Genomic DNA, 56852 nt, shown 5'->3' with positions numbered 1-56852 from the left:
GCTGACCGACGCCATCCACGCGGAGGGTGCCGCAGTGTCGGCGCAGATCGGCCACGCGGGACCGGTCGCGGCCGCGAAGTACATCGGATCCCCGGCCTTGGGCCCGTCCCGCGCGTTCCGGATGACCACTCAGAACTTCTCCAAGCCGGCCTCCACGGCAGACATCGCCCGGATCGTCGAGGCTCACGCCAACGCGGCTCGCCGCGCGGTGGAGGCGGGGTTCGACGCCGTGGAGATCCATTTCGGCCACAACTACCTGATCAGCTCCTTTCTCAGCCCGAAGGTCAACAAGCGCACGGACCGGTACGGCGGATCGCTGGCGAACCGCGCCCGGTTCGCGCTCGAGACCGCCCGCGCCGTCCGCGACGCGGTGGGGGAGCGGATCGCGATCCTCGCCAAGCTGAACATGGACGACGGTGTGCCCGGGGGCTTCTGGGTGGACGAGGCCATCCAGGTGGCGCAGTGGCTCGAACAGGACGGTTCGCTGGACGCGCTCGAGCTCACCGCGGGCAGTTCGCTGCTGAACCCGATGTACCTGTTCAAGGGCGACGCGCCGCTCCGCGAGTTCGCCGCCGTCATGCCGCAGCCGACGAAACTGGGAATCCGGTTGGTCGGCAGGCACTTCCTGAAGGAATACCCCTACCGCGACGCCTACCTTCTCGAGGACGCCCGCCAGATCAGGGCCGCCGTGACGATGCCGCTCGTCCTCCTCGGCGGCATCACCGGCAAGGCGACCATGGACCTGGCGATGGCGGAAGGCTTCCAGTTCGTGGCCGTCGCACGGGCACTCCTGCGGGAACCCGACCTCGTCAACCGGATCACGGACGAGACCCACAACCCCGGTCTGTGCATTCACTGCAACAAGTGCATGACGGCGATCTACGGTGGCACCCACTGCGTGCTTCGCGTGCCGTGAGCGTGCATACCGTGTCGACAGGAGAGATGGAGTTGGAACGCACCACGATCGCCCGGATGCTGTTCGACCGGCTGGGCGACGACAGGCTGGGAGTGCGCACCCGGGAACAGGATTGGACCTGGGACGAGGTGGTGCGCGAGAGTGCGGCCCGCAGCGCCGTCGCGTCCTCGCTGCGGCGCGACGGACCGTTCCACGTCGGCGTCCTGCTCGAGAACACCCCCGAGTTCCTGTTCTGGCTGGGCGGCGCGGCGCTCGCAGGCGCCGCCGTCGTCGGCATCAATCCGACCCGTCGCGGGGCGGAACTCGAGGCCGAGATCCGCTACGTCGACTGTCAGCTGATCGTCACGGACACCGCGGGGAAGGCGCAGCTCGCCGGTCTCGACCTCGGGCTGTCCGACGACCGGTTTCTGCTGGTCGACGATCCGGCCTACACCGAACTCGTCGCGTCCCACGTCGTCGGGAGTCCGGCCTGGGATCCCGGGATCGACGCGTCGACGCTGTTCCTTCTGCTGTTCACGTCCGGCACCACCGGCACGTCGAAAGCGGTGCGGTGCAGCCAGGGCCGGCTCGCCCGGCTGGCGTACGCCAACACCGTCAAGTACGGGCACGTGCGCGAGGACGTCGACTACTGCTGCATGCCGCTGTTCCACGGCAACGCGCTGATGGCGCTGTGGGCGCCCGCACTCGCCAACGGCGCTACCGTCTGCCTGCCGCGCAAGTTCTCCGCTTCCGGATTCCTGCCCGACGTCCGGTTCTTCGGCGCCACATTCTTCACCTACGTCGGCAAGGCGCTGGCGTACCTGATGGCCACTCCAGAGCAACCCGACGACCGTGACAACACGCTCGTCCGCGGTTTCGGGACCGAGGCCTCCCCGGAGGACAAGACCGAATTCGTCCGCCGGTTCGGCGCCGAACTGTACGAGGGGTACGGCTCGAGCGAGGGCGCCGGTTCGGTGACGCTCGATCCCGACGCCCCCGAGGGTGCGCTCGGCAGACCCGCCAACGAGAACATCGTCATCGTCGACCCCGAGACCCGCGTGGAGAAGGCCCGGGCGCGACTCGACGAGCACGGTCGCGTGCTCAACCCGGACGAGGCGATCGGCGAAATGGTCGACAAGGCAGGCGCGTCGCGGTTCGAGGGCTACTACAAGAACGAGGACGCGATCGCCGACCGTATCCGGCACGGCTGGTACTGGACGGGCGACCTCGGGTACGTCGACGAGGCCGGCTTCATCTACTTCGCCGGCCGGAAGGGTGACTGGATTCGGGTGGACGGGGAGAACACCTCGGCGTTGATGGTGGAGCGCATTCTGCGGCGCCACCCGAAAGTGGTCGCCACCGGCGTGTTCGCCGTCCCGGACCCGCGGTCGGGTGATCAGGTGATGGCGGCTGTCGAGGTGTCGGATCCGACAGATTTCGATCCGGCGGAGTTCGCCGCGTTCCTCGGCGGCCAGGACGACCTGGGCACGAAGGCCGCTCCCCGCTTCGTCCGGGTGTCGACGGACCTGCCGGTGACGGGATCGAACAAGGTGCTCAAACGCACGCTGCAGGAACAGCGCTGGCGTTGCGACGATCCGGTCTTCCGGTGGGTGGGACGCGGTGTTCCCGAGTACCACGAGATGACCGACAGTGAGAAGGCCGCGCTGGAGCAGGAGTTCCACACGCACGGCCGGCAACGATTCCTGCACGTGTGACGGTGAGGGTGACATGAAACTGGGTGTGGTGGTTCCCGTCGAGCTGGGACGGGCGGGCGAGCCCGAGTGGATACTCGAATTCGCGAGGGCCGCCGAATCACTCGGATTCGACGAGATCTCCGCGGTCGAGCATTCGGTCGTCATCGCGGACACGGCGAGTGCCTATCCGTACTCGCCCACCGGCAAGTCCCACCTGCCCGACGACTGCAGCCTGCCGGACCCGCTGGAACTGCTGTCGTTCGTCGCCGGCGCCACGACGACCCTCGGTCTCGCGACGGGCGTGCTGGTGCTGCCCAACCACCACCCGGTGGTGCTGGCGAAGCGTCTCGCCACCCTGGACCGACTGTCCGCTGGGCGTCTGCGCATCTGCCTCGGTCTCGGCTGGATGCGCGAGGAGATCGAGGCCTGCGGCGGCGACTTCGACCGGCGCGGCGCGATCGCCGACGAGGCGATCGCGGTGATGCGGGCGCTGTGGTCGGGTACCGCCGCGGTCGACTTCGCGGGCGAACACTTCTCCTTCCGCGGCGCCCAGAGCTGGCCCAAACCCCACCGGGATTCGGGAGTGCCGCTCTACATCGGCGGACACAGCCCGGCGGCCGCACGGCGGGCAGGGCGGCTCGGCGACGGGTTCCAGCCGCTCGGCCTGGCGGGTGACGACCTGGACCGGGCGATCGCCCGGATGCGGGCGGCGGCAGCGGACGCCGGCCGTGATCCCGCCGACGTCGACCTCGTGCTGGGTGCCACGCTGCCACGGCTCGACGAGGCCAAGCTCGACCGAAGCCGGGACCTGGGCGCGAATCGGCTCGTGCTGTCGGCGTCCCGGCACGCGCAGTCCCTCGGCCAGGTCATCGACGAGATGGCCGCCTGTTCGGCGCGGTTGGGCCTCAGTCCGGCACGGTGACCGGCACGTCCTCGCTGAAGTCGACGATCAGTTCGCGCCGGGAGAACTGCCAGCCTGTGTCGCCGAGCACGTACCGGTCGTGGTAGCGCAACGCGATCCGGTTGTCGCGGAATCCGTTTCGACCGGCATAGACGTGGTGCGCCGTGCAGTACGTCTCGCCCGACGCCGTCGACCCGTCCACGTCGATCACCTGCTGGTGAACGACGTGGCGGGTGGACTGCAGATGCGAGACCGCGTCCACGACGGCGGACGCGAGCACGTCACTGCCGCGGAGTTCCGTTGCCGCGCCGGTGCCCGTCAGCGCGGGCGGGAGGACGAACGTCGCGTCGGAGTCGAACAACGCCGCGAGCGTCGCCGCCTCGCGCCGGTCGACGGCCCGCGCATAGCGGGCGGTGAGTTCGGTGAGAGCGAATCCGGTGGCCATTCCACCATTCCAGCGGACACGCGGCATCGGCGACAGCCGCCTCCCGCTGACCGAGACATCGGCACCGAGGCGTGGGAGTGCTGGTTAGCGTCCAGAACACACGTGGCGACAGCCACGCACAGGTTTGAGGAGAACGCCGATGGATGTGAGGGAATCGCCCGGGCAGCAGGAACTCCGGCGGGAGTTGCGAGCCTACTTCGCGGCGCTGCTGCCGGAGGAGACGCGGCGGATCGCGGGTGAGGAGGGTGTGGGCGGAGAGCACTTCCGCGACATCGTGCGGCTGCTGGGCAAGGACGGCTGGCTGGGTGTCGGCTGGCCGGTGGAGTACGGCGGGCAGGGACGGTCGATCGAAGACCAGTTCGTGTTCTTCGACGAGGTGCAGCGGGCCGGGTTGCCGTTCCCGTTCGTCACCGTCAACACCGTCGGCCCCACCTTGATGAAGTACGGCACCGAGGAGCAGAAGGCGCGGTTCCTTCCCGGCATCCTTGCCGGCGACATCGTCTTCGCCATCGGCTACACCGAACCGGAAGCCGGCACCGACCTCGCCTCGCTGCAGACCCGCGCCGTGCGCGACGGGGACACCTGGGTGGTCGACGGCAACAAGATCTTCACCAGTGGCGCCAACACGGCCGACTACGTGTGGCTGGCGTGCCGCACCGATGCGGATGCGCCCAAACACAAGGGCATCTCGATCCTCATCGTTCCCACCGACGATCCCGGCTTCAGCTGGTCACCGATCCACACCGTGGGCGGGCTGACGGTCACGTCGACCTACTACAGCGGGATCCGGGTCGGCGATCAGGACGTCGTGGGCGACGTCGACGGCGGGTGGCAGCTGATCACCGCGCAGCTCAATCACGAACGCATCGGGCTCGCCGCGCTCGGCGGCCGCACGCTCGGACTGTGGCACCAGGTCCTCGACTGGGCCCGTCAGAACGGGGCACTCGACATCCCGTGGGTGCAGATGGACTTCGCGCGCACGCACGCGAAGCTCGAGGCGATGCGACTACTGAACTGGAAGATGACCGTCGCGGTCGCGCGGGATGCGTTGTCGGGGGCCGACGCCGGCGCCACCAAGACGTACGGCACCGAAACCCACGTCGACGTCTATCGCACGCTGCTCGGGATCCTCGGTGCCGCCGGCCGGTTGCGTCCGGGCTCGCCGGGCGCGATCCTCGCCGGCCAGATCGAACAGCTCTCACGTCAAAGCGTGGTCAACACGTTCGGCGGCGGCGTCAACGAGGTGCTGCGCGACATGGTCGGCACCCTCGGCCTCGGACTCGCCCGCGAGAAGAGGGTGAAATGAGCGAACTCCTCACCCGCCTCCGCGCTTTCGAGGGACGGACGATCGTCCCGGCCACCTGGGGTCCCGACCCGGTGAACACTCCCATGATCAGGCACTGGGTCGAGGCGATGGGCGACACGAGCCCGGTCTACCTCGACGACGACGCCGCGCGCGCCACCGGCCGCGGCGGCGCCGTCGCACCCGCCCAGATGCTGCAGGTGTGGACGATGCGCACATTCGCGGACAAGATGTCCGGCGCCGACCCGTCACCCGTCTGGACGGAACTGATCGCCACACTCGACGAGGCGGGATTCACGTCCGTCGTCGCCACCGATTCCGACCAGGAATTCTTCGCCGAACTGCGCCCCGGCGACCGGGTGAGCACGACCGAGGTGGTCGAGTCCGTCTCCGCGGAGAAGCAGACCGGTCTCGGCGCCGGACATTTCGTCACCACCCTCAAGACGTACCGCAACGGCGACGGCGAGATCGTCGGAACCCAGCGGTGGCGGACACTCCGATTCCGGCCCACCGAACGTCCGGCCCCGCGCCCGCTTCGCCCGCGGCCCGCGCTCAACGACGACAACGCCTTCTGGTTCGCGGCCGCACGTGAGCACCGCCTGGTCATCCAGCGGTGCGCGAGGTGCGGTGTGCTGCGGCACCCGACCGGACCGATGTGCGGGGAGTGCCGCTCCACCGAATGGGACACCGTCGACGCGTCGGGGCGGGGCACCGTCTACACGTTCGTGGTCAATCACCACCCGAAGATCGACGCGTTCGACTACCCACTGGTCGTCGCGGTGATCGAACTCGAGGAGGGCACCCGCCTGATCGCCAACATGACAGGCGTCGAACCCGAACACGTGCACATCGGAATGCCCGTGGAACTGGACTGGATCGACGCCGACCCGGAACTCACACTGCCCGCATTCCAGCCCGCAGCATCGGAGGAACACTGATGGATTTCACCTTCGGGGAGGAGCAGGAAGCGGTCCGCGGACTGGCCGCGGACGTGTTCGCTGCCAAGTCGCGACCCGAGCGGATCAAGGACGTCGAATCGAGTGCCGACCGGATCGACCGGGAACTGTGGCGCGAACTGGCCACCACAGGGCTGCTCGGCATCGCCCTGCCCGAGAACCTCGGTGGCGGCGGCATGGGGCTCGCCGAAGTGTGCGTCCTACTCGAGGAGCAGGGCCGGACCGTGGCGCCGGTTCCGCTGTGGCCGCACGTGCTCGGCGCACTCGCGATCGCCGAGTTCGGGACACCGGACCAACGTGCCGCCCTGGTCCCCGCGGCGGCCGACGGCAGCCTGATCCTCACGGTCGGGCTCGAGGAATTCGGACCGTACGTCGCGGCCGAACCGGCGACGACGGCACGCGAGGTGGACGGCCGGTGGCAGGTGCACGGCGCCAAGGCCGCGGTGCCCGTGGCGCACGTCGCCGAACGCCTCCTCGTCTCCGCGACCACCGACAGCGGTCCGGCGCTGTTCCTGGTGCACCCGGAGGCCGCGGGTGTGACGGCGCAGCAGGCGGAGTCGACCACCCACGAGATCTGCGCGAACGTCACGTTCGACGCGGCCCCCGCGGAACCGGTCGGCCCGGCGGACGGTAGCGCGGTGCGGTGGCTGATCGAACGGGCGGAACTGGCGGTCGCCGCCCTGCAACTGGGCGTCGGGGAGGGCGCGGTGCGGCAGGCGGTCACCTACCTCAACGGACGCACCCAGTTCGGCCGCCCGCTCGCGACGTTCCAGGCCGTCACCCATCAGCTCGCGGACTGCTACATCGACCTCGAGGCCATGCGGGTGACGCTGTGGCAGGCCGTGTGGCTCGTCGCGAGCGGGGAAGATCCGGGAACCGCTGTGCTGGTCGCGAAATGGTGGGCGACCGACGGCGGGCAGCGGGTCGTCCACCGCACGCAGCACGTGCACGGCGGTATCGGCGTGGACACCGACTACCCGGTGCACCGGCACCTGTTGTGGGGCAAACAGCTCGCCGCCACCTTCGGCGGAGCCGGCTCCGACCTGGCACGTCTGGGCGCGCAGCTGGCGGCCGGGGTGGAGGTGGTCGCATGACCGCGACCGTCGGCGCGACGACCTACGACGCCGTCACGATCGGCGATCGGCTGCCGGAGCTGGTGATTCCGCTGACCCGCACCCTGATCGTCGCCACCGCCCTCGCCACCCGCGACTTCCAGGACGTTCACCACGACCCGGCCCTCGCGGTGGAGAGGGGGTCGAAGGACGTGTTCACGAACATCCTCACCACCAACGGGCTGGTGGGGCGGTTCGTCACCGACTGGGCCGGACCGCACGCGTCGCTCCGCCGGATCGCGGTGCGGCTCGGTGCCCCCAACTACCCCGGCGACGCGATGGCCGTGACCGGTGAGGTGGTCGCGAAGGACGGCGGCCTCGTCACCGTGAACATCCGGGGCGCGAACAGCCTCGGTGATCACGCCACCGGCACCGTCGTCGTCGCCTGGCCTGCACGAGGAGACCTGTGACCAGCCCCCTGTCGGGCGCCGCCGCGATCGTCGGCATCGGCGCCACCGAATTCTCCAAGCACTCGGGACGAAGCGAACTGCAACTGGCGTGCGAGGCGATCGTCGCCGCACTCGCCGACGCGGGCATCGACCCGTCCGAGGTCGACGGACTGTCCACGTACACCGCCGAGACGAACGGGGAAGTGCTCGTCGCCCGCAACACTGGCATCGGCGAGCTGAAGTTCTTCTCCCGCATCGGTTACGGCGGCGGCGCCGCGTGCGCCACGGTCCAGCAGGCGGCGATGGCCGTGGCCACCGGCATCGCGGACGTCGTCGTCTGCTACCGCGCGTTCAACGAACGGTCCGGTGTGCGTTACGGACTCGGGCAGCACGACCGCCCGATGGACAGCACCGCGGACCGGGCGGCGTACGCCTGGCTGACCCCGCAGGGACTGTCGACGCCCGCCCAGTGGGTGGCGATGTTCGCCCGCCGGTACATGCATCGGTACGGCGCCACGAGCGAGGACTTCGGCCGGGTCGCGGTCGTCGCACGCAAGCACGCCGCCGACAACCCCGCCGCCTGGTTCCACGGGCGGCCCATCACCCTCGACGATCACCAGAAGTCGCGGTGGATCGCCGAACCGCTGCACCTACTGGACTGCTGCCAGGAAACCGACGGCGGCCAGGCCCTCGTCGTCGTCTCCGCCCAACGTGCCAAGGACCTCCGCGCCACCCCGGCGATCGTCAAGGCCTCCGCGCAGGGCTCGGGCAAGGACCAGCACATGATGGCCAGTTACTACCGGCCCGACATCACCGGGATACCCGAGATGGGCCTCGTGGGCAGGCAACTCTACGGGCAGAGCGGTCTCGCGCCCGACGACATCTCGGCGGCGATCCTCTACGACCACTTCACCCCGCTCGTGCTCCCGCAACTCGAGGAACTCGGGTTCTGCGGCCCCGGCGAGGCGAAGGATTTCATCCGGGACGGCAACCTCGAGGTGGGCGGCCGACTCCCGGCGAACACCCACGGCGGCCAGATCGGCGAGGCATATCTGCACGGCGTCAACGGCATCGCCGAGGCGGTTCGCCTGATTCGGGGAACGTCGACCACACAACCGGACGGCATCGGCAACGTGCTGGTGACCGCGGGCACCGCCGTGCCCACCAGCGGCCTGATCCTGGGCAGAGAGGACTGATCATGACGAGAACCGAGCGCACGACGGCAGGAGCGTGGCGAGGGACGGACCTCGGCACCCGCACCGTGAGTTACGACGAGCGCGACGCCGTCCTGTACGCACTGTCGGTGGGTGCGCGGGCCACCGAACTGGACCTCGTCTTCGAGGAGCGTCTGCGGGTGCTGCCCACGTTCGCTCTCACACTCGCCCAGTGGGCGCCGGACGAACTGGGGTCGCGGGGCGCCTTCGACACGAAGACGGCGCTGCACGGATCGCAGGAACTGACGGTGCTCGCGCCGCTTCCGCGTCGCGGCGAGATCGCCCTGTCGGCGTCGGTCGGCGAGGTGTGGGACAAGGGTTCGGCGGCCGTGTTCGACGTGCGCGTCGAGTCCGAGTTCTTCGTCGCCACCTGGTCGCTGTTCGCGCCCGGTGCCGGCGGTTTCGGCGGCGATCGCGGTCCCGCGAAACCGGCTCGGCCCGAGGGTGAACCGGTCACGACGTCTGTGCTGCAGACCGCGGAGAACCAGGCGGCGCTGTACCGGCTGACCGGCGACCGGCACCACATCCACATCGACCCGGCGGCGGCCGAGCGGATCGGGCAGCCCCGGCCGATCATGCACGGGCTGTGCACCCTCGCCGCCAGCACGCTGGAACTCGCGCGGGCGCTGGACGTCCACCCGGCCGACCTCGTCCGGCTGGAGGGACGGTTCGCCGCACCGGTCTACCCGGGCGACGCGCCGTCGTTGCGGGCGTGGGGTGATGCGGGTGATGCGACGTTCGAACTCGTCCAGGATGACCGGCCGCTCATCGCAGGCGCCCGCGCCGCATTCGGCTGACCGGACGTTTCGTCCGTCGTCGCCGAATGTCACACCGGTGCAGTCGAACCGAACCGGTGTGACATACGGCGCGGAGGTCAGGAGAGGGTCGCGAGGTAACGCGCGGGGTATTCGCCGCCGCCGTGGACGGCGAGATCGGCACCGTTCACGTACGACGCCTGCGCGCTCGCCAGGAACAGGCACGCGTCCGCGATGTCGGACGGCACCGCCATCCGCCCCATCGGCAGGGTCCGGGTGACGGCGGCACCGCCGTCGTCACCGTAGACGGACGCCGCGCTCTCGGTGCGGATGAGGCCCGTGGTGATGTGGTTGATCCGGACCTTCGGAGCCCATTCGAGCGCAAGCGCTTTCGTCAGCACGAGCAGGCCGGCCTTCGCGGCGCTGTACGCGGCGGTGCCGGGTTGCGGATCGTGGGCGGACACACTGCCGATGTTGACGATGGCACCACCGTCGGACTGCTGCTGCATCACCGCGTTGGCGGCCTGGGCAACGGTGAAGGGCGCCAGCAGGTTCAACGCGACGATCTTCTCGACGAAGCGCGGCGAGACGGTGGCCGCGTCGGCGTCGGGTGAACCGCCCGCATTGTTGACGAGGACGTCGAGGCGGCCGAACCGCGCGACGGCATCGTCGATCAGTGCGGCGGCGTCGGCGTGGTCGCGGACGTCGGTCGCGCGGAACGCGGCGGTGCGCTCACCGTGCGCGGGCAGGGTGTCCGGTGCGCTCCGGCCGCACACGAGCACGTTCGCACCCGCGGCGAGAAACGATTCGGCGACGACGAAACCGATGCCCTTGGTTCCGCCGGTCACGACGACGGTGCGGCCACTGAAATCGAGAGGAGGGGGGATTGTCACGGGAGACCTTCGGAGTGAGGGAGCGCGAGGAGAACGGGCGCTCGAACGAGATCGGGTGAATCGGCACGAAGACCGAGAACAAGCAAATGCTTGGTTCGATAGTAGGGGAACGGGAGTGGACATGGGCAAACTCGACGGCAAGGTCGCGCTGATCACGGGTGCGGGACAGGGGATCGGGCAGGGCATCGCCCTGGCCCTCGCCCGGGAGGGCGCGGCGATCGCCGTCGCCGGACGGACCGAATCGAAACTGCACGGCACGTGCGAGCGACTCACCGAACTCGGCGCCCGCAGCGAACCGGTGGTGTGCGACGTCAGCAGGCGCACGGACATCGCGTCCGCCGTCGAGCGGACCGTGGACGTGTTCGGCGGCGTCGACATCCTGGTCAACAACGCGAACGACTGCACACCGGGACCGATCCTGTCGGTGATCGACGAGGAGTACGAGCGGTCGTTCGCGACGGGACCGCTCGCGACGCTGCGCATGATGCAGTCGTGCCACCCGCACATGAAGTCGCGCGGTGGCGGCGTGATCGTCAACCTCGTCACGTCGGCGGCCGTGCGGTGGGACGCGAGCAACTACGGTGCCTACGGTTCGATCAAGGAGGGAATGCGTTCGCTGACCAGGTCGGCGGCGTGCGAGTGGGGCCGGGACGGCATCCGGGTGCTGTCCGTCGCCCCGCACGCCAAGAGTCCGGCGCTCGAGCGATGGATGGACAGGAACCCGGACGAGGCGGCGGAGTTCGTGGCGGGCATCCCGCTCGGACGGGTCGGCGACGCCGAAACCGACATCGGACGCGCCGTCGTCTTCCTCGTGAGCGAGGACGCCGGCTACCTCACCGGGGCCACCATCCCCCTGGACGGCGGGCAGTCCCGTTGGGGCTGACGGTGATGATCCGGGTCCCGCACAGCGGGAAGGGCTGCGGCCGCCGCCGTCGATGTGCACTAGTTTCGGCAGGATCGAATTACCGTAGCGAGAGGGCACCGTCGCGATGACGACCGTTGAAACACCACGCAGTTCGCGATCAGTAGTGGTCACCGTGGCCGCTGTCGTGGAGGAGACGTCCGACGCCCGGTCGCTGGTGTTCGACGTCCCCGACGAGCGTCGGCACGAATTCGCCTACAAGCCCGGACAGTTCCTGACGTTGCGCATCCCGAGCGACCGGACGGGATCCGTCGCCCGGTGCTACTCGCTGGCCAGTTCGCCGTTCACCGACGACCTGCCGAAGGTGACGATCAAACGCATCGCAGGCGGCTACGGTTCGCACTGGTTGTGCGACAACGTCGGCGTCGGCGACCGCATCGAGGTCCTGCCTCCCGCGGGCGTGTTCACTCCGGCCAGCCTGGACGAAGACCTGATCCTGTTCGCCGCGGGCAGCGGAATCACCCCGGTGATGTCGATCCTCAAGTCGGCGCTCAGCGTAGGCAACGGGAAAGTCGTTCTGGTGTACGCGAACCGGGACGAGAAGTCGGTCATCTTCGCCGACGAGTTGCGGGAACTCGCGGCCCGCCACGAACACCGGCTGACCGTCGTCCACTGGCTCGAGAGCGTGCAGGGCCTGCCGACACCGCGCCAGCTGGCGAATCTGTCCGACCGTTTCCGGGATCACCGCGCCTACCTGTGCGGACCGCGTCCGTTCATGGACGCGATCCACGAGTCGCTCGCACTGGCCGGCGTCCCGCGCGACCGGGTGCACGCCGAGGTGTTCACCTCCCTGTCCGGGGATCCGTTCGCGGACGTCGTGGTCGAGGAACCGCCGGACACGGAAGCGGGAACGTCGACGGTCGAGGTGCAACTCGACGGCGAAGCTCACAACCTGAGCTGGCCACGCCGGGCGACACTCGTCGACGTCATGCTCTCGAAGGGCCTCGACGTCCCCTATTCGTGTCGCGAGGGCGAATGCGGTTCCTGCGCATGCACGGTGGTCCAGGGAGAAGTGGACATGGACAACGCGTCGATCCTCGATCCCGAGGACATCGCGAGCGGCTACATCCTCGCGTGCCAGGCCCGCCCCGTCAGCGAGCACGTGCGGATCGAGTTCTGACCGACGCCGGCACTACTTCTCGGTCTGCGCGGCCGCGGCACGCGCATTGAGATCGGCGAGGCGGATCGGGTAACGGGGTGGGCGATCGACGATCACCTCCCGGGTGACGGTGAGGTCGCGGTCGACGTGGAGCAGTTCGCCCGACTGCATCGGCGTCCAGCCGGGATCCTCGTCCATCTGCTCGCTGGCGACGACCACCGCCGGATGCTCGGCGAGATGCTCGGACCTGGCACGGATCCGGCCGGGAGTGCTCGCGTGCTGGAGGTGGCGACCGCCGCTCGGACCGCCCGCGCGCCGCTCGAGGAAGAGCAGGTCGTGGGTGTCCGGGTAGCGCAGCGCCCACAGTTCGCCGGGTGTGGTCAGCAGGATGTTGAGCGCGTAGATCGGCACGGTGTCGGCCAGCCACCGGGCGGCCGAGGTGATGCCGGCGGTGACGTCGCCGCCGTTCCTGCCGATGTGACTGGTCACGAGAGCGAAGACGCGTTCGGAGTCGGTGTCTCCGTGAACGAGCGCGAGGTCGGGGCCCAGTTCCGCCTCGAGTTTCGGCAGGTCCTCGACCACGCCGTTGTGGGCGAACACCCGACCGTCCTGGGCGAACGGATGGGTGTTCTGGGGAAGCAGTTCACCCGTGGTCGCGAAACGGATGTGCGCGACGAACGTAGCCGAATACCGATGCTTCGCCTCCTGCGCGAACTCCGTGTCCTCGTACGCCGCGAGCGGTTGCTTCTCCACCACCGGAGTTCCGTCCTCCGCGAACGTGCCGAGTCCGGTGCCGTCCGGCTCGCGGTGACTCTGCTGCGCCAGGCTGTCCGGGGCGTCCAGCAGCCAGAACGACGCGCGGACGCGATGAGGGGCGGCGGACAACCCGAACAATCGGCACATGACTTCCCTCTCGGGTGGGGCGGATCAGCGGTAATCCGGGTTGGCGAAGTCGGGGCGGCAACCCGCGTCCCACTCCGAACGTTGATTTCCGTACACGGGGAACCCGCCGGCCTTCTTCAACATCGCGGCGACGTGCATCAGGTTGTACGTCATGAAGGTGTTGTTGCGGTTGGTGAAATCGTTCTCCGGGCCGCCCGACCCTTCGTCGAGATACGACGGGCCCGGGCCGGCCTCACCGATCCAACCGGCGTCTGCCTGCGGCGGGATCACGTATCCGAGATGCTGGAGGCTGTAGAGGATGTTCATCGCGCAATGCTTGACACCGTCCTCGTTGCCGGTGATCAGACAACCCCCGGCCCGCCCGTAATAGGCGTACTGGCCGTCGTCGTTGAGAATCGACGAACAACCGTACAGTCGCTCGATCACCTGCTTCGTGACGGAACCGTTGTCGCCGAGCCAGATCGGACCGGCCAGGACCAGGATGTCGGCGTCCAGGACCCGCTGAAAAAGCTGGGGCCATTCGTCGCTCGGCCACCCGTGCTCGGTCATGTCCGGATACACACCGGTCGCGATGTCGTGGTCCACCGCCCGGATCTGGTCGACCGAGACCCCTTCCTGCTCCATCAGGCCGACACTGCGGTCGATCAGCCCCTGGGTGTTGCTCACGTCGGGAGACCGCTTCAGGGTGCAGTTGACGAACAGGGCGCGCAGACCGCTGAAACGGGGGGTCCCGTCCTGCGGCGACGGATCGGCCATCAGTCCTCCCACGAAAGAGTCCGGAAGTCCACGATATGCCGCGGCGACCCCTGTTCGTGGGCAGAAGAGCCGCCCGGTCCGGGACGATCCCGGACCGGGCGGACCCGGGTGTTCTCAGCCCAGCGCGGAGATCGCCTTCGCGACGCCCTCGCCGTAGGCCGGGTCACACTGGGTGCAGTTGTCGATGTGCCGCTGCACGACCTGCTGCGACGCGCCGTTGATGGCCCGCGCGGTGTTCTCGAACAACACCTGCTTCTGCTCGTCGCTCATGTTGTTGAACAACACGCGCGGCTGCGAGAAGTAATCGTCGTCGTCCTCACGGAAGTTGAACCGGTCGGCGAACGCGCCCACGCCCTGCGCGGGATCGCGGTACCGGCTCTGCTCCTGCCACTTGCCGTAGCTGTTCGGTTCGTAGTGCAGGGTGCCACCGTTGTTGCCGTCGACCCGCATGGCACCGTCGCGGTGGAAGTTGCTCACCGGGCACCGGGCCGCATTGACCGGGATCTGGTAGTTGTTCACACCGAGGCGGTAGCGCTGCGCGTCACCGTAGGAGAACAACCGGCCCTGGAGCATCTTGTCCGGGGAGAAGCTGATGCCGGGCACGACGTGCGCCGGGTTGAACGCCGCCTGCTCGACCTCGGCGAAGTAGTTGTCGGGGTTGCGGTTGAGTTCCCATTCGCCGACCTCGATGAGCGGGTAGTCGGCCTTCGGCCACACCTTCGTCAGGTCGAACGGGTGGTAGGGGACCGTGTCGGCGTCGGCCTCGGGCATGATCTGCACGCACAGCTTCCACTTCGGGAAATTGCCGGCCTCGATGGCGTCGAAGAGGTCCCGCTGGTGGCTCTCGCGGTCGGCGCCGACCAGGGCCTCGGCCTCGGCGTCGGTGAGGTTCTCGACACCCTGCTGCACGCGGTGGTGGAACTTCACCCAGAAGCGTTCGCCCTCGGCGTTGATGAAACTGAAGGTGTGCGAACCGAATCCGTGCATGTGCCGGTATGACGAGGGGATGCCGCGGTCACTCATCACGATGGTGACCTGGTGCAGCGACTCGGGCAGCGACGTCCAGAAGTCCCAATTGTTTTCGGGGCTGCGGAGATTCGTTCGGGGGTCGCGCTTGACGGCGTGGTTGAGGTCGGGGAACTTCAGCGGGTCGCGGAAGAAGAAGACCGGGGTGTTGTTGCCGACGAGGTCCCAGTTGCCTTCCTCGGTATAGAACTTGACCGCGAAGCCGCGGATGTCGCGCTCGGCGTCGGCGGCGCCGCGCTCACCGGCGACGGTGGAGAAGCGGGCGAACAACTCGGTCTTCTTGCCGACCTCGGAGAAGATCTTCGCGCTGGTGTACCGGGTGATGTCGTTCGTGACGGTGAACGTTCCGTACGCCCCGGAACCCTTGGCGTGCATGCGGCGTTCCGGAATGACCTCGCGGTCGAAATGTGCGAGCTTCTCGAGGAACCAGACGTCCTGCAGCAACTGCGGCCCGCGGGGCCCGGCGGTCACGACGTTCTGGTTGTCGGGGACGGGTGCGCCTACGGCCGTGGTGAGCTTGTCGCTGGTGTTCGCAGTGGTCTCTCGGCTCACAGTGGATCCCTTCGTTGCTGGCTGTCGCTCTGGGTTTTCTGGAACTGGCTGTCGGGCAGGAGGCTTCGCCGACGAGCGGTCGACGTGGCGGATCGAACCACACTCACGGCGTGCGACGTGGTGGTGGTCGCCTCCCGCCCTCGCGTGTGTTCACGGTCACACTGCACCACCGTTTCTTGAATTAGTCAAGAAAGCGCGGGCTAACTTTCGATCGGGGTCGCCGTCTCCAGCGCCGCAACCAGGAACTCTTCCGGAACATCCGGCCAGTCGGACTGCCAGCGGCCGGCCCGCCTGTCCTCGAGGAGGGCCGTCAGCGCGGGCACCATGCGCGGCCCGCCGTCGATCAGGTAGCGCACGAAGCCGATTCGTGCACACGTCGCGGCGATGGACGCCAGTACCGGCTTGGCCTCATCAACCCGGCCCGCCGCGACCAGGCATGCGACGAGCAGGCGACTGGCCTGCATGGCCGCCCTCGGCCGGCTCTCCCGTTCGACCCGGCGCACCCATTCCTCGGCGCGGCGACACGCGACGTCGGGCTCGACGCCCGACTGCTTCCGGATCTCGATGGCGTCGTCGAGCTGCGCGACGATCTCGGCGAAACCGAAATCGGGAATCCGGGTCGCCTTCCCGTCACCGGCCGGCGGCTGAGGTGACGCGGGCAGGCCGAGCCGGACCCGTTCGTTCTCGACCCGGGCCCGCAGCCGAGGGAGTCCCAGCGACGCCGCCGCGGACGCACCCTCGTCGAGGTGGCGGGCAGCGGACGCGAGATCGCCACGTCCCGCCTTCAGCCGCGCGCCCGTGACGAAGCGCGCGATCATGAAATCGACGATGCCGCCCTCGGGTCCGAGCTCGTAACTCTCGTCGAGGAGTCGTTCGGCCTCGTCGAGATGGCCCAGTTCGTACATCAACTCGCCGAGGAGTGCGCCTGCGAGTCGTGCGGCATGTGAATGGGTGCCTGCCGACTTCGTCGCGGTCTGCACAGCCAGCCGGAAGTTGTCCTCGGCCGCGGTGATGTCGAGTTGTTCCATCGCGGCGATGCCGGCGAAGCTGTACCCGTACATCCTGCTGAACGGTCCGACAGTCCGCTGGTGGTACCCGGTCGCCCAGTCCTGCAGTCGGCGTGCCTCCACGAAATCGAATTGGGCGATCGCGACGGCGGAGGCGAGATTCGACCCCGCCGAAACCACCCACGCGCGTAGGGTTTCCGGTCGGGCCAGGCATTCGGCGATGAGGTCGGGGACGCCGGCGATGCGATCGGACGACACCGCGATCACGGCGCGGACGATGTCGGCCTCCACGCGGATGTCCGCCTGCTCGGTGTCGCTCAGCGTCGAGGACTCGAGGGCCGACGCGACCAGCGACAGCGACCGCAGCGTCGGCGCCACCCGTTGCAGGAGGATGTTCGCCCACGCGACCGCGATCTGGATGCGAGGACTGGATTCGACCAGCGGCCGCGGCAACTTGTCGACGAGGCCGAGCAGCGCGACCATCCGCGAGTGCTCCACCAGGTACATGCCCTGCTCCTCGACCACCGCGACGGCCACGTCGCGATCGCCCGCCGCCAACGCGTGATCCACTGCGTCGCTGACGTAGTGGTGGTCGGCGAACCAGTGCGCGGCCGCACGGTGCAGGTCCGCGATGCGTGACGGATGATCGCGTTCGAGCCGCCGTCGGAGGTACTCGGCGAACAGGTGGTGGTACTCGAACCACTCCCTGTCCTCGTCGAGGCTGCGCAGGAACAGGTCGCGCGATTCGACCTGCTCGAGCAGGGCCTGACCGCGGGTCACGTTCGCCAGCACGCAGGCGAGGTCACCGCAGACCCGCTCGGTGACGGACGTGGCCAGCATGAAGTCGAGCAGCGCAGGCTCGAGGGTGCTCAGCACGTTCTCCGCCAGGTACTCACCGATCGCGTGGTGGCGGCCCGACATGTGCCGGATGAGATCGCCGGGATCGGCGCGGTCACGCAGCGACAGCGACGCCAGTTGCAGCGCCGCCACCCACCCGTCCGTGGTCTCCTCCAGCGCCTCCACGTCGGAATCCTCCAGGTGCAGTCCGCCGAGGTCGACCAAGAATCTCTGCGACTCGGTGATGTCGAAACGCAAAGCCACGGAATCGATTTCGACGAGTTCGTCACGCACCCGCATCTTGGCCAGCGGAAGCCCCGCCTGGCTTCGGCTGCTGACCACCATCTGCAGGTGGTGGCAGCCGTTCTCCAGGATGAAGTCCATCGCGGCGATCGTGTCCGGCGACGTGACGCGATGCCAGTCGTCGATCATCACCACCACGTGACGCCTGCTGTCGTGGACCTGATTCACCAGCGAGGTCAGCACATACCGTTCCGCTTCGGCGCCGTTCTCGTCGAGCGCCTGCCCCAGCTCGTCCGCCAAGGTCGGATCGGCCCGGCGGATCGCCTCGACGAGGTGGGACAGGAACCACACGACGTTGTTGTCGTCGTTGTCCACCGTCAGCCAGGCGACCGCGGCGCCGTCATCGATCAGCACGTCGCGCCACTGGGCCGCCACCGTGCTCTTCCCGAAGCCGGCGGGCGCGTGGATGAGCGTCAACCGCCTCCGTTGACCCATTCGGAGCAGATCCAGCAGACGGGTGCGCTCCACCAGCGACCGCATCGGGGTCGGCGGCCGGAAGCGGGCCGCGGCGCTCGGCGGGGTGGCACCCGACCGCCGGCGGTAGCTGCGACTGTGCCCGGATGTCGAGGACTGCGCGGTCGGTGTCGACGTGTGCTCGGTGCGCGGAAACTCGTCGGCCGCGGCGGGGAGCGCCATCTCGTCGACATCGAGCCCGTGCCTGCGCTCGATGTCGCGGAGTTCCTGCCCGAACTCCGCGGCCGAAGCCGGGCGGTCGGTCGGTTCCTCGGACATGGCGCGCTCGATGGCCGAGCACACGTCGTCGGGAATGTCCTCGCCCCGCAGGTCCGGAACGGGTTGAGTGGCGATGCGGAGGAACTGCGCGACGAGCCGCTCCCCGCTCCGCCGCTCGAACGCGGCATGCCCAGTGAGCAGGCAGAACAGGGCGGCGCCCAGGCTGTACACATCGGAAGCCGCGGACGGTGCGTCACCCCGGAGGACCTCCGGCGCCGTGAACGCGGGCGAACCGGTGATCATGCTCGACGTGGTCTCGAACCCGCCCGTGACCCGCGCGATGCCGAAGTCCGTGAGCTGCGGCTCGCCGTACCCGGTGAGCAGGATGTTCGCCGGCTTCACGTCGCGGTGCAGCGTGCCGAGCCGGTGCGCCGTCTCCAGGGCGCCCGCCAGCTTCACGCCGACGCGCAGCGTTTCACTCCACGGCAGCGGCCCTTCACGGCGAATCCAGGCGTCGAGCGAATTGCGCGAGTGGTAGGGCATCACGATGTACGGCCTGCCGCTGCGCGTCACCCCGGACTGCAGGATGTCGACCACGTGCGGATGCCCCGACAATTTTCCCATCGCACGTTGTTCCCGCAGGAAGCGTTCGCGGTCCTCACCGTCCAGATCCGAGGACAGCACCTTGATCGCGACCGTGCGGTCGAGCGCGGTCTGGAGGCAGCGGTAGACGACCCCGAACCCTCCCCGGCCGATCTCGCGGGCGTCGTCGAATCCTTCCGACGACAGCTCCGCGACGATGTCGGTCACGACGATCCGCTTGGTAGCCTGCGGATCCGAGTCGGTCGGCCCGGAACTGCTTTCCGGGTGTCGTGGCACACTCAATGAAATCACCTTCTCGGTGCGCTGACGCCAGCATATCGCGGTCGCACGACACAGAGAGCGGTGTTCGAGAACGAGTAGACCCGAGGAGAATTCGACGGTGACGGATACCGGTATTGCGGCAGCGGACACGAGCCTGGCCGAGCAGACCCTGGCCCAGCTCCTCGACGCGCGGATCAGTTGCAGGGCTTACCTACCGACGCAGGTGCCGCGCGACGTGATCGAGCGGATCCTCGAGCTCGCCCAGCAGACACCGTCGTGGTGCAACACGCAGCCGTGGCAGGTCGCGATCACCGAGGGGGAGGGGACCGACCGGTTCCGCTCCGGGCTGGCGGAGTACGTCCGCACCCACCCGCAGGAGTCCGACTTCGAGTGGCCCCGCGAATACGTGGGCGAGCACAAGCAACGCCGCCGGGACTGTGCCATGCAGCTCTACGCCAGCGTCGGCATCGCCCCCGGAGACCGGGCTGCGTCCGCAGAGCAGACGATGAAGAACTTCGACCTGTTCGGCGCGCCGCACGTCGCGATCGTCACCACTCACGAAGCACTCGGCACCTACGGCGCCGTCGACTGCGGCCTGTATGTCGAGACGTTCCTCCTCGCCGCGCAGAGCCTCGGAGTCGCGTCCATCCCGCAGGCCGCCGTCGCCGGAAGTTCCCGGTTCATCCACGACTTCTTCTCGCTCGACGAGGACCGCCGGGTGGTCTGCGCGATCTCGTTCGGCTACCCCGACATGGAGAACCCCGTCAACGGATTCCGCACCCACCGGGAACCCGTCGCCAACGTCGCGCAGTGGGTGTCGCAGTAACGTGCTCGACTCCGAAGTGTTCGACCGGGACGCCCTGTTCGCCCGCCTCCGTCGCCGTCCCGACGTCGAGGCCCCCAACCTGACGGCCGTCGACGCCGCAGATCGGCTGATCCTCGACGAGGCCGCGGCGGCGCTGTCGGCGGCACCTGCCGGGACGCTCGCCGTGATCGGCGACCACTACGGTGCGCTCACCCTCGGCGCCGCGGCGGCGCACGGCGCCACCGGGATCCGCGTGCACCAGGACCCGCTGACCGGCGAACTGGCGCTCGCCGCCAACGCCGCGACGGTCGGGCTCGCCGACCGCTACCGGGCGTGTGCGCTCGGTGAGGAGCTCCTCGCGGGCGCGACGGTCGTGCTGATGCAGTTGCCGCGGAGCCTCGGCGAACTGACCGAGGTCGCCGAGGCGATCGCCCGTCACGCCGACCCGTCCGTCGTCGTCTACGCGGGCGGACGCAACAAGCACATCTCCACCGCCATGAACGACGTGCTCGGGCGTTCGTTCTCCGACGTCCGCGCGACCCTCGGCAGGCAGAAGTCACGGGTGCTGATCGCACGCGGCCCGGTGGAGGTAGCGCAGCAGACGTATCCCGTCACCGATCATCTCGCCGAGATCGGGCTGGACGTCGTCTCGTACGGGGCCGCGTTCGCCGGCCCCAAGCTGGACATCGGAACCCGGTACCTCCTCGACTTCCTTCCCCGCGTGAACCCCGGCGCGCGGGCCGCAGTCGACCTCGGGTGCGGAACGGGCATTCTCGCCGTCAGCCTCGCCCGGCTCCTCCCGGACGTGTCGGTGATCGCCACCGACCAGTCGTCGGCCGCGGTGGCATCGGCGGCCGCCACCGCCCGCGCCAACGGACTCGACGGACGGGTCAGCACGCTGCGCGACGACGCCATGTCCACCCTCGCCACCGACAGCCAGGACGTCGTCCTGTGCAACCCGCCGTTCCACGTCGGCGCGGCCGTCCACACCGGCGGCGCGTCGAAGATGTTCGCCGAAGCCGGACGGGTGCTCCGGCCCGGCGGCGAGCTGTGGACCGTGTACAACTCGCATCTCGGGTACCGGGGCCGATTGCAGCGGCTCGTCGGCCCGACGGACGTCGTCGGCCGGAATCCCAAATTCACCGTCACCCGATCGGTGGCCTGACCGCCACGCCGACCCGCCTCGTCTGGCGGGTGTCCCCACGGCACCGGTAGAGTCCGAATTGTCCGACCCGAAAGCGACGAACGGGAACTTGCGGTGGGTGCGGGACGTTCAACGTACAAGAAACCCGGATCCACCCGGCGAGCCACGAGAAGGGATGTGCACGGTGCGCACCACCAGTAACCCGGTGTTCCGCAACCTGCCCAAACAAGAGGGCAGCGGCGGATACGCCTCGTTCGGATCTACGACGGCCGGCGCAGCGCAGGTCACGCAGCAGTTCGGCCAGCCCCAGTACACGCAGGCCGAGCCCTACCGGACGGGCCCCGACTACCGTTCGATGACCATCGACGACGTCGTCACCAAGACGGGTGTCACGCTCGGCGTGCTCACGGTGTCGGCGATCATCTCCTACTTCCTGGTGAGCAACAACGCGAACCTCGCGAGCCCGTTGGTCATCGGCGGTGGCCTCGTCGGTCTCGTGCTGGTCCTGGTGGCCACGTTCGGCCGCAAGATGGACAACCCGGGCATCGTCCTCGCCTACGCGGTGGCGGAGGGCCTGTTCCTCGGCGCCCTGTCGTTCATGTTCACCGACATCACGTTCGGCGGAGTCGGCGGAGCGGCGCTCATCGGCCAGGCCGTACTCGGCACGTTCGGTGTGTTCTTCGGCATGCTCGTCGTCTACAAGACGGGCGCGATCCGAGTCACGCCCCGCCTGACCCGGATGATCATCGGTGCCCTCATCGGTGTCGTCGTCCTCGCCCTCGGCAACGTGATCGCCAGCTTCTTCACCGAAGGTGGCCTCGGCCTCCGCGACGGCGGTCCCGTGGCGATCATCTTCAGCCTCGTCTGCATCGGCATCGCCGCGTTCAGCTTCCTGCTGGACTTCGACGCCGCCGACCAGCTGATCCGCGCCCAGGCGCCGGCGAAGGCCGCATGGGGCGTCGCATTCGGACTCACCGTCACCCTCGTGTGGCTGTACGTCGAGATCCTGCGACTCCTGAGCTACTTCAACAGCGACTAGCAGTTCAACAGAGAAGGCCCCCGAGAGCATGCTCTCGGGGGCCTTCTGGCGCTTCGCACCCGTGCGTGGTCAGCGAGTCTCTGCACTCGTCGACCACTCACGGGCCCGGAGGGCCTAGCTCAGGCGCTCGAGGACCATCGCCATGCCCTGCCCGCCGCCGACGCACATGGTCTCGACCCCGAACGTCTTGTCCTGCTCGCGCAGGTTGTTGAGCAGGGTGTTGGTGATGCGGGCACCGGTCATGCCGAACGGGTGACCGAGGGCGATGGCGCCCCCGGAGATGTTCAGCTTGTCCTCGTCGATCTTCAGCTCGCGAGCCGATCCGAGAACCTGGACCGCGAAGGCCTCGTTGATCTCGAACAGGTCGATGTCGGAGATGGACTTGCCCGCGATCGCGAGGGCCTTCTTGACGGCCTCGATCGGGCCGAGGCCCATGATCTCGGGGGACAGTCCGGACACCCCGGTGGACACGATGCGGGCCAGCGGCGTCAGGCCGAGGGCCTTGGCCTTCGTGTCGGACATGATGACGAGCGCGGCGGCGCCGTCGTTGAGGGGGCACGCGTTGCCCGCGGTGACGGTGCCATCCGGGCGGAACACCGGCTTGAGCCCGCTGATGCCCTCGTAGGTGGTGCCGGCGCGGGGGCCGTCGTCGGCGGCCACGACGGTGCCGTCGGGGAGGGTGACCGGGGTGATCTCCCGCTCGAAGAAGCCGTTCTTGATGGCCTCCTCCGCGCGGTTCTGGGATCGGACGCCCCAGCGGTCCTGCTCCTCACGGGTGATGCCGGTGGCCGAGGCGACGTTCTCGGCGGTCTGGCCCATCGCGATGTAGACGTCGGGAATCTGCTCGTCCTCGCGCGGGTCGGTCCAGGCGACGCCGCCCTCGGCGAGCTTCGCGGTACGCGCCTCGGCGTCGGCGAACCTCGGGTTCTTGGTGTTCGGCAGGCCGTCGGCGTTGCCGGTGACGAAGCTGGACACCGACTCGACGCCGGCGGAGATGAACACGTCGCCCTCGCCGGCCTTGATCGCGTGCAGTGCCATGCGGGTGGTCTGCAGCGAAGAGGAGCAGTAGCGGTTGACGGTGACGCCGGGCAGGAAGTCGTAGCCCAGTTCCACCGCGACGACGCGGGCGATGTTGAACCCCGACTGGCCGGCGGGCTGGCCGCAGCCGAGGAGCAGGTCGTCGATCTCGGTGGGATCGAGTTCGGGGATCTTCGCCAGCGCCGCGGCCACCATCTGCGTCGTCAGATCATCCGGGCGGATGGTCTTGAGCGAGCCCTTCATGGCTCGGCCGATCGGTGAGCGTACTGCGGAGACGATGACTGCCTCGGGCATGAAAACTCCTTTGTCAACTGCGGGGGTCTGCACTGTGTTGCAGACCACCCGTTCTGTGGCCTTCCCGACAACTTACGTTGCCGGGCGGCACCGGGGGCATCGCCATCTCACTCAGCGACCCGTCGCGTCCGGGACGCGGACGCCTCCTCGATCGCGAGGAGTTCGTCGAGACGGGCAGGCGAGCGTCGCCGGGCCGTGCGTCGCCACAGGAAACGGTTGAGCGAGGCGGTCATTCGGGTCGACAGCTTGCGTGATTCCGCGGCCTCCGACACCTCGGGCAGGTCGGGCAGAGGGCCGCCGTGCCACATGCCCAGAGCAGTCGCGAGAACGGGCACGATCTGGATCGCCGCCAATTCGTAGCCCGCCGCGGACGGGTGGAAGTGGTCGGAGGAGAACATCCGGTCGGGCGCCGCGAGGAACTCGGGTGCCAGCAGGTCGGCCAACGCCACCGGGTGGCCGCCCGCCGCGCTGGTCGCGGCCGCCTGCGCCCGGGCCAGGCGCAACCCCCACGTCCGGACGACGGTCCGCAGCGGTTGGGGGATCGCGGTCACCACCCCGAGGTCGGGGCACGTTCCGACGACGACCGCGCAGTCGTGGGCGCGGAGCCGTTCCACCGCCTCCCCGAGTCTGCGCGCCGACGCCCGAATCGAGTTCTTCGATGTGACGTCGTTGGCTCCGACCAGGATCACCGCGGCGTCCGGCGGCGGTCCGGCCACGAACATCGCGTCCACCTGCCCGCTGAGTCCGCGGGACGTGGCGCCGCCGATGGCCTTGGTGCTCAGCCGGATCCGCTTGCCGGTCTCGTCCGCGAGGCGCCTCGCGATCTGCACGCCGGGCACTTCGTCCGCCGACAGGCATCCCACCCCGGCGGCCGTGGAGTCGCCGAAGATCATCAGATGGACGTCATACGGGGTGGTTCGCAGCCAGCGTTCGGGGACGGCAGCGCCGGGGGAGTAGACGCCGTCGGCCTCCGGCGGCTTGGCGACGTTGTGCCCGATCACACCGCGGGCCGCCGTCGCCTGGGACATCAGATAGGAGTACGCCGCCCACGACAGCGTGCCTGCGCTCGAACCTGCCACGACAGCCGCGGCGCCGGCCTTCACTCCGGTCTGCCAGGTCCTCTTGGGCACTGGTCTCACCTTTCCGCTACCTGGTGCTCGTCTCACGGGTTCCAGCGGACTGCGTCCGCACCAATCTAGTCGGATCAGGGCCCCCGTGCCGGACGTCTGTGAGCATCGGATCAGGGCATCTGGGAGCATGGAGGCATGCGCATCGCGGAACACGTCGTCGACCTGATCGGCAACACCCCTCTCGTCAAGCTCTCTTCTGTCATCGGTGAGAACCACGGGACCGTTGCAGCCAAGATCGAATACCTCAACCCGGGTGGAAGCTCGAAGGACCGCATCGCGGTCAAGATGATCGACGCCGCGGAGGCGTCCGGTGAGCTGAAGCCGGGCGGGACCATCGTCGAGCCCACGTCCGGCAACACCGGGATCGGCCTCGCCCTGGTCGCACAGAAGCGCGGATACAAGTGCGTGTTCGTCTGCCCCGACAAGGTCAGCGAAGACAAGCGGAACGTCCTCAAGGCCTACGGCGCCGAGGTCGTGGTGTGCCCGACCGCGGTCGCGCCCGAGCACCCCGACAGCTACTACAGCGTCTCCGACCGGCTCGCACGCGAACTCCCCGGCGGCTGGAAGCCCAACCAGTACTCCAACCCCGGCGGCCCGCAGAGCCACTACGAGACCACCGGCCCCGAGATCTGGGCCGACACCGACGGCAAGATCACCCACTTCGTGGCGGGCGTCGGCACCGGCGGCACCATCACCGGCACCGGGCGCTATCTCAAGGAGGTGTCCGGCGGCAAGGTCAAGGTCATCGGCGCCGACCCCGAGGGTTCCGTGTACTCGGGTGGCACCGGCCGTCCGTACCTCGTCGAGGGCGTGGGCGAGGACTTCTGGCCGAGCGCCTACGACCCGTCCATCCCCGACGAGATCATCGCCGTGTCCGACGCCGACTCCTTCGAGATGACCCGACGTCTCGCCCGCGAAGAGGGCCTGCTGGTCGGTGGCTCCTGCGGCATGGCCGTCGTCGCCGCACTCGAGGTGGCCAAGCGTGAGGGGCCCGACGCCGTCATCGTCGTCCTGCTGCCCGACGGTGGTCGCGGATACCTGTCGAAGATCTTCAACGACAAGTGGATGGCGTCCTACGGATTCCTCCGCACCCCGCTCGACGGCAAGCCCGACGAGAAGACCGTCGGCGACGTGCTGCGCGGCAAGTCCGGCGAACTCCCGGACCTCGTCCACACCCACCCGTCCGAGACGCTGCGCGACGCCATCGAGATCCTCCGCGAGTACGGGGTGTCCCAGATGCCCGTCGTCGGTGCGGAGCCGCCCGTCATGGCCGGTGAAGTGGCGGGCAGCGTCACCGAGCGCGACCTGCTCAGTGCCGTGTTCGAGGGACGCGCGCACCTCGCCGACCCGGTGGAGAAGCACATGAGCAAGCCGTTCCCGCTCATCGGTTCCGGTGAGCCCGTGTCGGCCGCCACCAAGGCGCTCGGCGACACCGACGCGCTGATGGTCGTCGACGACGGCAAGCCCGCCGGGGTCATCACCCGCCACGACCTTCTCGGTTTCCTCAGCGCCGGTTCCTAGACGACACTGGTCCCCGCTGCGCACGGAACGTACGGTGCACAGCGGGGTACCGGTGCGGTGTCCGTGAGGGGGAATCACTGTGGGTGTTCGTCTGCGTCGTGTTCTGGTGGTCCCGGCCGTCCTGCTCGGGTTCGCCGCCGCCGGATGCGGGAACAGCATCGAGGGTGCCGCGGTCGCACAGTCGGGATCGTCGGACGTCGACTCGGTGTCCTCGGGCACGTCGCCTTCTGGGGCGTCCGCGGACTGCACCGCGCTGACGAAGGCACTCGGCCGCCTGGTGTCGGACCGGCCGCATCTCACCGAGGCCGTCCTGCCCGGATCGACCGATCCGACGTGCTCGTGGTCCAAGGGACCGACCAACGTCATGAGCACCATCACCGCGTCGGTCAAGCCGCAGGTGACGGATCCCGCCGTCCTCGTCGAGATGCGGAACGGAACCAACGTCGTCCCCGACCCCCGGTCCGCCGAGTTCGGCGGGGTGGTCCTCGACGTCGTAGCCATGGCGCTGCTCACCCCGGAACACAGCATCATCGTCAACGCGCTCGACCCCTCCGTCAGCGACGCGACCAAGCTCGACGTCGCGTTCGCGATCGCGGAGTATCTGGAGAATTAGGTCCCCACTAGGCTGGGGGCCATGAGTGAGCAGCGCAGCAAAGCGGACAACATCAGCTGGCAGGGGTTCTCCACCAAGGCCGTGCACGCAGGATTCGACCCGGACCCGCAGACGGGCGCCGTCAACGTCCCGATCTACGCGAGTTCGACGTTCGCGCAGGACGGCGTCGGCGGCATGCGTAACGGATTCGAATACGCCCGCACCGGCAACCCCACCCGACGACCGCTCGAGGCCAACCTCGCCGCCCTCGAGTCGGGCACGTACGGTCGCGCCTTCGGCTCGGGCATGGCCGCCACCGACTGCCTGCTCCGTGCCGCGCTCCGCCCCGGCGACCACCTCGTCATCCCGAACGACGCCTACGGCGGAACGTTCCGCCTGATCGACAAGGTCTTCACCCAGTGGGGCATCGAGTACACGCCCGCCGCAGTGTCCGACGTGGACGCCGTCCGGGCAGCCATCCGCCCCAACACCAAGCTCGTGTGGGTCGAGACGCCCACCAACCCGCTCCTCAACATCGGTGACATCGAGGCACTGTCCGACGTCGCGCACGAGGCAGGAGCGAAGATCGTCGTCGACAACACGTTCGCCTCGCCGTACCTGCAGCAGCCGCTGCAGCTCGGCGCCGACGTCGCGCTGCACTCGACCACCAAGTACATCGGCGGACACTCCGACGTCGTCGGTGGCGCACTCGTCACCAACGACGAGGAGCTCGACACGGCGTTCGCGTTCCTGCAGAACGGTGCGGGCGCGGTCCCCGGACCCTTCGACGCGTTCCTCACGCTCCGCGGCATCAAGACCCTCTCCCTGCGCATGGAGCGGCACAGCGACAACGCCGAGAAGGTCGTCGAACTGCTCACCGGGCACCCCGCGGTGTCCCAGGTCATCTACCCCGGACTCGAGTCGCATCCCGGCCACAAGGTCGCGGAGAAGCAGATGCGCCGCTTCGGCGGCATGATCTCGGTCCGCCTCGCAGGCGGCAAGCAGGCTGCGCTGGACTTCTGCTCGCGCACCGAGATCTTCACGCTGGCCGAGTCGCTCGGCGGTGTCGAGTCGCTGATCGAGCACCCGGGCGCCATGACCCACGCCTCGACCGCCGGTTCGCTGCTCGAGGTCCCGGACGACCTGGTGCGCCTGTCCGTCGGCATCGAGGATGCCGCCGACCTCGTTGGCGACATCGAGCAGGCACTGAAGTAGCAGGCGGCTAACGCCGCCCGTGCGTGGTTGACGAGTCTCTGGACTCGTCAACCACGCACGGGGCGCGGAGCGCCCTATGCTGGCCCGCGTGGAGCCTGTCACGCTGGATCAGATCAGAGCAGCTCGTAAGCTGCTGGACCCCGTCATGCGCCGGACGCCGGTGATCGCGTCCCGGGCGCTGTCGGAACGATGCGGGCACGTCGTGTCGTTGAAGTGCGAAAACTTACAGCGCACAGGGTCTTTCAAACCGCGCGGTGCGTACAATCGGATCGCGAACCTGTCGGTCGCCGAACGGGCCTGCGGGGTGGTGGCGGCCAGCGCGGGCAATCACGCGCAGGGCGTGGCCTGGGCGGCCACGGAACTGGGCATCCCGTCCACCGTGTTCATGCCAACCGGCGCACCCCTTCCGAAACTCGTCGCCACCAAGGCGTACGGCGCCACCGTCCACCTCACGGGCGACACGGTGGACGACGCGCTCGTCGCCGCGAAGGAGTTCGCGAACGAGACCGGCGCCGTCCTCATCCACCCGTTCGATCACGTCGACATCGTCGCCGGACAGGGGACCGTGGGGCTCGAGATCCTCGAGCAGGAACCCGACGTCGGCACGCTCGTCGTCCCGACCGGTGGCGGTGGGCTGATCGCGGGTATCGCCGCGGCGGTGAAGGCCACCCGGCCCGACGTGCGGATCGTCGGCGTCCAGGCCGAGCAGGCGGCCGCCTGGCCGCGTTCGCTGGCGGAGGGCCGCCCGATACCGCTGGAGACCATGTCGACCATGGCCGACGGCATTGCGGTCGGCCGGCCCGGCGACGTTCCGTTCGCGCACGTCGGCTCGCAGGTCGACGCCATCGTCACGGTCAGCGAGGACGCCCTGTCCCGGGCGCTGCTGCTGTGCCTCGAACGCGCGAAGCTCATCGTGGAGCCTGCGGGCGCGGCCGCGGTGGCCGCGTTGATCAGTTGCTCGACGGACGAGCTGGGACTCACCGGGACGGTGTGCGCGGTGCTGTCGGGCGGCAACATCGACCCGTTGCTGCTCACCCATGTGGTCAATCACGGTCTCCGGGCCGCCGGACGCTATCTCGGTGTGCACGTGACCATTCCGGACCGACCGGGTGGTCTGGTCAGTCTCCTCGGCGTGATCAGCGGCAACGGCGCCAGCGTCGTGGACGTCGTCCACTCCCGCACCGGTGGCGCGCTCGCGCTCGACGAGGTGGAGGTGTTCCTCACCGTCGAGACCCGTGGTCCCGGACACCGGCAGGATCTCCTTGACGCCCTGCGCGACGCCCAGTACACGATTCGGCTGCAGGAGTAGCCGGGGCTAGCTCGGCCACCCGCCCAGGGTGATCACCCGGAACTCCTGATCCACCAGCCGGGCAGGCAGCTCGAGCTTGGTGAGCCAGTCGATCGCACCGCCGCCCATCCCGACCGCGGCCGTGCTCGACGCGTGCGCGGTGGTGCACGACCCGGCCACCACGGACACGGTCCGCCACAACGAGATCGAGTCGGGGTGCAGGGGCTTGACGGTGCTGGCGGTCGCAACGGCCGCACCCGACGGGATCGACACCTGGCAGGTGGGGTCGCCCGGCAGGTCCTGGACCTGGACCTGCCAGCCGCCCGGTGGTGTGGTCCCGGCGGTGGCGATGTCTCCGCCGAGCGCGACCAGGACACCGCACCCGAGCAGTTCCGCCGTCGTCGATGCGCAGTGGTCGGCGGAACTCGCCCGCGCGGTGGCCGTCAGGTCGAGTTCCACCCCGGCGGGGAGCGTGACCTCGGTGCCGTCGACGGTGATCGACCGCCAAGACTGGGGTGCGGGGGCCGACGCCGTGGGGTCGAGTGCGCCCTCCGTGGTCCGCGCCGCGGCGAGGGCGTCGGTGAGGAATCGCGCGAACATCGGTGTGACCGTGTTTCGGCCTTCGTCGAGCGAGTGGATCTCGGCGTCCGCGCGGTCCCGGTTGACGGCGGCATCGGTGGCCGCGAGGTAACCGCGGATCAGGTTCGATGCCGAGTTCAGGGCGTCGGGGTCGGTGACGACGATGCGTGCGTGCACACCCCAGGTGGACCATTCGGTTGCGCTGCGTGCGCTGGTCATGTGGTGGTTCTCCGGTCGCGCGATGTCAGGAACCGCTGGACACGGCGTCCGGTGCGCCGAATCCGGCCGAGACGAGGGGCGCGGCCACCGTCGAATCGGGGGTCGCGGGGTCCGCTGCCGCCGCCATACCACCGCCGGCGACCAGTCCGGCGATTCCGGCTGCTGCGAGGACGCGGCGAACGGGAAGCAGGCGGGAAATCCGTCGGTCTTCACTCATGCCGACCAGCTTCCCCGAAGAACCTTAGAACAACCTGGGAAGAATCTGTCTCTCCTCGCCGAGTGCGCACGAGTGCAGTGCACTCCCGGCGTGTCGCATGCAGTTGTGCGCAGTCGCGCCCGACAGCCGTCGGTGCACGAGGTGGAGGAGGTCCGGCCGGGTGAGGGTCTGACACTGCGGGACCTGCGCGCCGGTGACCTGCACGCGATCAGGGAACGAACCGCGAGCCGGCAATTGCACGTCGGGAATCTGATCTGCGCCCGCGTCGTCCCTGCGGGTGACACGTGGCAGATCTTCGGAGGAATCGAACCGATCGCGCCGGCTCGGCGCGCGCCACTCCCCGAGATGTTGGACGACGAGACCACGGATCCGGCCGACCTGGTCGTGATCCTCAGCGAACGTTTCGTGCCGGTGCGTGGGTGACCGAGGCGACGTGATTCGCCCGGTGCCGCGCTCCCGCAGGTCACGGTAGGAGACGGATCAATCCCGCAGAATCGCCTCGCACCTGCTGTGCCCCGTCGTAACGTGAACTCACTCGGTTAGGTGCACCGAGGAGGAGGAGCGCACGTATGTCAGTTGATGCAGCGGCGATCATCGTGGCGATCACCACCGCAGCGGGGGCCATCGTTCAGGGAGCGGACATACCGCAGCCGGTGAAAGATCAAGCGGCCGAAGCAATTCAGGTGGTCGAGCAGGCCTCACCCGACGTTCAGAAACAAGTTGACGAAGCGATATCGACCCTCCCGGAACCGGCCCGCGTGCAGGCCGAGCAGATGGTGGCCCAGGCCTCGGATGTGGTGAAGCAGGCAACCGACCCCTACATTCCATCGCCGCCCGCCGTCGAGGCGGCGCCGCCGCCCGCCCCGGTTCCCCCACTGGCACTCCCGGACCCTCCACTCGACCAGCCCCCCGCGATGAGCGCCCCCGACATCGGCACGGCGATCGGGGGCCTCGCCGCTCTGCCCGGGGTTCCGGCCCTGATCAGCGGACTCGGATCGCTGATCCCGTCCGTCCCCGCCGGCTTCCCCGGTGTCTCGCTCGCGCCGGTCGGCGCCATCGCCGTCTTCGCGCCGTGGATACGGAAGGCCGGGTCGCTGTGCGAGGGCATCAAGCCGCCGACACTGGCGGCCCTGTACTCCGTCGAGAACGGTTTCCGTTACGGCGCGAACTCACCGGTGTCCCGGGCAGGGGCCCGCGGTCCTGGCCAGTTCATGCCCCCTGCCTGGGCCAAATATGGCAAGGACGCGGACGGCGACGGCAAGGTCGACATCAACGGCGTCGCCGACCCGATGATGGCGTCCGGTCAGATGCTGTGCGACCTGTTCGGGCAGATCGAGGGCTGGAAGAAGGAGGGTGTGGTCAAGGGTGACACCCTCGACCTCACGATCGCCGCCTACAACGCCGGTGCGGGTGCGGTCCGTACCGCCGGTGGCATGCCCGCCGGCAAGTTCGACTACGAGCACGAAACGCAGCCGTACGTCGCGCGGATCCGATCGCTGGAGGAGTCGTTCGCGCGGATGCTGTCGCCGTTCTTCTACGGTGCGGCCGCCGGTGACACGAGCCGGGTCGTCGAGGCGGCCATGCGGTTCATCGGGCTGCCGTACGTGTGGGGCGGCGGCAACATCAACGGACCGTCCGGCGGCGGTTTCGACTGCTCCGGACTGACCTCGTTCGCCGTGTACGCCGCAACCGGCGTCAAACTGCCCCGCACGTCGGAAACGCAGTGGAATGTGGGTGTGGAGGTGCCGCTGTCGCAGGCCAGGCCCGGAGACCTGCTGTTCGGCAACTGGCAGTCGGGTGGGCCGGGACACGTCGCGATCTACGTCGGCAACGGCCAGATGCTGCACGCCCCGACGACGGGTGACGTGGTGCGCATCGGTCCCGTGTTCGCCGACATGAAGGCCCGCAGGGTCTTCTGATCCCGATCCCGGGCGTCACAGCAGAAAACTCCGGCCCGGGCACTGGGCCCGGACCGGAGTTTTCGGCGGTGGATCCGAGATCAGCTGTGGTACGGCTCCGCGCTGACGAGCGTCACCTTCATGCTGCTGCCGTTGGGCAGCGTGTATTCGCGGGTTTCGCCGACCTTCGCCTCGAGCAGTGCGCCACCCAACGGGGAGTTGGGGGAGTAGACCTCGAGTTTGTTGTCGCGTGCACCCTCTTCGCGGGTGGCGATCAGGAACGTTTCGGTGTCCTTCTCGTCGCCGTCGTAGTACACCTTCACCACGGAACCGGGCAGTGCGACACCGGACTGGGTGGGCGCTTCGCCGACCTTCGCGCTGTTCAGGAGTTCCTGAAGCTGGCGGATGCGTGCCTCCTGCTGACCCTGCTCTTCGCGGGCCGCGTGGTAGCCACCGTTCTCCTTCAGATCGCCCTCTTCGCGACGCTCGTTGATCTCGGCGGCGATGACCGGACGATTGGCAATGAGCTGGTCGAGTTCGCTCTTGAGCCTGTCGTGTGACTCCTGGGTCAGCCAGGTCACCTGGGTCTCGGTCATCTCGATCACTCCCTCGTAGTTGGAGCCGCCGGGCTCCCTCGACAGACCACTGCAACAGCAGTGATCAACGGCTCGGCAGAATTCGACGGCCGGGGCCGTTCGATTTCCGCCTTGCCGCCAATGCAGCAATACACGGTTCCAAACCGGAACCGTGTACCAGGCGATTCTAGCACGATCGGGGAGCGCAAACCCCGAATAACCCGAACGGTCGCTCGGGTGCGCCGGTGTCAGCCGCGGGTCAGATAGGCGGGAACGTCCAGGCTGCAGCCGTAGATGTCGCCCATCGCGGGCGGGCGGGACGTGTAGACGGGGGCGGTGACTTTCACCGTCTGGTCTTCCCCGCCGGCGATGTAGACCTCGCGCCGGCCGGTCTCGGAACCGTCCTTGGACCGGGAGCGGACGATGCAGACCGCCGCCTGTGACGGATCCTCCCGGGTGACGGTGAACGTGATGTCCAGCTGCGAATCACTCACCAGATCGAACGACGTGGCCTCACTGTCGATCTCGGAGACGGCGAACTTGTCGTAGGCGACGAACGCCACGATCACACCGACGACCACGACCGCCGCGGACAGCGCCCACACGAGCCAGCGCTTCGAGCGCGCAGGCTTTGCCGCGGCTGTGTATCGGCCCGGGGGAAGCGTTCTCGTCATTTCTCAACTCTCGTACCGCTCCGGTTCCACGTAACTCACAGCCCTCGAGCGGGGGCACGGCTGCAAGCGGAACTCTCGGGTGGAACTATAGAGGACGTGCGTCAGTGCGCCGTCAGCGATGGCGGAGGGCGAGAGCGCGCGACACGGACAAGCCGGCAACGGCTACTGGCGAAGTTGAGGTGAACGAATACGTGAGCGGATTCCGGCTCATGGCCGTCCATGCCCATCCCGACGACGAGTCGAGCAAGGGTGCCGCGACAACGGCCCGTTACGCCGCAGAGGGCAACGAAGTGAAGGTCGTGACGTTGACCGGGGGTGAACGTGGCGACATCCTCAACCCCGCGATGGACGTCCCCGGGGTGCGTGACCGCATCCACGAGGTCCGCATCGAGGAGATGGCCGAGGCCGCGCGCATCCTCGGAGTCCAGCACCAGTGGCTGGGATTCGTCGACTCCGGTCTGCCCGAGGGCGACCCGAAGCCGCCGCTTCCGGAGGGCTGCTTCGCGCTCGTTCCGCTCGAGGAGTCGACCGAGGCCCTGGTGCGGGTGATCCGCGAGTTCCGTCCGCACGTCATGACCACGTACGACGAGAACGGCGGCTACCCGCACCCCGATCACATCCGCTGCCACGAGGTGTCGATGGCCGCGTACGAGGCCGCTGCCGACCCGGAGCGGTTCCCCGACGCCGGGGAACCGTGGAAGGTGCAGAAGGTCTACTACTCGCACGGCTTCATCCGGAAGCGTCTCCTGCAGTTCCAGGAGGAGTACGACCGCCGCGGCGAAGAGTTCCCGATGGCCGAGTGGCTCAAGAAGTGGAAGACCGAGCAGGGCGACCTGATGGCACGCGTCACCACCCAGATCACGTGCGGCGACTACTTCCCGCAGCGTGACGACGCGCTGCGGGCCCATGCGACGCAGATCGACCCGAACGGCTCGTTCTTCGCGGTTCCGCTCGAAATCCAGCAGAAGATCTGGCCGACCGAGGAATTCGAACTCGCCAAGACCCGGGTCACCACCTCCATCCCGGAGAACGACCTGTTCGCGGGCATCACCGAGGACGGACAGTCGTGAATGCGTTGACCGTGAACCTGTTGGCCGGCACGGCGGACGTCCTGGCGCAGACGCCGAGCACCCCGTCGGGTCCGGAGTTCGGCAAGGCGTCGCCCATCGGCCTCGTCGTCATTCTCGCGCTGCTCGCGGGTGTGGTGCTGCTGGTGCGTTCGATGAACAAGAAGCTCAAGAACCTGCCCGAGACGTTCGAGCCGGAGCATCCCGAACCGGACCAGGAAGTGGACGAGGGCACCGACCGCGGCGCGATCCACGGTGGCGGGGCGAGCAGCACCGAACCGCCGAAGCCCACGGACACCCCACCCAACCTGCAGAAGTAGTCGAACAGGAGCTGGAGATGGACCCACGCGCACAGAACACACTCGGTGGGTCCACCAGCCCCTATCTGCGACAGCACGCCGACAACCCTGTGCACTGGCAGCAGTGGGGTCCGGAGGCGACCGAGTGGGCGCGCGAGCGGGACGTCCCGATCCTGTTGTCGATCGGATACTCGGCGTGCCACTGGTGCCATGTGATGGCCCACGAGTCCTTCGAGGACGAGTCGGTGGCGTCGCTGATGAACGAGCATTTCGTGTGCGTCAAGGTCGACCGCGAGGAGCGCCCGGACCTCGATGCCGTGTACATGAACGCCACGGTCGCGATGACCGGCCAGGGTGGCTGGCCGATGACGTGCTTCCTCACTCCCGACGGCGCCCCGTTCTACTGCGGCACCTACTACCCGGCCGAGCCGCGCGGCGGCATGCCGTCGTTCACCCAGCTGCTGAGTGCCATCGCCGACACGTGGCGGGACCGCCGCGGTGACGTCGACGACGCGGCCGCCTCGGTGGTCGCCGAACTGCGCCGGGGAGCCGGCGGCATCCCCGAGGGGGATGTCCAGGTGGATGCGGCCCTGCTGGACGCGGCAGCCGGAGCCGTGCTGCGGGACGAGGACGCCGACCGCGGCGGGTTCGGCGGAGCCCCCAAGTTTCCGCCGTCCGCGCTGATGGAAGGCCTGCTGCGCACGTACGAGCGATCCGGTGCCGAGGAGGTGCTCGGCGTCGTGGCGCGGACGGCGTCGGCGATGGCGCGCGGCGGCATCTACGACCAGCTCGGCGGCGGTTTCGCCCGGTACTCGGTCGACGCCGCGTGGGTGGTGCCGCACTTCGAGAAGATGCTCTACGACAACGCCCAGCTGCTGCGCGCGTATGCGCACCTGGGCCGGCGCACGGGCTCGGACCTGGCCGTCCGTGTCACCGAGGAGACCGTCGAGTTCCTGCTGCGCGATCTGCGCACCGACAACGGGTCGTTCGCGTCCGCCCTCGACGCCGACACCGAGGGTGTCGAGGGACTCACGTACGTGTGGACCCCCGCGCAGCTCGTCGAGGTCCTCGGTCCCGAGGACGGGGAGTGGGCGGCCCGGGTGTTCGCGGTCACCGCCGACGGGACGTTCGAGGCCGGCACGTCCGTCCTGCAGCTTCCCCGCGATCCGGACGACTGGGACCGTTGGAGCCGGATCCGGGGCACGCTGCTCGCGCAGCGTGCGACGCGGCCGCAGCCGGGACGCGACGACAAGGTGGTCACCGCCTGGAACGGTCTCACGATCACCGCGCTCGCCGAGGCCGGTGCCGGGCTCGGCAGGCCGGAGTGGGTGGCCGCGGCCGCCGACTGCGCGCGTGCGGTGCTGGGATTGCACGTCGTCGACGGGCGCCTGCGGAGGGCGTCCCTGGGCACGTCGGTGGGCGAATCGGCCGGGGTGCTCGAGGACTACGCCTGCCTGGCGACGGGCCTCCTCGCGTTGTATCAGGCGACCGGCGACAGCGAGTGGCTGACGCATGCACAGGCGCTGCTGGACCGCGCCCTGATCCATTTCGCCGACGACGAGCGGCCGGGAAGCTGGTTCGACACCGCCGACGACGCCGAGTCCCTGGTGACCCGTCCCCGGGACCCGGTCGACGGTGCAACGCCGTCCGGTGCGTCGTGTCTGGTCGAGGCGCTGCTCACCGCGGCTGCGGTGGCCGACGGGGAGGCGTCGGGACGGTACGCGACCGCCGCCGCCGAATCGCTCGACCGGGTGGCACTGCTGCTGGAGCGCGCACCGCGATCGGCCGGGCACTGGCTCGCCGTGGCGGAGGCGTCGGTGCGCGGCCCGATCCAGGTGGCCGTCGCAACCGACGGCGATTCCGTCCTGCTCCGGGAGGCGCGCAGACTCGCTCCCGGTGGTGCCGTCGTGGTCGGCGGCGAACCGGACTCGTCACCGCTGCTCGCCGACCGGCCGCTGGTCGACGGCGCGTCCGCGGCGTACGTGTGCCGCGGGTTCGTGTGCGACCGCCCGGTATCGACGGTCGCAGACCTGGGTGCCGCGTTGAGCCGGTAGCCGGCCTACCGGAACACCACCAGCCACACGGCGATGTAGTGGCACAGGGCGGCGATGACGGTGGCGGCATGGAAGAACTCGTGATGCCCAAACGTGGTCGGCCAGGGGTTGGGCCACTTGGTGGCGTAGAGGATCGCGCCGACCGAGTAGAGGATGCCGCCGATCAGCAGCAGCACCATCGGGACGACGCCGACCTCGTGCGTCAGTTCGGGCGCGACGGGCACGATGGCCCAGCCGAGCAGCAGGTAGAGCGGCACCCCGACCCAGCGCGGTGCCGTCGGCCACAGCATTTTCAGTGCGACCCCGGCGAGCGCCCCCGCCCACACGACGATCAGCAGCGTCCGGCCCGTGTCGGGCGGAAGTCCCAGCACCGCGAACGGGGTGTAGCTGCCGGCGATGAACAGGAAGATCATCGAGTGGTCCGCGCGCTTCATCCAGGTGCGGGCCGAGACGGTGTTCCAGTGGATGCGGTGGTAGGTGGCGCTGACCCCGAACACACCGCACACCGTGAGGCTGTAGACGGCGGTGGCGAGCGCCGCTTCCCCGGACACCTGGGTGCCGGAGAGTGTGACGAGGACGATGCCGGCAATCACGGAGACGCCGAACGCCCACAGGTGGATCCACCCTCGCAGTCGGGGCTTGACGGGCAATTCGTCGAGGCCGAAAGCGGTCACTGAACACCTCTTCTCGCTGTGCGTGGCACTAACCTACGCAACCGTAGGTTAGCTTGTGGTGAGAGCGTACCCGTCGGTAGCAGGAAGTCGTGCGCTGTGTGACGGCCGTCGCGGATCACCTTCGGCTGCGGCGTAGTCTTGCGTGTCATGGTGATCTCCAGGTGAGTGCGCGAGGACTGCTGTACAGCATCTACGAGCGTCGGCTACTCAAGCGGCTCGACGGTCTACAGCACCCTCGGCACATAGCCGTGATGTGCGACGGCAACCGGCGGTGGGCCCGGGAAAACGGCTTCGAGGACGTCAGTCACGGCCACCGCATGGGCGCACTGAAGATCTCCGAGATGCTCGGCTGGTGCGACGCCGCGGGCATCGAGATGGCCACCATCTACCTGCTGTCCACCGAGAACCTGCGCCGCGACCCGGGGGAACTCGACACCCTGCTCGAGATCATCACGGACGTCGTCGAGGAGATCTCCGGCCCCGACAAGAACTGGAGCGTCAAGATCGTCGGCGCCCTCGACCTCCTGCCCGCCGAACAGTCGCGGCGTCTGCGCGACGCGGCCGCCGGGACCGAGGGACGCACCGGCACCCACGTCAACGTCGCGATCGGCTACGGCGGCCGCCAGGAGATCGCCGACGCCGTGCAGTCGCTGCTGAGTGAGAAACTCCTCGCGGGACTGTCGGGCGACGACCTCGTGAAATCGATCACAATCGACGGCATCGACGGACACCTCTACACGTCCGGCCAGCCCGACCCCGACCTCGTGATCCGCACGTCGGGGGAGCAGCGGCTGTCGGGGTTCCTACTGTGGCAGAGCGCCTACTCCGAGATCTGGTTCACGGAGGCGTACTGGCCCGAGTTCCGCCGCGTCGACTTCCTCCGCGCGCTCCGCGACTACGCCGCCCGGCACCGCCGCTTCGGCGTCTGACGTGAGCGGCGAAGCGTGCCGGAATACACGTCGCCACTCACCTACAGCTTCCGCAGCCGCAGCCGGTTGATCGAATGATTGGCGTCCTTGCGCAGCACGAGCGTGGCACGCGGACGCGTCGGCAGGATGTTCTCCACGAGGTTCGGCCGGTTGATGTTGTGCCAGATCTCCTGAGCGGCAGCCGTCGCGTCCCGGTCGGACAATCCGGCGTAGTGGTGGAAGTGCGCGTCGGGGTCGGAGAACGACGTCTTCCGCAGCGCGAGAAAACGCTGGATGTACCAGTTCTCGATGTCCTCGATGCGGGCGTCGACGTAGATCGAGAAGTCGAACAGGTCCGACACCATCAGCCGCGGTCCGGTCTGCAGCACGTTGAGACCCTCGATGATGAGGATGTCGGGCTGCCGGATCAGGTGGTACTGGCCCGGGATGATGTCGTACGAGATGTGTGAATAGACCGGTGCGGCCACTTCCTCGGCCCCCGACTTCACCTCGGTGACGAACCGCAGCAGCTTCCGGCGGTCGTAACTCTCGGGAAAGCCCTTGCGGTGCATGATCCCACGGCGGTTCAGTTCGGCCGTCGGATACAGGAAGCCGTCCGTCGTCACCAGGTCGACGCGCGGGTGGTGCTCCCACCGCGCAAGGAGGGCCTGGAGGACACGGGCCGTGGTGGATTTGCCGACCGCCACACTGCCGGCGACGCCGATCACGAACGGCACCTGCTGGTCGGGGTGCTTCTCGCCGAGGAACGTCGCGGTCGCGGCGAACAGTCGCTGCCTGGCCGCGACCTGGAGGTGGATGAGACGCGACAGCGGCAGGTACACCTCCGCGACCTCCTCGAGGTCGATCTGCTCGCCGAGGCCGCGCAGTCCGTACAGCTCTTCCTCGGTCAGGACGAGTGGCGTCGACTTACGCAGTGTGCGCCACTGCTTCCGGTCGAATTCGACGTACGGACTGGACTCGCTCGTCCGCGCCATCAGTTCCGCTCACACTCGGGTACACGGGGGAGTGAGCGGTCCATGCCCAGAATCTCTGCCGTCGTCGTTGCGCTGGCGAGTAGCGGTTGCATAGTCGGATTGTGCTTGGTGCCACAGGCTGCGCTGTCGGCGGGTCGGGAAGACGCGTCTGCGACTAAGGTCGGACGGCATGGAATCCGTTTCGTTCGTACGCGAATACTTGCTGCTCGGGCTGGGTTTCGACCGGCTGGAGGAAGGATTCGTCGACGCGTATACCGGCGATCCCGCGCTGCGCAGGCAGGTGGAGAACGCGCCGAAGCCCGATCCGCGCGACCTCGCGCGCACGGCGGCGACCCTCCGCGCGGAATTGCCGTCGGCCGGATTGTCCGAGGAGCGGACCCGGTTCCTCGACGTCCATCTCCGCGCCCTCGAATGCTCGGGGCGAAAGTTCGCGGGCGACGACGTCGGCTTCGTCGACGAGGTCGAGGCGTACTTCGACGTCCGCATCGAACGCGGCGACGAGGAGCAGTACCGGGAGGCGCACAAGAAGATGGACGCCGTGCTGCCCGGAACGGGGCCGCTCGCGGAACGCATCCAGGCCCACCGTGCGAAGGACGAGATCCCCGCCGACCGGTTGCAGGAATGTGTCGACGCCTTCTCGAGTGCCCTGCGCGACCTCGTGCGGGAGCACTACGCACTGCCCGACTCGGAGGTCGTGGAGTACGAGGTGGTGGGCGACAAGCCGTGGTCGGGGTTCAACTATTACCTCGGCGACTACCGGTCCCGGGTCGCGATCAACTCCGACCTGAAGCAGCACATGTCGAACCTGCCGCGGCTGATCGCGCACGAGTCGTACCCCGGCCACCACACCGAGCACTGTCGCAAGGAAGCCGGACTCGTCGGGTCGGGACAGCTCGAGCAGACGTTGTTCGTCGTCAACACCCCGCAGTGCCTGATGGCCGAGGGCCTCGCGGACCTCGCGCTCGAATCGATCGTCGGGTCCGACTGGGGGCTGTGGGCGCAGGAAATCTACGCCGACCTGGGCCTGCGATTCGACGGTGAGCAGGCGCAACGCCTGTCCGGCGCGTCCGGGCAGCTGCTCGGTGTGCGGCAGGACGCGGCGATGATGCTGCACGACGAGGGTCGCAGCCACGACGACGTCGCGGCGTTTCTGCAGCGATGGAGTCTGTCGACCCCCGAGCGGGCACGGCAGTCGCTGCGGTTCCTGTCGTCGCCGCTGTGGCGGGCGTACACCAGCACCTACGTGGAGGGATACCGGCTGCTCGGTGGCTGGCTGGCCGAGGTACCCGTCGGTGCGGAGCGGTCGGAGCGGTTCCGTCGCCTGCTCGACGAGCCGCTCGTGCCCAGCGTCCTGCGCGCCGGTGAGGGGTACCTCACCGCGGGCGGTTAGGAAGTCCTCACGGGTACTTCGTAGACTGGGAGCATTCGTTTCCGCATCCAGCTTGGAGATCCCTCGATGACCGCTGTGCCCGGTACCGACGTCAACACGGCCCCCCTCGCCGAACTCGACCCCGAAGTCGCCCAGGCCATGGCAGGTGAGCTGGCCCGTCAGCGCGACACGCTGGAGATGATCGCGTCGGAGAACTTCGTTCCCCGCGCGGTCCTCCAGGCGCAGGGCAGTGTCCTCACCAACAAGTACGCCGAGGGATACCCGGGACGCCGCTACTACGGCGGCTGCGAGCACGTCGACGTCGTCGAGGATCTCGCCCGTAACCGCGCCAAGGAACTGTTCGGCGCCGACTTCGCGAACGTCCAGCCGCACTCCGGCGCGCAGGCCAACGCGGCGGTCCTGATGGCCCTGATGAACCCGGGTGAGAAGCTCCTCGGCCTCGACCTGGCGCACGGCGGTCACCTCACGCACGGCATGAAGCTGAACTTCTCCGGCAAGCTCTACGACGTCGAGTCGTACGGGGTCAGCAAGGAAGACCACCGCATCGACATGGACGAGGTCCGCAAGATCGCCGTCGCCGCGCAGCCGAAGGTCATCGTCGCCGGCTGGTCCGCCTACCCGCGTCACGAGGACTTCGCCGCGTTCCGGTCGATCGCCGACGAGGTCGGCGCGTACCTGTGGGTCGACATGGCGCACTTCGCCGGCCTGGTCGCGGCCGGCCTGCACCCGTCGCCCGTGCCCTACGCCGACGTCGTGTCCAGCACCGTCCACAAGACGCTCGGCGGGCCGCGCTCCGGCCTGATCCTCGCCAAGCAGGAATGGGCGAAGAAGCTCAACTCCGCCGTCTTCCCCGGCCAGCAGGGCGGGCCGCTGATGCACGCCATCGCCGCCAAGGCCGTCTCCCTGAAGATCGCGGGCACCGAGGAGTTCAAGGACCGTCAGCAGCGCACCCTGACCGGCGCGAAGATCCTCGCCGAGCGTCTGACTGGCGCGGATGTCGTCGACAAGGGCGTCAGCGTCCTCACCGGCGGCACCGACGTCCACCTCGTGCTCGTCGACCTGCGCAACTCGCAGCTCGACGGCCAGCAGGGTGAGGACCTTCTTCACGAGGTCGGCATCACCGTCAACCGCAACGCGGTGCCGTTCGACCCGCGCCCGCCGATGGTCACGTCCGGCCTCCGGATCGGTACCGCGGCGCTCGCATCGCGTGGATTCGGGGACGAGCAGTTCACCGAGGTCGCCGACATCATCGGCACCGCACTCGCCGGATCGTCCGACGTCGAGACGCTGAAGTCCCGCGTGTCGAAGCTCGCCGCCGACTTCCCGCTGTACGAGGGTCTCGAGGACTGGCGCCTGATCTAGGCGGCTCCGCCGCCCGTGCGTGGCCTGCGAGTGCAAGGACTCGTTAACCGCGCACGGGCGCCGCAGGCGCCTCCGCGTAACTTGATGTTCACCGACACGCCCGCCGCTCGCACGGCCGTCCGGCGTGTTTGGCAGTACCGTCGGGGGTAACAGGCAGCGGGGAAGTTGCTTGTACGGGAGGTCCTGATCGTGGCTGACACACTCAGTGCGAGGGGGCCGGCGCCCGGCCCTCGTGTGGTGACACACCAGGGACGGACCGGTCCAGCGAACCGAGTTTGCGTGGGTGCCACGCAGACCTAGGAGCCAACGTGACTGCTTCACGCTCCGTCTCAGCCCGCGTCGGACGTTCGTCCGCCGCCCCCAGGAAATCGTCGGATTCTGCAGTTCGTACATTCGTACTCGACACCTCCGTACTGCTGTCCGACCCCTGGGCCGTCACCAGGTTCGCCGAGCATCGTGTGGTGCTTCCCCTCGTCGTGATCAGCGAGCTCGAAGGGAAGCGGCACCACCACGAGTTGGGATGGTTCGCAAGAGAATCGCTGCGCATGCTCGACGACCTCCGGCTGGAATACGGTCGTCTCGACCAGCCCGTGCCGATCGGCACCGAGGGCGGCACCCTGCAGGTCGAGCTGAACCACACCGACCCGTCGGTTCTCCCGGTCGGATTCCGCACGGACAGCAACGATTCGAGGATCCTGGCCTGCGCCCTGAACCTCGAGGCCGAGGCCGAGGGCGGTGACGTCGTCCTGGTCAGCAAGGACATCCCGATGCGTGTGAAGGCCGGTGCGGTGGGTCTTCCCGCCGACGAGTACCACGCCCACGACGTCGTTCCGTCCGGTTGGACGGGTATGACCGAACTGGATGTGGCGTCCTCGTCGATCGACGAACTGTTCTCCGAGGGCGTCGTCGACCTGGAGGAAGCTCGGGAGCTTCCGTGCCACACGGGTATTCGGCTGCTGGGCGGTTCGTCGAGCGCACTGGGCCGCGTGAACGCCGACAAGCGGGTGCAGTTGGTGCGGGGGGAGCGTGAGGCATTCGGTCTGCACGGACGTTCGGCCGAGCAGCGGATCGCCCTGGACATCCTGCTGGACGACAGTGTGGGCATCGTGTCGCTGGGCGGCAAGGCGGGCACCGGCAAGTCGGCGCTGGCGTTGACGGCGGGGCTGGAGGCGGTGCTCGAGCGCCGTACCCAGCGGAAAGTCGTTGTCTTCCGGCCGCTCTACGCGGTGGGCGGGCAGGAACTCGGCTACCTGCCGGGTAGTGAGAGCGAGAAGATGGGCCCGTGGGCCCAGGCGGTCTTCGACACTCTCGACGGCCTTGCCAGCACCGAGGTGATGGACGAGGTGATCAGTCGCGGCATGCTGGAAGTGTTGCCACTCACGCATATTCGCGGACGGTCATTGCACGATTCGTTCGTGATCGTGGACGAGGCGCAGTCGCTGGAACGCAATGTGCTGCTCACGGTGCTGTCCCGGCTCGGCACCGGCTCCCGGGTGATCCTCACCCACGACGTCGCGCAGCGCGACAACCTGAGGGTCGGACGTCATGACGGTGTGGCCGCGGTGATCGAGAAGCTCAAGGGGCATCCGCTGTTCGCGCACGTCACGTTGACGCGCAGTGAGCGTTCGCCGATCGCGGCGCTCGTGACGGAGATGCTGGAGGAGTTCGGTCCGACGCCGTAGGCGCCTGCCCCGCAGCGTGATCCGCCCGACGCCGCACGATCCGTGCGGCATCGGGCGGACACTTCAGAAGGCGCGCACGATCCCTTTGAGCGTGCCCCACAGGAAGTCCCGGCTGCTGAAGTAGTCGCGCCAGACGGCGATCTTGCCGTCCTTCATCTCGAACGTGCCGCACACCCAGAATTCGCTGCGCAGCCGCTTGTAGATCAGGACGTCCGTGCGTTCGGTCAGCACGGTCGTACCGTCGCCGGCGATGTGGTGCAGGCGCACGTCGAATCCGACACCGGGGCGGCTCATTCCGCGGAGTATCCGCATGACGGCGCCGAGGCCGCGGATCTTGGGCAGCGACACGTTGTGCCACACGATGTCCTGGTGCAGATACTGCTGCGCGGCGTCCGGGTCGCCTGCGACGAGTGCGTCCAGGAATGCCCGGACCACCTGGACATCTGCCGTGTCCGTTCGAGCGGTTCCCGTGGGTGCGTGCGAGTTCGTGCTCATGATCTTCTTCCCGTCGATGTGTCGGCTCAGCGGACGAATGTACCCCGGCCTTCCGTGTCGTAGAACTCGAGTGTGACGTTGTTGCCGGCGAACGTGGCCTTCGAGATGGTTCCAGGTGGGGCGTTCTCACCGCGGGGTGTGAAGGTGAAGGTGTCGCCGTCCCAGTGGGTGAGTGGGAAGGTCTGCCCGGCGGGCCCGAGTTGGAGCGTCAGCGCACCGTTGCTCTCGGTGACGACGGCGGGGCCCCAATACGGGTTGCCGTAGGTGCCGGCGTAGGTCGGGAGGGGTTGCGGCGGTGCCGGGTTCGCGGGGGCCGTCTGGCCGACGAGACTGCCCTCGGGCTCGTCCATCGGCGCGATCGCCTGCCGGTACAACGACCTCCAGTCCTCACGGATCTCCCCGAACTGGACGAGGTCGGCGAACTCGGCGGTGAGGGACTCGGGAATGCCGATGGGCGACCCGTTGGTCAGCGCGACGATGGCGACGTCGGCGGACGGTATCGCGACGAAGTTCGTCGCCACCCCGAGCTGGAACCCGCCGGAGTGGCTGAGGGAGACCCGCCCTGCCGGGGTGGTCGACACGTTGAACCCGTACCCGTACGACCCCGGACGGCTGTCCATCGACCGCGGTGGGCTGGACACCATCTGAGGACTGACTGCGGGGAGCAGTGCCTCGGGTGACACGATCTCCTTGCCCTCGAACGTTCCGTCGGCCAGCAGCATCGCCAGCCATTTGCCCATATCGTTGACGGAGGAGCTCACCCCGCCTGCAGGGGACTGGGCGTCGGGGTCGCGTACCGCGTCGGCGACGTACTTGCCGTCGACGAGCTGGTGCGCGACTGCGCGGTCGCTGCGTGCCTGATAGTCGGCGAATCGCGAACTCGTGGAGGACATCCCGAGCGGCCGGTAGATCGTCTGCTCGGACAGCGTGGCCCAATCTGTCCCGGACGCCGCCGCGACGGCCTCCGCCGCCGCGGTGAGGCCGAAGTTGGTGTACTCGTAGGTGATCCGGAACGGGTTCAGCGGTTCGAGCCGGAGCTTGTCGAGCACCTGCTGCTGGTTGTAACCCAGGTCCTCGAGCAGATCGCCGGCGTGGTCGGGCAGCCCCGATCGGTGCGAGTACAGATCGCCCACCGTGACGTGCTCGGTGACCCATGGGTCGGCGAGCGCGAAACCGGGCGACTTGGACACCACGGGAGTGTCCCAGCCGACGACGCCGGCATCGACCTGATGTGCCACCACCGTGGACCCCACCGATTTCGACATCGACGCCAGCTGGAACACGGTGTCGGCGTCCACCTTCTGATCGGTGCCCGCCTCGCGCACGCCGAACCCCTTCGCGTACACGGTCTGCCCACCGTGGACGACGGCGATCGCCATACCCGGCAGCCCGGAACTCTCCATCAACTCGTTCGCCAGTTCGTCGAGACGGCCCACGGCGTCGTCGATCTGACCGTCGGGGATGTCGACGCCCGCGACCGTCCCCGGGTTCGGCGGCTGCGACGACTCCGAGGTGGGGCTCGCGTCGGAACCGGCGTCGTCGGAGCCGGAGCCGCAACCCGTCACGAGTGACCCGCCGAGCGCGAGAGCCGACAGAAGTATCGTCAGGTTCCGCTGTCTGCGCATGGGTGATCCTCTGCTCGGGCCCGGGGTAACCGTGAACTGCCAGCGTAACGACTGCAAGCCCATGACCAGGCTGTTTTCGTCACAACGCCGCCGTTGTTCCCGTCGAATTCACCAGTGGTCGACCCGGCGCCGGGCGCGGACGCTACGGTGTGCGGATGCCGATTGAAAAGAACGACTCGCAGCTGCTCAGTGAGCTGGCCCCGGTGGTGGACGAAAACCTGACACGTCACATCGCCGAGGCGGACGGCTGGCAGCCGCACGATCTGGTCCCGTGGGACCAGGGCAAGAACTTCGCGTTCATGGGTGGAACGGATTGGTCGGCAGATCAGTCGACCCTGAGCGACGTCGAGGCGCTCGCGTTGACCGTGGGTGTGCTGGTGGCGGACAACGTCCCCGCGTACCACCGGGAGATCGCCAAGCACCTCGCCCAGGTGGGCCCGTGGTGGCGCTGGGTGGGCCGCTGGACCGCGGAGGAGAACCGGCACTCCATCGTGCTCAGGAACTACCTGATGGTGACGCGCGCCGTCGACCCCGTTGCCCTCGAGCGCGCCCGGATGGACGAGATGGTCCGCGGCTACGCGATGCCGCCGATGCACCTGCTCGAGATGCTCGCGAATTCCGCGTTCGAGGAGAAGGCCGCGGCGGTCCGTCATCACAACACGGCGGCACTCGGCGAGGACCCGCTGGTGGCAGTGATCGCCGAGCGGCTGGCCACGGACGACGAACTGCAGTCGCTGTTCTACCGGAACATCGTCGAGGCCGCGTTCGAGCTGGTACCCGACCAGACGATGCGGGCCATCGCGTCGCGGATCGAGGCCTTCGACGTACCGAGCGTGGCCCTGCCCGGCGGAACCGACAGCACCGCGGTGCTCGCCGAGGCCGGCATCTACGACCCCGCCCAGCAAGGGGAGAAGGTGTTCGCCCCGCTGCTCCGCTCCTGGAACATCGCCGGGCGCTCCGATCTCGGCCCCGTGGGCGAGAAGGCCCGCGACGAGCTGTCCGCGCTGCTGTAGGACTTCTGCGCGAGAGGGCCCGCACTCGAGCGAGTGCGGGCCCTCTCCGTCGGCAGGGTCAGTCCTCGACCTTCGCCATCGCCAGCACGTCGAGACGCTTGTCGAGTTCCTCCTCGCTCAGCTTGTCGCCGATCAGACCACGGTCGACGACGGTCTCGCGGATGGTCTTCTTCTCCTTCAGCGCCTGCTTGGCGACGGCCGCCGCCTCCTCGTACCCGATCGCGGAGTTCAGTGGCGTCACGATGGACGGCGACGATTCCGCGAGGGTCTTGAGGTGCTCGATGTTAGCGACGAGCCCGACGACGCACCGGTCGGCGAACAGCCGCGTGACGTTGGCCAGCAACGTCAGCGATTCGAGCAGGTTCCGCGCCATCATCGGGATGTAGACGTTGAGCTCGAATGCGCCCGCGGCACCGCCCCAGGCGACCGCGGCATCGTTGCCGACCACCTGTGCGGCGACCTGGGTGGCCGCCTCCGGGAGCACCGGATTGACCTTGCCGGGCATGATCGAACTGCCGGGCTGCAGGTCGGGGAGACGGATCTCGCCGAGACCGGTCAGCGGTCCCGATCCCATCCACCGGATGTCGTTGGCGATCTTGGTCAAGGACACCGCGATCGTGCGCAGTGCGCCGGACGCCTCCACCAGGCCGTCCCGCGCCGCCTGCGCCTCGAAACTGTTCTTCGCCGGTGTGAGGGCGTCGACACCCGTCGCCTTGACCAGTTCGGCGACGACCTTCGGGCCGAACCCGTCGGGGGCATTGAGCCCCGTTCCGACCGCGGTGCCGCCGATGGGCAGCTCACCGAGCCGGGGAAGGCAGGCCACGACCCGCTCCATCCCCGCCTCCATCTGGCGGGCGTAACCGCCGAACTCCTGGCCGAGGGTCACCGGAACGGCGTCCATGAGGTGGGTGCGGCCCGACTTCACAACGGTCTTCCACTCGGTGGACTTGTCGAGCAGGGCCAGGCGCAGGTGGTCGAGGGCGGGGAGGAGGTCCTTCACCGCGGACTCGGTGGCCGCGACGTGCGTCGCGGTGGGAAAGGTGTCGTTGGACGACTGCGACATGTTGACGTCGTCGTTGGGGTGGACGACCACGCCGTTCGCCGCGGCGATCGACGCGATCACCTCGTTGGCGTTCATGTTGGAACTGGTGCCCGAGCCTGTTTGGAAGACGTCGATGGGGAACTGATCGTCGTGCTTGCCTTCGGCGATCTCGCCCGCCGCCGCGATGATGGCGTCCGCCTTCTCGGCGTCGAGGAGGCCGAGGTCCTTGTTGACCTGCGCGCAGGCTGCCTTCAGCAGACCCATTGCACGTATCTGGGTGCGCTCGAGACCTCGACCGCTGATCGGGAAGTTCTCGACGGCGCGCTGAGTTTGCGCGCGCCACAGGGCATCCACAGGCACCCGCACCTCGCCCATGGTGTCGTGTTCGATCCGGTACTTCTGCTCGTTGCTCTCGGTCATGCGTCAAACATGCCACTTCCGAGCGCATCGTGGGGGCGCTCCCCGTGCGCCTTTCCGGTAGCCGCAGCTACCGGAAGGCGCACGGGCAGCGGAGCTGCCTAGAACGTCGGCGGAACGGCGCCGTCTTCGCCCGTGAAGTCCACGGACGAGTACTCGCGCAGCTTCTCGAGACGGTGGTACGCGTCGATCATGCGGACGGTGCCCGACTTCGACCGCATCACGATCGACTGGGTCGAGGCGCCGCCGCCGTAGTAGCGGACACCGCGGAGCAGGTCGCCGTCCGTGACGCCGGTGGCGCAGAAGAAGACGTTCTCACCGGACACGAGATCTTCGGTGGTGAGCACGCGGTCCAGGTCGTGGCCTGCGTCGATGGCCTTCTGACGCTCGGCGTCGTCGGTGGGGGCCAGCCGGCCCTGCAGCGAACCACCCATACAGCGCATGGCGGCGGCGGCGATGATGCCCTCCGGCGTGCCGCCGGTGCCGATCAGGATGTCGGTGCCCGACTCGGGCCGCGCGGCGGCGATCGCACCCGCGACGTCGCCGTCGGAGATGAGACGGATCCGGGCGCCGGTGTCCCGGACCTCCTGGATGAGCCTGGCGTGCCGGGGACGGTCGAGGATGCAGACCGTTACGTCGGAGGGGGACGCCTTGCGGACCTTCGCGACGCGCTTGATGTTCTCCGCGACGGGCGCTGTGATGTCGATGACATCGGCGGCGTCGGGGCCGACGGCGATCTTCTCCATGTAGAACACGGCGGACGGGTCGAACATCGCGCCGCGCTCGGCGACCGCGAGGACGGCGATCGCGTTGGGCATGCCCTTCGCCATCAGGGTCGTTCCGTCGACCGGGTCGACGGCGAAGTCGCAGTCGGGTCCGTCGCCGTTGCCGACCTCTTCGCCGTTGAACAGCATCGGGGCTTCGTCCTTCTCGCCCTCGCCGATGACGACGACGCCGCGCATCGAGACCGAGCTCACGAGCTGGCGCATGGCGTCGACGGCGGCGCCGTCGCCACCCTCCTTGTCGCCACGGCCGACCCAGCGACCGGCAGCCATCGCACCAGCCTCGGTGACTCGGACCAATTCCAGAGCAAGATTTCGGTCCGGGGCCTCGCGGCGACTCGAAGTGGTGCTAGCCGTCATGGGCAGTGCCTCCTGGTGCAGTCACGGTCGACGTTGTACGTCGACGCTGTGTCGGTGGCCGTCGGCCGCCGAGTGTCGAGTGGATCTCGCTGCTGATTCTCCCAGAAAGAAGTGTGACGTGCGCTGCTGGGGCGCGAATCACGAGACCGAGAATCGTTGTTCCGGGACCGACCCTGGATACTGGTGGGCGTGGCATCCGATAAACCCCGCATCCTGCACAACAACCGCGACATGGTGTGGTCGCTCGTACCCCTTGTCCTGTTCTGCGTACTGATCGCGGGTATCGCCAGCCAGTGCACGTTCAGCCCGGGCGGACCCACCAGTGGCCCGATCCCCAGCTTCGACGTCGACGCGGCGCTGAAATACGACGCACAGGACCTTCCGTTCCCGGTGCGCAAGCCGGAGACGCCGGAGGGCTGGACGCCCAACTCGGGCAGCCGCAGCATCGTCAGCGGCGACGGCGGCGGCGATTCGAGCACCGTCGGCTTCATCACCGAGGCCGGCCGCTACATCCAGCTGACGCAGAGCAACGCCGTCGAGACGGTTCTCGTGCCGTTCGTCGCCGGCGGTCCGCGTACGGCGACGGGAACCGAGGACGTCGCAGGTCACAGCTGGATCGTGTACGGCGGGGAGGGTGTCGAGCCGATCTGGGTCTCCGACTTCGGCGACGTCCGGCTCCTCGTGACGGGCAGTGCATCACCCGAGGCGTTCGAGCAGCTCACCACCGCCGCGGCCGACGCCCCGATCCTCGCCGCCTGACGATCAGGGGAGGGTCAGTCCTCGTCGTCGGCGTGGGCGAGGGCCGTCTCGACGCGCTTGCGTGCCCCGGCGAGGTGCTCCTCGCAGCGTTTGGCCAGGGCCTCGCCCCGCTCCCACAGCGCGAGTGACGCGTCGAGGTCGAGGCCGCCCTGTTCGAGCACCTTGACCACGTCGACGAGTTCGTCGCGCGCCGCCTCGTAACCGAGTTCCGCGATGTCGTTGTCGTTTCCGGTGGGCTTGCTCATGTCCTACTTGTCCTTTCCCATCACCGCGGCACGGATTGCGCCGTCGGCGACTCGAACGCGAATCTGGGTGCCCGGTGGGGCGTCGTCGACCGAACGCAGTACCTCGGGATCGCCGTCGGGCACGATCCGCTGAACCACGGAGTAGCCGCGGGCCAGGGTCGCGGCGGGCCCGAGGGTCGTCAGCCGTGCACGAAGGTGCTCGATCGTGGTGCTCTCCGCGGCGATCGCCCGGCTGATATCGCGTCGCCCGGCCTCCCGCAGTCGCTCGACCTCGTCCGACCGGTGGTCGAGTGCGCGCAGCGGGTCGGCGAGCACCGGCCGGCTCCGCAGCTGGGAGATCAGGTGCGACTCGCGCTGCACCCAGTTGCGCAGCGCCGCCGCGCTCCGTGACCGCAATTCGCCGACGAGTGCCTGCTCGGCGACGGCGTCCGGCACCACCCGCTTGGCGGCATCCGTCGGTGTCGCGGCCCGCAGGTCGGCGACGTGATCGCTGAGCGGACTGTCCGGCTCGTGGCCGATGGCGCTGACCACCGGAGTTCGGCAGGCGACGATCGCGCGGCACAGCGTCTCGTCGGAGAACGGCAGCAGATCCTCCACACTGCCGCCGCCGCGCGCGAGGATGATCACGTCGACGTGCGGGTCGGCGTCCAATTCCTTCAACGCGTCGAGGATTTGCGGAACGGCGGTCGCGCCCTGCACCGGGGTGTTGCGGACCTCGAAGCGCACGGCGGGCCAGCGGCGCTGCGCCACACTGAGGACGTCGTGCTCGGCGGCGCTCGCGCGACCGGTGATCAGCCCGATGGTGCCCGGCAGGAACGGCAGCGGACGCTTCAGCCGAGGGTCGAACAGACCCTCCGCGGCCAGCAGCGCGCGCAACCGCTCGATCCGGGCGAGGAGTTCACCGATCCCGATCGCGCGGATCTCCGTCACCCGCAGCGAGACCGACCCTCGGCCCGTGTAGAACGACAACTTGCCGAACATCACCACCCGGCTGCCCTCGGTGAGCGGGACGGGGGAGTTCTGCAACAGCTGCGGGGAACAGGTCACCGACAGCGACATGTCGACGGACGGATCCCGCAGCACCAGAAACGCGGTCCGGGTTCCCGGACGCGCGTTGATCTGGGTGATCTGCCCCTCGACCCAGACACTCCCGAGCCGGTCGATCCACTGTGCGACCTTGGCCGACACGGTGCGGACCGGCCAGGGCTGCTCGGCGGTACTCGGTCCGGTACTGGTTGCGCGGGGCTGTGCGGAGGTCACTTCGCCTTGGCGGAGGTGATGCGGTTGGTCAGCATGGTCTGGAACGGCGCTCGTGCCAGGGTCGCGTTCTCGTAGTCCAGCAGCGTCGTGAGGTCCTCGACGGACAGGCTACGCAGGCGCGCCCGCAGCTGGGCGAGCGTCAGCGTGCCGTAGTCGAGTACGACGGCGATCTCGGGTTCGGCCACCGTCGGCGCGGAGGTCGCGGCCTTCTTGCTCGCCGCCGTCACGGGGGTCGAGCCGTTGGTCGCGGCGGCGGGAGCAGCCTTCGGGGTCGAGACCTTCTCGGGTGTGCTCTCGTCCTGCGGGCTCAGCGAGTACAGGGCGAACCGGCCCGGTCCGGCCGGCCGCTCGTCGGTCACGCCGTCGACAACGGGTTCCGGATCGGTGTCGTCGTCGAAGACGGCCCATGCCGGCTGCTCGTCGTCGTGGGTCCAGTTGATCAGTGCGAAAGCCTGGTCGCCCTTGATGGCCAGCGCCGTCATGGACTGCTGAACACGCATCGTGGTCTGCAGCACCTGACTGACCGCGGTCATGGGCAGGGTCGCCGCGGTGGTCGGCAGCTTCCTGGCCTCTTCGACGGCCGTCACGGCGATTCCAGCGGCGACACGCGCCACGAAGGGGGGACGAATCATTCCCACAGCCTGCCTGACAACGGCACGTTTGGGTAGCCGACGTGCCCACAGCGCCGACCACATCGGTGCGACGATGCGCACACTACCCGGCGGAGACCCCGCGAAAGTGTCGTCCGTCCGGGGTGACCCGTAGTCTGGAACCATGTCTTCGGCTGTTCCACTCAATGTGGGTATCACACGTTCGGCAGATTCGGGGGCGTCGCGTGCCGACGGCGAGAAGCGGGTACTGCTCGCGGAGCCCCGCGGCTACTGCGCCGGCGTGGACCGCGCCGTCGAGACGGTGGAGAAGGCGCTCGAGAAGCACGGCGCCCCGATCTACGTCCGCAAGGAGATCGTCCACAACCGGCACGTCGTCGATACGCTCACCGATCAGGGTGTCGTCTTCGTCGACGAGACCGACGAGGTTCCGGAGGGCGCGCTGCTGGTGTTCTCCGCCCACGGCGTGTCTCCCGCGGTCCACGAATCAGCTGCGGCGCGCAACCTGCGCACCATCGATGCCACGTGCCCGCTGGTCACGAAGGTCCACCAAGAAGCCAAGCGCTTCGCCCGCGACGACTTCGACATCCTCCTGATCGGCCACGAGGGCCACGAGGAAGTGGAGGGCACCGCCGGTGAAGCCCCCGATCACGTGCAACTGGTCGACGGGCCCGACTCCGTCGACGCCGTGACGGTCCGCGACGAATCGAAGGTCATCTGGTTGTCGCAGACCACGTTGAGCGTCGACGAGACGATGCAGACGGTTGCCCGGCTGCGGGAGCGTTTCCCCAATCTGCAGGACCCCCCGAGCGACGACATCTGCTACGCCACCCAGAACCGTCAAGTGGCGGTCAAGGCGATGGCACCCGAATGCGACCTCGTCATCGTCGTCGGATCCCGTAACTCCTCGAATTCCGTTCGTCTCGTCGAGGTCGCTCTGAACGCGGGCGCGAAGGCGTCGTACCTGGTGGACTACGCGCGCGAAGTGGATCCGGCCTGGCTCGACGGCGTCCGGACGGTCGGGATCACGTCGGGTGCGTCCGTGCCGGAGATCCTGGTGCGCGGTGTGATCGATCTGCTCGACGAGCACGGATTCCACGACGTCCAGCCGGTCACCACCGCCAACGAGACGCTGGTCTTCGCACTGCCGCGCGAGCTGCGCGCCGCACGGGCCTGATCGGCCCGCTACCTGCCCCGTCCCTGCTCTAGCGGGGCTGCTCCGTCTCGAACGGCGGCTCGTACCGGTCGCGGTAGCGCACCTGCGGAATGGGGTGGGCCGGCACGTCGGGGTTCGGCCGGGGTCGCGGCGTCGTCCGCGGCGGGACCGAACGCGGCGCCTGACTGGTGCGCGGAGGCGCCGAGCGGGTAGCCTGCGCTGCCCGGTCGACCATCGGTGGTGGGGGCGCGGTGCGTCCTCCCGACGACGAGGAGCGGCGAGGCGGTGGGGTGGCTGCCCGTCGCGCCGAGCGGGGATGTTCCCGCGCAGCGTCCTTGTCACGCGCCCGGCGCGGCGGCGGCGACTGCTCCGACTCCTCGGCTGCGCGCCGAGGGCGGGCGGCGCGTGGCGCCCGCTGCGCGCGTCGCCGCTCGGACGTACGGGCGGGACCGGTCTTGCGTTGCTGCAGCAGGAAGAGGCGGAGGCCGCCGATCAGCAGGGTGACCACGGTGGCGGCGAGCATCACCGGAAAACGGTTGACCAGCGGATATGCGACGTTGATCGCCAGGTCTTTCAGTGCGGTGCTGTTCTCCTCCGCGATGAGACTCTGCCCGAGCGGCACCGCGACGAACAGGATCAGCGGCGGCTGGACGATCGCGGTGAACAGCGCCCGATTGCCGGCAGCCGCCACGGCGAGAACGCAGCCGAGGAAATAAAACGTGGAGAACGCAGCCGTGAGTTCCGTGCCACGAGCCGCATCGACAGCGAATCCGACAAAGGTGCCTCCGACGGCCAGGAGAATGACACCCCACCAGGGGAGACCGGGGACCGTAGGGACAATCGACCGCCTGTCGAGCGGCACCCCAGAGCGAGCACGTTGGGTTGCAGACACACAACGACAGTAGCGGCAACTTGTTAACTAGCCTCGTTGGCGTGACCGGTAGAGCCTGAGAGATCCTCGAGATTTGTGCGTCGCGGCCACGAATCGACGGCGCTGACCTCGGTGACGTCGCCGTCGAACACGTCGAGGTCGTGGAGCTTGCGGGCGGTGACTGTGACCCGGGACTCCATCGACGCGACGGTGAGATTGAACGAGTCGACGGCCTTGCCGAGTTGTGAGCCGAGCGGTCGAGATGCGCGCCGACCGTGCCCAGCCGCGAATACAGCTCCCGGCCGAGTTGGTGGATCTTCGCGGCGTCCTGCGACAGCGCCTCCTGCCGCCAGGTGTGCGCGATGGTCCGCAGCAACGCGATGAGAGTGGTGGGGGTGGCGAGGATCACGTTCCGCGAGAACGCGTGCTCGAGCAGCCCGGAGTCGGCGATCAGCGCCGCGTCCAGGAACGGGTCACCGGGCACGAACAGCACCACGAACTCCGGCGTCGGGTCGAACGACTCCCAATACGTCTTGTCGGCCAACTGGTCGACGTGCGTGCGCAGCTGCCGGGCGTGCCGGGTGAGGTGCTGTTCCCTGGCAGTCGGGTCTTCCGTCTGCGCGGCGTCCAAATACGCCGCGAACGGGACCTTGGCGTCGACCACGATCTGCTTGCCGCCCGCGAGGTACACGAGCAGGTCGGGACGGACACCGTCCTTCGACACCTGGGTGTCGAAGTCGCAGTGCCGGACCATCCCGGCCAGTTCGACCACCCGCTCGAGTTGGATCTCGCCCCACCTGCCCCGGATCTGCGGCGCCCGCAGCGCCGTGACGAGTCTGTTCGTCTGCGTGGACAGCATCTGTGAGGTGCGGTGCATGCCCTCGACCTGCTCACTGAGCCCGGCGTACGCGTGAACGCGGTTGCGTTCGACGTGGTCCACCTGTTCCGCCAGGGCGCCGACGGCCTCGTGCAGCGGCCCGACCAGTCGCGAGATCTGCTCGCCGATCGCACCCGAGTGGCGGCGGGCGGAGTCTTCGCTGACCGCGCCGAGCGACTGCCGGAGGAGGGCCTCGTTCTCGCGCAGCGCGGCGAGCTGTGCCTCCGCTCGCGCTGCCCGATCACTGCTCCGCGCCGCGTGCAACAGCCACCCGAGGGCGGTGCCCGCGGCCAGCGCCAGGAGCATTCCGAGTGCAGCGAGTGCATTCATGTGGCTCATGGTGCACCGCCCCACCGACATGTGGGGCACCGCCCCAGCGACATGTGGGGCACCGCCCCAGCGACATGTGGGGCACCGCCCCAGCGACATGTGGGGCACCGCCCCAGCGACACGTCCAATCGCTCCGACGCCACGCGGCCGAGGTGTTCGAGGTTGTCGGCACCGTGCTCTACGGTCTCGGGACATGAGGATCCTGCACACTTCGGACTGGCACATCGGACGCACGTTCCACGGGGTGGACCTGCTCACCGACCAGGCCCGTGTGCTCGACGCGATCGCCGCCCTCGTCGCCGAGCACGGCGTGGACGTCGTCGTCGTTCCCGGGGACGTGTACGACCGGTCGATCCCCAGCGCGGACGCCGTCACCGTGTGCAACCGCGGATTCGAAGCGATCCGGGACGCCGGTGCGGTCATCGTCGCCACGTCCGGGAACCACGACTCCGCGGCGCGGCTCGGGGCGGGTGCCGCGTTCTCCCGCGCGGGCGGGCTGCACCTCATGACGACGGTCGCCGGGATCGGCTCGCCCGTGGTGCTCGACGACGAGCACGGTCCCGTCGCGTTCTACGGCATTCCCTATCTCGAGCCCGAGATCACCCGCGCGCAACTGGACGTGCCGACCGCCCGCTCGCACGCCGAGATCCTCGACGCCGCGATGGACCGCGTCTGCGCCGACCTCGACGGCCGCAACGACACCGGTCCGCGCACCAGGTCCGTCGTCCTGGCGCACGCGTTCGTCGTGGGCGCAGAGGCCACCGGATCGGAGAGGTCCATCTCCGTCGGCGGCGTCGAGACGGTGTCGGCGTCGGCCTTCGGCGGGGTCGACTACGTCGCGCTCGGCCACCTCCA

The 56852-nt window shown here is 68.6% G+C and carries 53 protein-coding genes and 1 pseudogene (2 of these 54 running past the window's edge); 31 read left to right on the top strand and 23 right to left on the bottom strand.

What is annotated here, in order from left to right; translation table 11 throughout:
* The 3 genes in view from JVH1_RS07245 to JVH1_RS07235 are tightly spaced (at most 26 nt apart) and all read left to right on the top strand, a layout consistent with a single transcriptional unit that may run on beyond the window.
* A protein-coding gene (locus JVH1_RS07245; protein WP_009479070.1) for an NADH:flavin oxidoreductase crosses the window boundary here: on the top strand, positions 1 to 916 show its 3' portion. The gene continues 278 nt to the left of window position 1, outside the view; only the last 916 of its 1194 coding nucleotides appear in the window; its start codon lies off the left edge, out of view; it ends in the stop codon at positions 914 to 916.
* Between the two features lie 26 nt (positions 917 to 942).
* Positions 943 to 2610, top strand: a complete 1668-nt coding sequence (locus JVH1_RS07240) for an AMP-binding protein (protein ID WP_009479071.1) — start codon at positions 943 to 945, stop codon at positions 2608 to 2610.
* A gap of 13 nt (positions 2611 to 2623) precedes the next feature.
* Entirely contained in the window at positions 2624 to 3511 is an 888-nt protein-coding gene (locus tag JVH1_RS07235) for an LLM class F420-dependent oxidoreductase (protein WP_009479072.1), read from the top strand.
* Here the strand turns inward: JVH1_RS07235 and JVH1_RS07230 are convergent.
* A complete protein-coding gene (locus JVH1_RS07230; protein WP_009479073.1) occupies positions 3495 to 3935 on the bottom strand; it encodes a nuclear transport factor 2 family protein in 441 nt (146 codons plus the stop codon). The genes JVH1_RS07235 and JVH1_RS07230 overlap by 17 nt on opposite strands.
* Before the next feature lie 139 nt (positions 3936 to 4074).
* Here JVH1_RS07230 and JVH1_RS07225 point away from each other — a divergent pair, with 139 nt between their 5' ends.
* Genes JVH1_RS07225 through JVH1_RS07200 form a run of 6 tightly spaced genes read left to right on the top strand, consistent with a single transcriptional unit; the run spans position 4075 to position 9706 of the window.
* On the top strand, positions 4075 to 5241 hold the full coding sequence (locus tag JVH1_RS07225) for an acyl-CoA dehydrogenase family protein (protein WP_009479074.1): 1167 nt from the start codon (positions 4075 to 4077) through the stop codon (positions 5239 to 5241).
* Positions 5238 to 6176, top strand: coding sequence for a bifunctional MaoC family dehydratase N-terminal/OB-fold nucleic acid binding domain-containing protein (locus JVH1_RS07220; RefSeq protein WP_009479075.1), 939 nt, complete (start codon positions 5238 to 5240; stop codon positions 6174 to 6176). The genes JVH1_RS07225 and JVH1_RS07220 overlap by 4 nt, the downstream gene beginning before the upstream one ends.
* Complete coding sequence (locus JVH1_RS07215) at positions 6176 to 7288, top strand: acyl-CoA dehydrogenase family protein (RefSeq protein WP_009479076.1); 1113 nt, start codon at positions 6176 to 6178, stop codon at positions 7286 to 7288. Before JVH1_RS07220 ends, JVH1_RS07215 begins: the two co-directional genes overlap by 1 nt.
* The gene (locus tag JVH1_RS07210) at positions 7285 to 7716 is read left to right on the top strand and encodes a MaoC family dehydratase (RefSeq protein ID WP_009479077.1); all 432 of its coding nucleotides are present in this window, start codon (positions 7285 to 7287) and stop codon (positions 7714 to 7716) included. Before JVH1_RS07215 ends, JVH1_RS07210 begins: the two co-directional genes overlap by 4 nt.
* The gene (locus JVH1_RS07205; protein ID WP_009479078.1) at positions 7713 to 8891 is read left to right on the top strand and encodes a lipid-transfer protein; all 1179 of its coding nucleotides are present in this window, start codon (positions 7713 to 7715) and stop codon (positions 8889 to 8891) included. Before JVH1_RS07210 ends, JVH1_RS07205 begins: the two co-directional genes overlap by 4 nt.
* A 2-nt stretch (positions 8892 to 8893) precedes the next feature.
* Entirely contained in the window at positions 8894 to 9706 is an 813-nt protein-coding gene (locus JVH1_RS07200) for a MaoC/PaaZ C-terminal domain-containing protein (protein ID WP_009479079.1), read from the top strand.
* 77 nt (positions 9707 to 9783) lie between these two features.
* On the opposite strand, the gene JVH1_RS07195 is transcribed toward JVH1_RS07200, so the two are convergent.
* Positions 9784 to 10557 carry an SDR family oxidoreductase gene (locus tag JVH1_RS07195; protein ID WP_009479080.1) on the bottom strand — a complete coding sequence of 258 codons (774 nt, stop codon included), beginning with the start codon at positions 10555 to 10557 and terminating at the stop codon, positions 9784 to 9786.
* A 121-nt stretch (positions 10558 to 10678) separates the two neighbouring features.
* Between JVH1_RS07195 and JVH1_RS07190 the strand changes: the two genes are divergently transcribed.
* Positions 10679 to 11440, top strand: a complete 762-nt coding sequence (locus tag JVH1_RS07190; RefSeq protein WP_043781881.1) for an SDR family NAD(P)-dependent oxidoreductase — start codon at positions 10679 to 10681, stop codon at positions 11438 to 11440.
* A gap of 106 nt (positions 11441 to 11546) precedes the next feature.
* Positions 11547 to 12599: a ferredoxin--NADP reductase gene (locus JVH1_RS07185; protein WP_043781884.1), complete on the top strand. Its 1053-nt coding sequence runs from the start codon at positions 11547 to 11549 to the stop codon at positions 12597 to 12599.
* Between the two features lie 12 nt (positions 12600 to 12611).
* Here JVH1_RS07185 and JVH1_RS07180 read toward each other — a convergent pair whose 3' ends face one another.
* From JVH1_RS07180 to JVH1_RS07165, 4 genes are all read right to left on the bottom strand, one after another.
* Positions 12612 to 13481 (bottom strand): class II glutamine amidotransferase, encoded by an 870-nt coding sequence (locus JVH1_RS07180; RefSeq protein WP_009479083.1) that lies wholly within the window; start codon positions 13479 to 13481, stop codon positions 12612 to 12614.
* Positions 13482 to 13505: 24 nt separating this feature from the next.
* Positions 13506 to 14237 carry a flavodoxin family protein gene (locus JVH1_RS07175; RefSeq protein ID WP_009479084.1) on the bottom strand — a complete coding sequence of 244 codons (732 nt, stop codon included), beginning with the start codon at positions 14235 to 14237 and terminating at the stop codon, positions 13506 to 13508.
* Between the two features lie 114 nt (positions 14238 to 14351).
* Positions 14352 to 15815 (bottom strand): catalase, encoded by a 1464-nt coding sequence (locus JVH1_RS07170; RefSeq protein ID WP_009479085.1) that lies wholly within the window; start codon positions 15813 to 15815, stop codon positions 14352 to 14354.
* A 200-nt stretch (positions 15816 to 16015) separates the two neighbouring features.
* The gene (locus JVH1_RS07165) at positions 16016 to 19513 is read right to left on the bottom strand and encodes a serine/threonine-protein kinase (protein WP_009479086.1); all 3498 of its coding nucleotides are present in this window, start codon (positions 19511 to 19513) and stop codon (positions 16016 to 16018) included.
* Positions 19514 to 19616: 103 nt separating this feature from the next.
* Between JVH1_RS07165 and JVH1_RS07160 the strand changes: the two genes are divergently transcribed.
* From JVH1_RS07160 to JVH1_RS07150, 3 genes are all read left to right on the top strand, one after another.
* Positions 19617 to 20324 (top strand): nitroreductase, encoded by a 708-nt coding sequence (locus tag JVH1_RS07160; protein WP_009479087.1) that lies wholly within the window; start codon positions 19617 to 19619, stop codon positions 20322 to 20324.
* 1 nt (position 20325) lies between these two features.
* Positions 20326 to 21468: a class I SAM-dependent methyltransferase gene (locus JVH1_RS07155; RefSeq protein WP_009479088.1), complete on the top strand. Its 1143-nt coding sequence runs from the start codon at positions 20326 to 20328 to the stop codon at positions 21466 to 21468.
* A 163-nt stretch (positions 21469 to 21631) separates the two neighbouring features.
* Positions 21632 to 22486 (top strand): Bax inhibitor-1/YccA family protein, encoded by an 855-nt coding sequence (locus JVH1_RS07150; RefSeq protein WP_029539503.1) that lies wholly within the window; start codon positions 21632 to 21634, stop codon positions 22484 to 22486.
* A 114-nt stretch (positions 22487 to 22600) separates the two neighbouring features.
* Here the strand turns inward: JVH1_RS07150 and JVH1_RS07145 are convergent, their stop codons facing one another.
* Complete coding sequence (locus JVH1_RS07145; RefSeq protein WP_009479090.1) at positions 22601 to 23818, bottom strand: acetyl-CoA C-acetyltransferase; 1218 nt, start codon at positions 23816 to 23818, stop codon at positions 22601 to 22603.
* A 107-nt stretch (positions 23819 to 23925) separates the two neighbouring features.
* Positions 23926 to 24948, bottom strand: a complete 1023-nt coding sequence (locus JVH1_RS07140) for an SGNH/GDSL hydrolase family protein (protein ID WP_009479091.1) — start codon at positions 24946 to 24948, stop codon at positions 23926 to 23928.
* A gap of 135 nt (positions 24949 to 25083) precedes the next feature.
* Here JVH1_RS07140 and JVH1_RS07135 point away from each other — a divergent pair, with 135 nt between their 5' ends.
* The 4 genes from JVH1_RS07135 to ilvA all read left to right on the top strand — a co-directional run bounded on the left by JVH1_RS07135 (position 25084) and on the right by ilvA (position 29585).
* Entirely contained in the window at positions 25084 to 26469 is a 1386-nt protein-coding gene (locus JVH1_RS07135; RefSeq protein ID WP_005255744.1) for a cystathionine beta-synthase, read from the top strand.
* Positions 26470 to 26548: 79 nt separating this feature from the next.
* Positions 26549 to 27082, top strand: coding sequence for a hypothetical protein (locus tag JVH1_RS07130; RefSeq protein WP_009479092.1), 534 nt, complete (start codon positions 26549 to 26551; stop codon positions 27080 to 27082).
* 21 nt (positions 27083 to 27103) lie between these two features.
* Positions 27104 to 28276: a cystathionine gamma-synthase gene (locus JVH1_RS07125; protein ID WP_009479093.1), complete on the top strand. Its 1173-nt coding sequence runs from the start codon at positions 27104 to 27106 to the stop codon at positions 28274 to 28276.
* A 76-nt stretch (positions 28277 to 28352) separates the two neighbouring features.
* Complete coding sequence (gene ilvA, locus JVH1_RS07120; RefSeq protein WP_009479094.1) at positions 28353 to 29585, top strand: threonine ammonia-lyase; 1233 nt, start codon at positions 28353 to 28355, stop codon at positions 29583 to 29585.
* Between the two features lie 6 nt (positions 29586 to 29591).
* Here ilvA and JVH1_RS07115 read toward each other — a convergent pair whose 3' ends face one another.
* Positions 29592 to 30362 (bottom strand): FAD:protein FMN transferase, encoded by a 771-nt coding sequence (locus JVH1_RS07115; protein WP_009479095.1) that lies wholly within the window; start codon positions 30360 to 30362, stop codon positions 29592 to 29594.
* 25 nt (positions 30363 to 30387) lie between these two features.
* Positions 30388 to 30579, bottom strand: coding sequence for a hypothetical protein (locus tag JVH1_RS07110; RefSeq protein WP_009479096.1), 192 nt, complete (start codon positions 30577 to 30579; stop codon positions 30388 to 30390).
* A 90-nt stretch (positions 30580 to 30669) separates the two neighbouring features.
* Here JVH1_RS07110 and JVH1_RS07105 point away from each other — a divergent pair, with 90 nt between their 5' ends.
* Positions 30670 to 31002: a nucleic acid-binding protein gene (locus JVH1_RS07105; protein ID WP_237735289.1), complete on the top strand. Its 333-nt coding sequence runs from the start codon at positions 30670 to 30672 to the stop codon at positions 31000 to 31002.
* 146 nt (positions 31003 to 31148) lie between these two features.
* Complete coding sequence (locus JVH1_RS07100) at positions 31149 to 32498, top strand: bifunctional lytic transglycosylase/C40 family peptidase (RefSeq protein ID WP_009479098.1); 1350 nt, start codon at positions 31149 to 31151, stop codon at positions 32496 to 32498.
* An 80-nt stretch (positions 32499 to 32578) separates the two neighbouring features.
* Here the strand turns inward: JVH1_RS07100 and greA are convergent, their stop codons facing one another.
* Together greA and JVH1_RS07090 are read right to left on the bottom strand one after the other, a co-directional pair.
* Positions 32579 to 33073: a transcription elongation factor GreA gene (gene greA / locus JVH1_RS07095; RefSeq protein WP_005238978.1), complete on the bottom strand. Its 495-nt coding sequence runs from the start codon at positions 33071 to 33073 to the stop codon at positions 32579 to 32581.
* A gap of 227 nt (positions 33074 to 33300) precedes the next feature.
* On the bottom strand, positions 33301 to 33726 hold the full coding sequence (locus tag JVH1_RS07090) for a DUF4307 domain-containing protein (protein ID WP_043781891.1): 426 nt from the start codon (positions 33724 to 33726) through the stop codon (positions 33301 to 33303).
* A 191-nt stretch (positions 33727 to 33917) separates the two neighbouring features.
* Between JVH1_RS07090 and mca the strand changes: the two genes are divergently transcribed.
* From mca to JVH1_RS07075, 3 genes are read left to right on the top strand one after another with little or no spacing between them, the layout of a single operon-like run.
* Positions 33918 to 34796 (top strand): mycothiol conjugate amidase Mca, encoded by an 879-nt coding sequence (gene mca, locus JVH1_RS07085; RefSeq protein WP_009479101.1) that lies wholly within the window; start codon positions 33918 to 33920, stop codon positions 34794 to 34796.
* Positions 34793 to 35113: a hypothetical protein gene (locus JVH1_RS07080; protein WP_009479102.1), complete on the top strand. Its 321-nt coding sequence runs from the start codon at positions 34793 to 34795 to the stop codon at positions 35111 to 35113. The genes mca and JVH1_RS07080 overlap by 4 nt, the downstream gene beginning before the upstream one ends.
* Positions 35114 to 35130: 17 nt before the next feature.
* On the top strand, positions 35131 to 37146 hold the full coding sequence (locus JVH1_RS07075; RefSeq protein WP_009479103.1) for a thioredoxin domain-containing protein: 2016 nt from the start codon (positions 35131 to 35133) through the stop codon (positions 37144 to 37146).
* Positions 37147 to 37151: 5 nt separating this feature from the next.
* On the opposite strand, the gene JVH1_RS07070 is transcribed toward JVH1_RS07075, so the two are convergent.
* Entirely contained in the window at positions 37152 to 37820 is a 669-nt protein-coding gene (locus JVH1_RS07070; RefSeq protein WP_009479104.1) for a hemolysin III family protein, read from the bottom strand.
* Positions 37821 to 37981: 161 nt separating this feature from the next.
* Here JVH1_RS07070 and JVH1_RS07065 point away from each other — a divergent pair, with 161 nt between their 5' ends.
* Positions 37982 to 38749: an isoprenyl transferase gene (locus JVH1_RS07065; RefSeq protein ID WP_009479105.1), complete on the top strand. Its 768-nt coding sequence runs from the start codon at positions 37982 to 37984 to the stop codon at positions 38747 to 38749.
* 41 nt (positions 38750 to 38790) lie between these two features.
* Here JVH1_RS07065 and coaA read toward each other — a convergent pair whose 3' ends face one another.
* A complete protein-coding gene (gene coaA, locus JVH1_RS07060) occupies positions 38791 to 39723 on the bottom strand; it encodes a type I pantothenate kinase (protein ID WP_009479106.1) in 933 nt (310 codons plus the stop codon).
* Positions 39724 to 39892: 169 nt separating this feature from the next.
* Here coaA and JVH1_RS07055 point away from each other — a divergent pair, with 169 nt between their 5' ends.
* From JVH1_RS07055 to JVH1_RS07045, 3 genes are all read left to right on the top strand, one after another.
* Positions 39893 to 41113 (top strand): hypothetical protein, encoded by a 1221-nt coding sequence (locus JVH1_RS07055; RefSeq protein ID WP_009479107.1) that lies wholly within the window; start codon positions 39893 to 39895, stop codon positions 41111 to 41113.
* Between the two features lie 66 nt (positions 41114 to 41179).
* On the top strand, positions 41180 to 42475 hold the full coding sequence (gene glyA, locus JVH1_RS07050; protein WP_009479108.1) for a serine hydroxymethyltransferase: 1296 nt from the start codon (positions 41180 to 41182) through the stop codon (positions 42473 to 42475).
* Positions 42476 to 42783: 308 nt separating this feature from the next.
* Positions 42784 to 44157 carry a PhoH family protein gene (locus tag JVH1_RS07045; protein WP_009479109.1) on the top strand — a complete coding sequence of 458 codons (1374 nt, stop codon included), beginning with the start codon at positions 42784 to 42786 and terminating at the stop codon, positions 44155 to 44157.
* Positions 44158 to 44220: 63 nt separating this feature from the next.
* Here JVH1_RS07045 and JVH1_RS07040 read toward each other — a convergent pair whose 3' ends face one another.
* A complete protein-coding gene (locus tag JVH1_RS07040) occupies positions 44221 to 44652 on the bottom strand; it encodes a limonene-1,2-epoxide hydrolase family protein (RefSeq protein ID WP_009479110.1) in 432 nt (143 codons plus the stop codon).
* Between the two features lie 26 nt (positions 44653 to 44678).
* Positions 44679 to 46277: a serine hydrolase gene (locus JVH1_RS07035; RefSeq protein WP_009479111.1), complete on the bottom strand. Its 1599-nt coding sequence runs from the start codon at positions 46275 to 46277 to the stop codon at positions 44679 to 44681.
* Positions 46278 to 46432: 155 nt separating this feature from the next.
* Between JVH1_RS07035 and JVH1_RS07030 the strand changes: the two genes are divergently transcribed.
* Entirely contained in the window at positions 46433 to 47290 is an 858-nt protein-coding gene (locus tag JVH1_RS07030) for an acyl-ACP desaturase (RefSeq protein WP_009479112.1), read from the top strand.
* 58 nt (positions 47291 to 47348) lie between these two features.
* Here the strand turns inward: JVH1_RS07030 and JVH1_RS07025 are convergent, their stop codons facing one another.
* Both JVH1_RS07025 and glpX read right to left on the bottom strand, forming a co-directional pair.
* A complete protein-coding gene (locus JVH1_RS07025) occupies positions 47349 to 48752 on the bottom strand; it encodes a class II fumarate hydratase (protein WP_009479113.1) in 1404 nt (467 codons plus the stop codon).
* Between the two features lie 98 nt (positions 48753 to 48850).
* A complete protein-coding gene (gene glpX, locus JVH1_RS07020; RefSeq protein ID WP_005238998.1) occupies positions 48851 to 49891 on the bottom strand; it encodes a class II fructose-bisphosphatase in 1041 nt (346 codons plus the stop codon).
* A 189-nt stretch (positions 49892 to 50080) separates the two neighbouring features.
* Here glpX and JVH1_RS07015 point away from each other — a divergent pair, with 189 nt between their 5' ends.
* Positions 50081 to 50650 carry a DUF4245 domain-containing protein gene (locus JVH1_RS07015; protein WP_009479114.1) on the top strand — a complete coding sequence of 190 codons (570 nt, stop codon included), beginning with the start codon at positions 50081 to 50083 and terminating at the stop codon, positions 50648 to 50650.
* A gap of 14 nt (positions 50651 to 50664) precedes the next feature.
* On the opposite strand, the gene JVH1_RS07010 is transcribed toward JVH1_RS07015, so the two are convergent.
* Genes JVH1_RS07010 through JVH1_RS07000 form a run of 3 tightly spaced genes read right to left on the bottom strand, consistent with a single transcriptional unit; the run spans position 50665 to position 52787 of the window.
* On the bottom strand, positions 50665 to 50895 hold the full coding sequence (locus JVH1_RS07010) for an exodeoxyribonuclease VII small subunit (protein WP_009479115.1): 231 nt from the start codon (positions 50893 to 50895) through the stop codon (positions 50665 to 50667).
* A gap of 3 nt (positions 50896 to 50898) precedes the next feature.
* Positions 50899 to 52155, bottom strand: coding sequence for an exodeoxyribonuclease VII large subunit (gene xseA, locus JVH1_RS07005; protein ID WP_043781897.1), 1257 nt, complete (start codon positions 52153 to 52155; stop codon positions 50899 to 50901).
* Positions 52152 to 52787 (bottom strand): lipid droplet-associated protein, encoded by a 636-nt coding sequence (locus JVH1_RS07000; RefSeq protein ID WP_043781899.1) that lies wholly within the window; start codon positions 52785 to 52787, stop codon positions 52152 to 52154. Before JVH1_RS07000 ends, xseA begins: the two co-directional genes overlap by 4 nt.
* Positions 52788 to 52929: 142 nt before the next feature.
* Between JVH1_RS07000 and JVH1_RS06995 the strand changes: the two genes are divergently transcribed.
* On the top strand, positions 52930 to 53940 hold the full coding sequence (locus JVH1_RS06995; RefSeq protein WP_009479118.1) for a 4-hydroxy-3-methylbut-2-enyl diphosphate reductase: 1011 nt from the start codon (positions 52930 to 52932) through the stop codon (positions 53938 to 53940).
* A 28-nt stretch (positions 53941 to 53968) separates the two neighbouring features.
* Here the strand turns inward: JVH1_RS06995 and JVH1_RS06990 are convergent, their stop codons facing one another.
* Both JVH1_RS06990 and JVH1_RS06985 read right to left on the bottom strand, forming a co-directional pair.
* Positions 53969 to 54811 carry a DUF6542 domain-containing protein gene (locus JVH1_RS06990; RefSeq protein WP_043781902.1) on the bottom strand — a complete coding sequence of 281 codons (843 nt, stop codon included), beginning with the start codon at positions 54809 to 54811 and terminating at the stop codon, positions 53969 to 53971.
* A 23-nt stretch (positions 54812 to 54834) separates the two neighbouring features.
* A pseudogene (locus JVH1_RS06985) lies at positions 54835 to 55997 on the bottom strand (DNA recombination protein RmuC).
* A 193-nt stretch (positions 55998 to 56190) separates the two neighbouring features.
* On the opposite strand from JVH1_RS06985, the gene JVH1_RS06980 reads away from it, so the two are divergent.
* On the top strand, positions 56191 to 56852 hold the 5' portion of the coding sequence (locus tag JVH1_RS06980) for an exonuclease SbcCD subunit D (protein WP_009479121.1). Its footprint extends 523 nt past the window's final position; only the first 662 of its 1185 coding nucleotides appear in the window; it begins with the start codon at positions 56191 to 56193; its stop codon lies beyond the right edge, outside the window.

Source organism: Rhodococcus sp. JVH1, assembly GCF_000280725.2.
In the GTDB taxonomy this organism is placed as follows: Bacteria; Actinomycetota; Actinomycetes; order Mycobacteriales; family Mycobacteriaceae; genus Rhodococcus_F; species Rhodococcus_F jostii_A.
The sequence above is the reverse complement of the archived record's forward strand: the minus strand, read 5'-3'. Positions and strand labels throughout refer to the sequence as shown.

What these genes read in the sequence shown, in the direction of transcription:
- JVH1_RS07180 (WP_009479083.1), bottom strand. Translation starts at nt 13,481, where the DNA reads ATGTGCCGATTGTTCGGGTTGTCCGCCGCCCCTCATCGCGTCCGCGCG.
- JVH1_RS07035 (WP_009479111.1), bottom strand. Translation starts at nt 46,277, where the DNA reads ATGCGCAGACAGCGGAACCTGACGATACTTCTGTCGGCTCTCGCGCTC.
- JVH1_RS07225 (WP_009479074.1), top strand. Translation starts at nt 4,075, where the DNA reads ATGGATGTGAGGGAATCGCCCGGGCAGCAGGAACTCCGGCGGGAGTTG.
- JVH1_RS07090 (WP_043781891.1), bottom strand. Translation starts at nt 33,726, where the DNA reads ATGACGAGAACGCTTCCCCCGGGCCGATACACAGCCGCGGCAAAGCCT.
- JVH1_RS07055 (WP_009479107.1), top strand. Translation starts at nt 39,893, where the DNA reads ATGGAATCCGTTTCGTTCGTACGCGAATACTTGCTGCTCGGGCTGGGT.
- JVH1_RS07075 (WP_009479103.1), top strand. Translation starts at nt 35,131, where the DNA reads ATGGACCCACGCGCACAGAACACACTCGGTGGGTCCACCAGCCCCTAT.
- JVH1_RS06995 (WP_009479118.1), top strand. Translation starts at nt 52,930, where the DNA reads ATGTCTTCGGCTGTTCCACTCAATGTGGGTATCACACGTTCGGCAGAT.
- JVH1_RS07040 (WP_009479110.1), bottom strand. Translation starts at nt 44,652, where the DNA reads ATGAGCACGAACTCGCACGCACCCACGGGAACCGCTCGAACGGACACG.
- coaA (WP_009479106.1), bottom strand. Translation starts at nt 39,723, where the DNA reads ATGGCGCGGACGAGCGAGTCCAGTCCGTACGTCGAATTCGACCGGAAG.
- JVH1_RS07125 (WP_009479093.1), top strand. Translation starts at nt 27,104, where the DNA reads ATGAGTGAGCAGCGCAGCAAAGCGGACAACATCAGCTGGCAGGGGTTC.
- JVH1_RS07030 (WP_009479112.1), top strand. Translation starts at nt 46,433, where the DNA reads ATGCCGATTGAAAAGAACGACTCGCAGCTGCTCAGTGAGCTGGCCCCG.
- ilvA (WP_009479094.1), top strand. Translation starts at nt 28,353, where the DNA reads ATGCTGGCCCGCGTGGAGCCTGTCACGCTGGATCAGATCAGAGCAGCT.
- JVH1_RS07175 (WP_009479084.1), bottom strand. Translation starts at nt 14,237, where the DNA reads ATGGCCGATCCGTCGCCGCAGGACGGGACCCCCCGTTTCAGCGGTCTG.
- JVH1_RS07220 (WP_009479075.1), top strand. Translation starts at nt 5,238, where the DNA reads ATGAGCGAACTCCTCACCCGCCTCCGCGCTTTCGAGGGACGGACGATC.
- JVH1_RS07100 (WP_009479098.1), top strand. Translation starts at nt 31,149, where the DNA reads ATGTCAGTTGATGCAGCGGCGATCATCGTGGCGATCACCACCGCAGCG.
- JVH1_RS07135 (WP_005255744.1), top strand. Translation starts at nt 25,084, where the DNA reads ATGCGCATCGCGGAACACGTCGTCGACCTGATCGGCAACACCCCTCTC.
- JVH1_RS07190 (WP_043781881.1), top strand. Translation starts at nt 10,679, where the DNA reads ATGGGCAAACTCGACGGCAAGGTCGCGCTGATCACGGGTGCGGGACAG.
- JVH1_RS07145 (WP_009479090.1), bottom strand. Translation starts at nt 23,818, where the DNA reads ATGCCCGAGGCAGTCATCGTCTCCGCAGTACGCTCACCGATCGGCCGA.
- JVH1_RS07235 (WP_009479072.1), top strand. Translation starts at nt 2,624, where the DNA reads ATGAAACTGGGTGTGGTGGTTCCCGTCGAGCTGGGACGGGCGGGCGAG.
- greA (WP_005238978.1), bottom strand. Translation starts at nt 33,073, where the DNA reads ATGACCGAGACCCAGGTGACCTGGCTGACCCAGGAGTCACACGACAGG.
- JVH1_RS07000 (WP_043781899.1), bottom strand. Translation starts at nt 52,787, where the DNA reads ATGATTCGTCCCCCCTTCGTGGCGCGTGTCGCCGCTGGAATCGCCGTG.
- JVH1_RS07230 (WP_009479073.1), bottom strand. Translation starts at nt 3,935, where the DNA reads ATGGCCACCGGATTCGCTCTCACCGAACTCACCGCCCGCTATGCGCGG.
- glpX (WP_005238998.1), bottom strand. Translation starts at nt 49,891, where the DNA reads ATGACGGCTAGCACCACTTCGAGTCGCCGCGAGGCCCCGGACCGAAAT.
- JVH1_RS07115 (WP_009479095.1), bottom strand. Translation starts at nt 30,362, where the DNA reads ATGACCAGCGCACGCAGCGCAACCGAATGGTCCACCTGGGGTGTGCAC.
- JVH1_RS07110 (WP_009479096.1), bottom strand. Translation starts at nt 30,579, where the DNA reads ATGAGTGAAGACCGACGGATTTCCCGCCTGCTTCCCGTTCGCCGCGTC.
- JVH1_RS07215 (WP_009479076.1), top strand. Translation starts at nt 6,176, where the DNA reads ATGGATTTCACCTTCGGGGAGGAGCAGGAAGCGGTCCGCGGACTGGCC.
- JVH1_RS07210 (WP_009479077.1), top strand. Translation starts at nt 7,285, where the DNA reads ATGACCGCGACCGTCGGCGCGACGACCTACGACGCCGTCACGATCGGC.
- JVH1_RS07200 (WP_009479079.1), top strand. Translation starts at nt 8,894, where the DNA reads ATGACGAGAACCGAGCGCACGACGGCAGGAGCGTGGCGAGGGACGGAC.
- JVH1_RS07010 (WP_009479115.1), bottom strand. Translation starts at nt 50,895, where the DNA reads ATGAGCAAGCCCACCGGAAACGACAACGACATCGCGGAACTCGGTTAC.
- JVH1_RS07240 (WP_009479071.1), top strand. Translation starts at nt 943, where the DNA reads ATGGAGTTGGAACGCACCACGATCGCCCGGATGCTGTTCGACCGGCTG.
- glyA (WP_009479108.1), top strand. Translation starts at nt 41,180, where the DNA reads ATGACCGCTGTGCCCGGTACCGACGTCAACACGGCCCCCCTCGCCGAA.
- JVH1_RS07025 (WP_009479113.1), bottom strand. Translation starts at nt 48,752, where the DNA reads ATGACCGAGAGCAACGAGCAGAAGTACCGGATCGAACACGACACCATG.
- JVH1_RS07185 (WP_043781884.1), top strand. Translation starts at nt 11,547, where the DNA reads ATGACGACCGTTGAAACACCACGCAGTTCGCGATCAGTAGTGGTCACC.